The organism is Micromonospora sp. SYSU B005, from assembly GCF_055362685.1.
In genome coordinates this window covers 1-53788 of sequence record NZ_JAXCFU010000001.1, presented here as the reverse complement: position 1 = coordinate 53788, position 53788 = coordinate 1, and the positions used below count along the sequence as shown (strand labels likewise).

At 73.1% G+C, this 53788-nt stretch carries 61 protein-coding genes and 1 pseudogene (1 of these 62 cut by a window edge); 28 read left to right on the top strand and 34 right to left on the bottom strand.

The window, feature by feature from the left end; genetic code table 11:
* On the top strand, positions 1-848 hold the 3' portion of the coding sequence (locus SM452_RS00310) for a sugar transferase (RefSeq protein WP_262014067.1). It extends 634 nt beyond the left edge of the window; only the last 848 of its 1482 coding nucleotides appear in the window; its start codon lies off the left edge, out of view; the stop codon is at positions 846-848.
* 9 nt (positions 849-857) lie between these two features.
* On the opposite strand, the gene SM452_RS00305 is transcribed toward SM452_RS00310, so the two are convergent.
* On the bottom strand, positions 858-1988 hold the full coding sequence (locus tag SM452_RS00305; protein ID WP_262014068.1) for a PP2C family protein-serine/threonine phosphatase: 1131 nt from the start codon (positions 1986-1988) through the stop codon (positions 858-860).
* 95 nt (positions 1989-2083) lie between these two features.
* Here SM452_RS00305 and SM452_RS00300 point away from each other — a divergent pair, with 95 nt between their 5' ends.
* Positions 2084-2599, top strand: coding sequence for a MarR family winged helix-turn-helix transcriptional regulator (locus SM452_RS00300; protein ID WP_262014069.1), 516 nt, complete (start codon positions 2084-2086; stop codon positions 2597-2599).
* Position 2600: 1 nt separating this feature from the next.
* Here the strand turns inward: SM452_RS00300 and SM452_RS00295 are convergent, their stop codons facing one another.
* The 3 genes from SM452_RS00295 to SM452_RS00285 all read right to left on the bottom strand — a co-directional run bounded on the left by SM452_RS00295 (position 2601) and on the right by SM452_RS00285 (position 6694).
* The gene (locus SM452_RS00295) at positions 2601-3638 is read right to left on the bottom strand and encodes a cobalamin B12-binding domain-containing protein (protein WP_262014070.1); all 1038 of its coding nucleotides are present in this window, start codon (positions 3636-3638) and stop codon (positions 2601-2603) included.
* On the bottom strand, positions 3635-5302 hold the full coding sequence (locus SM452_RS00290; RefSeq protein ID WP_463839134.1) for a PP2C family protein-serine/threonine phosphatase: 1668 nt from the start codon (positions 5300-5302) through the stop codon (positions 3635-3637). Before SM452_RS00290 ends, SM452_RS00295 begins: the two co-directional genes overlap by 4 nt.
* Before the next feature lie 132 nt (positions 5303-5434).
* Positions 5435-6694, bottom strand: coding sequence for an ROK family protein (locus SM452_RS00285; protein WP_355508940.1), 1260 nt, complete (start codon positions 6692-6694; stop codon positions 5435-5437).
* A 53-nt stretch (positions 6695-6747) separates the two neighbouring features.
* Here SM452_RS00285 and xylA point away from each other — a divergent pair, with 53 nt between their 5' ends.
* The 3 genes from xylA to SM452_RS00270 are packed head-to-tail and all read left to right on the top strand — an operon-like array spanning position 6748 to position 10855.
* Entirely contained in the window at positions 6748-7935 is a 1188-nt protein-coding gene (gene xylA, locus SM452_RS00280) for a xylose isomerase (RefSeq protein WP_194800659.1), read from the top strand.
* Positions 7936-7946: 11 nt separating this feature from the next.
* Positions 7947-9365, top strand: coding sequence for a xylulokinase (gene xylB / locus SM452_RS00275; RefSeq protein WP_463839133.1), 1419 nt, complete (start codon positions 7947-7949; stop codon positions 9363-9365).
* A 56-nt stretch (positions 9366-9421) separates the two neighbouring features.
* On the top strand, positions 9422-10855 hold the full coding sequence (locus SM452_RS00270) for an MFS transporter (protein WP_463839132.1): 1434 nt from the start codon (positions 9422-9424) through the stop codon (positions 10853-10855).
* 58 nt (positions 10856-10913) lie between these two features.
* Here the strand turns inward: SM452_RS00270 and SM452_RS00265 are convergent, their stop codons facing one another.
* The 5 genes from SM452_RS00265 to SM452_RS00245 form a co-directional block, all read right to left on the bottom strand.
* Entirely contained in the window at positions 10914-12557 is a 1644-nt protein-coding gene (locus tag SM452_RS00265) for a glycoside hydrolase family 13 protein (protein ID WP_355508991.1), read from the bottom strand.
* A gap of 41 nt (positions 12558-12598) precedes the next feature.
* Positions 12599-13669 carry a LacI family DNA-binding transcriptional regulator gene (locus SM452_RS00260; RefSeq protein ID WP_262014075.1) on the bottom strand — a complete coding sequence of 357 codons (1071 nt, stop codon included), beginning with the start codon at positions 13667-13669 and terminating at the stop codon, positions 12599-12601.
* A gap of 61 nt (positions 13670-13730) precedes the next feature.
* Positions 13731-14690, bottom strand: a complete 960-nt coding sequence (locus SM452_RS00255; RefSeq protein ID WP_262014076.1) for a carbohydrate ABC transporter permease — start codon at positions 14688-14690, stop codon at positions 13731-13733.
* 1 nt (position 14691) lies between these two features.
* On the bottom strand, positions 14692-15738 hold the full coding sequence (locus SM452_RS00250) for a carbohydrate ABC transporter permease (RefSeq protein WP_194800664.1): 1047 nt from the start codon (positions 15736-15738) through the stop codon (positions 14692-14694).
* A gap of 72 nt (positions 15739-15810) precedes the next feature.
* Entirely contained in the window at positions 15811-17151 is a 1341-nt protein-coding gene (locus SM452_RS00245; protein WP_262014077.1) for an ABC transporter substrate-binding protein, read from the bottom strand.
* 237 nt (positions 17152-17388) lie between these two features.
* Between SM452_RS00245 and SM452_RS00240 the strand changes: the two genes are divergently transcribed.
* Positions 17389-18165, top strand: coding sequence for a peptidoglycan DD-metalloendopeptidase family protein (locus SM452_RS00240; protein WP_262014078.1), 777 nt, complete (start codon positions 17389-17391; stop codon positions 18163-18165).
* A gap of 43 nt (positions 18166-18208) precedes the next feature.
* On the opposite strand, the gene SM452_RS00235 is transcribed toward SM452_RS00240, so the two are convergent.
* From SM452_RS00235 to SM452_RS00215, 5 genes and pseudogenes are all read right to left on the bottom strand, one after another.
* Positions 18209-18706, bottom strand: a complete 498-nt coding sequence (locus SM452_RS00235) for a TspO/MBR family protein (RefSeq protein ID WP_357209710.1) — start codon at positions 18704-18706, stop codon at positions 18209-18211.
* Positions 18707-18851: 145 nt separating this feature from the next.
* Positions 18852-18998, bottom strand: a complete 147-nt coding sequence (locus SM452_RS00230; RefSeq protein ID WP_013288160.1) for a GPGG-motif small membrane protein — start codon at positions 18996-18998, stop codon at positions 18852-18854.
* Positions 18989-19769: pseudogene (locus SM452_RS00225) on the bottom strand (metallophosphoesterase family protein). The gene SM452_RS00230 and the pseudogene SM452_RS00225 overlap by 10 nt, the downstream one beginning before the upstream one ends.
* Before the next feature lie 10 nt (positions 19770-19779).
* Positions 19780-19989, bottom strand: coding sequence for a hypothetical protein (locus SM452_RS00220; RefSeq protein ID WP_225853111.1), 210 nt, complete (start codon positions 19987-19989; stop codon positions 19780-19782).
* A gap of 56 nt (positions 19990-20045) precedes the next feature.
* Positions 20046-20627, bottom strand: coding sequence for a nucleotidyltransferase (locus tag SM452_RS00215; RefSeq protein WP_043328811.1), 582 nt, complete (start codon positions 20625-20627; stop codon positions 20046-20048).
* A 149-nt stretch (positions 20628-20776) separates the two neighbouring features.
* Here SM452_RS00215 and SM452_RS00210 point away from each other — a divergent pair, with 149 nt between their 5' ends.
* Complete coding sequence (locus tag SM452_RS00210) at positions 20777-21523, top strand: dTMP kinase (protein ID WP_355508953.1); 747 nt, start codon at positions 20777-20779, stop codon at positions 21521-21523.
* Here SM452_RS00210 and SM452_RS00205 read toward each other — a convergent pair.
* A complete protein-coding gene (locus tag SM452_RS00205; RefSeq protein ID WP_463839131.1) occupies positions 21508-22185 on the bottom strand; it encodes an SDR family NAD(P)-dependent oxidoreductase in 678 nt (225 codons plus the stop codon). The genes SM452_RS00210 and SM452_RS00205 overlap by 16 nt on opposite strands.
* 268 nt (positions 22186-22453) lie before the next feature.
* Here SM452_RS00205 and SM452_RS00200 point away from each other — a divergent pair, with 268 nt between their 5' ends.
* The 3 genes from SM452_RS00200 to SM452_RS00190 all read left to right on the top strand — a co-directional run bounded on the left by SM452_RS00200 (position 22454) and on the right by SM452_RS00190 (position 25807).
* On the top strand, positions 22454-23368 hold the full coding sequence (locus SM452_RS00200) for a MurR/RpiR family transcriptional regulator (protein WP_262014083.1): 915 nt from the start codon (positions 22454-22456) through the stop codon (positions 23366-23368).
* The gene (gene murQ / locus SM452_RS00195) at positions 23365-24312 is read left to right on the top strand and encodes an N-acetylmuramic acid 6-phosphate etherase (RefSeq protein WP_135241720.1); all 948 of its coding nucleotides are present in this window, start codon (positions 23365-23367) and stop codon (positions 24310-24312) included. The genes SM452_RS00200 and murQ overlap by 4 nt, the downstream gene beginning before the upstream one ends.
* A 505-nt stretch (positions 24313-24817) precedes the next feature.
* Positions 24818-25807: a sigma-70 family RNA polymerase sigma factor gene (locus SM452_RS00190; protein ID WP_262014152.1), complete on the top strand. Its 990-nt coding sequence runs from the start codon at positions 24818-24820 to the stop codon at positions 25805-25807.
* A gap of 72 nt (positions 25808-25879) precedes the next feature.
* Here the strand turns inward: SM452_RS00190 and SM452_RS00185 are convergent, their stop codons facing one another.
* Entirely contained in the window at positions 25880-26845 is a 966-nt protein-coding gene (locus SM452_RS00185) for a C40 family peptidase (RefSeq protein ID WP_262014084.1), read from the bottom strand.
* Between the two features lie 414 nt (positions 26846-27259).
* Here SM452_RS00185 and SM452_RS00180 point away from each other — a divergent pair, with 414 nt between their 5' ends.
* The gene (locus SM452_RS00180) at positions 27260-27778 is read left to right on the top strand and encodes a DUF6232 family protein (RefSeq protein ID WP_194800675.1); all 519 of its coding nucleotides are present in this window, start codon (positions 27260-27262) and stop codon (positions 27776-27778) included.
* Between the two features lie 7 nt (positions 27779-27785).
* Here the strand turns inward: SM452_RS00180 and SM452_RS00175 are convergent, their stop codons facing one another.
* The gene (locus SM452_RS00175) at positions 27786-28115 is read right to left on the bottom strand and encodes a DUF3817 domain-containing protein (RefSeq protein ID WP_262014085.1); all 330 of its coding nucleotides are present in this window, start codon (positions 28113-28115) and stop codon (positions 27786-27788) included.
* Positions 28116-28140: 25 nt separating this feature from the next.
* Entirely contained in the window at positions 28141-28572 is a 432-nt protein-coding gene (locus tag SM452_RS00170; protein ID WP_463839130.1) for a hypothetical protein, read from the bottom strand.
* 124 nt (positions 28573-28696) lie between these two features.
* Between SM452_RS00170 and SM452_RS00165 the strand changes: the two genes are divergently transcribed.
* Genes SM452_RS00165 through SM452_RS00155 form a run of 3 tightly spaced genes read left to right on the top strand, consistent with a single transcriptional unit; the run spans position 28697 to position 29880 of the window.
* Positions 28697-28990 carry a DUF6158 family protein gene (locus SM452_RS00165; RefSeq protein ID WP_030502251.1) on the top strand — a complete coding sequence of 98 codons (294 nt, stop codon included), beginning with the start codon at positions 28697-28699 and terminating at the stop codon, positions 28988-28990.
* Positions 28990-29307: an SRPBCC family protein gene (locus SM452_RS00160; RefSeq protein WP_135241714.1), complete on the top strand. Its 318-nt coding sequence runs from the start codon at positions 28990-28992 to the stop codon at positions 29305-29307. Before SM452_RS00165 ends, SM452_RS00160 begins: the two co-directional genes overlap by 1 nt.
* 33 nt (positions 29308-29340) lie before the next feature.
* Positions 29341-29880: a DUF1360 domain-containing protein gene (locus tag SM452_RS00155; RefSeq protein ID WP_013288145.1), complete on the top strand. Its 540-nt coding sequence runs from the start codon at positions 29341-29343 to the stop codon at positions 29878-29880.
* Between the two features lie 58 nt (positions 29881-29938).
* Here SM452_RS00155 and SM452_RS00150 read toward each other — a convergent pair whose 3' ends face one another.
* The 3 genes from SM452_RS00150 to SM452_RS00140 are packed head-to-tail and all read right to left on the bottom strand — an operon-like array spanning position 29939 to position 31544.
* Positions 29939-30148 (bottom strand): hypothetical protein, encoded by a 210-nt coding sequence (locus tag SM452_RS00150; protein WP_030502248.1) that lies wholly within the window; start codon positions 30146-30148, stop codon positions 29939-29941.
* A 24-nt stretch (positions 30149-30172) separates the two neighbouring features.
* Positions 30173-30406, bottom strand: a complete 234-nt coding sequence (locus SM452_RS00145) for a hypothetical protein (protein WP_018786980.1) — start codon at positions 30404-30406, stop codon at positions 30173-30175.
* A gap of 40 nt (positions 30407-30446) precedes the next feature.
* Complete coding sequence (locus tag SM452_RS00140) at positions 30447-31544, bottom strand: 3-deoxy-7-phosphoheptulonate synthase (protein WP_355508995.1); 1098 nt, start codon at positions 31542-31544, stop codon at positions 30447-30449.
* A 254-nt stretch (positions 31545-31798) separates the two neighbouring features.
* Here SM452_RS00140 and SM452_RS00135 point away from each other — a divergent pair, with 254 nt between their 5' ends.
* On the top strand, positions 31799-32020 hold the full coding sequence (locus tag SM452_RS00135; protein WP_013288141.1) for a hypothetical protein: 222 nt from the start codon (positions 31799-31801) through the stop codon (positions 32018-32020).
* On the opposite strand, the gene SM452_RS00130 is transcribed toward SM452_RS00135, so the two are convergent.
* The gene (locus tag SM452_RS00130) at positions 31995-32708 is read right to left on the bottom strand and encodes a phosphodiesterase (RefSeq protein WP_463839129.1); all 714 of its coding nucleotides are present in this window, start codon (positions 32706-32708) and stop codon (positions 31995-31997) included. The genes SM452_RS00135 and SM452_RS00130 overlap by 26 nt on opposite strands.
* An 85-nt stretch (positions 32709-32793) precedes the next feature.
* On the opposite strand from SM452_RS00130, the gene SM452_RS00125 reads away from it, so the two are divergent.
* The 7 genes from SM452_RS00125 (at position 32794) to SM452_RS00095 (ending at position 40390) form a co-directional block, all read left to right on the top strand.
* A complete protein-coding gene (locus SM452_RS00125) occupies positions 32794-34083 on the top strand; it encodes a M16 family metallopeptidase (RefSeq protein ID WP_463839128.1) in 1290 nt (429 codons plus the stop codon).
* Positions 34083-35426 carry a M16 family metallopeptidase gene (locus SM452_RS00120; RefSeq protein WP_463839127.1) on the top strand — a complete coding sequence of 448 codons (1344 nt, stop codon included), beginning with the start codon at positions 34083-34085 and terminating at the stop codon, positions 35424-35426. Before SM452_RS00125 ends, SM452_RS00120 begins: the two co-directional genes overlap by 1 nt.
* Before the next feature lie 97 nt (positions 35427-35523).
* Positions 35524-36546: an aspartate-semialdehyde dehydrogenase gene (locus SM452_RS00115; protein ID WP_262014090.1), complete on the top strand. Its 1023-nt coding sequence runs from the start codon at positions 35524-35526 to the stop codon at positions 36544-36546.
* A gap of 99 nt (positions 36547-36645) precedes the next feature.
* The gene (locus SM452_RS00110; protein WP_262014091.1) at positions 36646-37314 is read left to right on the top strand and encodes a TMEM175 family protein; all 669 of its coding nucleotides are present in this window, start codon (positions 36646-36648) and stop codon (positions 37312-37314) included.
* A gap of 65 nt (positions 37315-37379) precedes the next feature.
* Complete coding sequence (locus SM452_RS00105) at positions 37380-37796, top strand: CBS domain-containing protein (protein ID WP_262014092.1); 417 nt, start codon at positions 37380-37382, stop codon at positions 37794-37796.
* A gap of 159 nt (positions 37797-37955) precedes the next feature.
* Positions 37956-38327 (top strand): SCP2 sterol-binding domain-containing protein, encoded by a 372-nt coding sequence (locus tag SM452_RS00100; protein WP_194800684.1) that lies wholly within the window; start codon positions 37956-37958, stop codon positions 38325-38327.
* The gene (locus tag SM452_RS00095) at positions 38327-40390 is read left to right on the top strand and encodes an amylo-alpha-1,6-glucosidase (RefSeq protein WP_262014093.1); all 2064 of its coding nucleotides are present in this window, start codon (positions 38327-38329) and stop codon (positions 40388-40390) included. Before SM452_RS00100 ends, SM452_RS00095 begins: the two co-directional genes overlap by 1 nt.
* A gap of 6 nt (positions 40391-40396) precedes the next feature.
* Here the strand turns inward: SM452_RS00095 and SM452_RS00090 are convergent, their stop codons facing one another.
* Both SM452_RS00090 and SM452_RS00085 read right to left on the bottom strand, forming a co-directional pair.
* Entirely contained in the window at positions 40397-40786 is a 390-nt protein-coding gene (locus tag SM452_RS00090) for a VOC family protein (protein ID WP_194800686.1), read from the bottom strand.
* A gap of 9 nt (positions 40787-40795) precedes the next feature.
* Entirely contained in the window at positions 40796-41455 is a 660-nt protein-coding gene (locus tag SM452_RS00085; protein WP_262014094.1) for an alpha/beta hydrolase, read from the bottom strand.
* Positions 41456-41554: 99 nt separating this feature from the next.
* On the opposite strand from SM452_RS00085, the gene SM452_RS00080 reads away from it, so the two are divergent.
* Entirely contained in the window at positions 41555-42307 is a 753-nt protein-coding gene (locus tag SM452_RS00080; protein ID WP_262014095.1) for a lysophospholipid acyltransferase family protein, read from the top strand.
* Between the two features lie 99 nt (positions 42308-42406).
* Here the strand turns inward: SM452_RS00080 and SM452_RS00075 are convergent, their stop codons facing one another.
* The 5 genes from SM452_RS00075 to SM452_RS00055 form a co-directional block, all read right to left on the bottom strand.
* Positions 42407-43150, bottom strand: coding sequence for a hypothetical protein (locus SM452_RS00075; protein WP_262014096.1), 744 nt, complete (start codon positions 43148-43150; stop codon positions 42407-42409).
* 74 nt (positions 43151-43224) lie between these two features.
* Complete coding sequence (locus SM452_RS00070) at positions 43225-43941, bottom strand: response regulator transcription factor (RefSeq protein WP_355508970.1); 717 nt, start codon at positions 43939-43941, stop codon at positions 43225-43227.
* On the bottom strand, positions 43911-45107 hold the full coding sequence (locus SM452_RS00065) for a hypothetical protein (RefSeq protein ID WP_463839126.1): 1197 nt from the start codon (positions 45105-45107) through the stop codon (positions 43911-43913). Before SM452_RS00065 ends, SM452_RS00070 begins: the two co-directional genes overlap by 31 nt.
* Complete coding sequence (locus tag SM452_RS00060) at positions 45097-46272, bottom strand: ATP-binding protein (RefSeq protein ID WP_463839125.1); 1176 nt, start codon at positions 46270-46272, stop codon at positions 45097-45099. The genes SM452_RS00065 and SM452_RS00060 overlap by 11 nt, the downstream gene beginning before the upstream one ends.
* Before the next feature lie 148 nt (positions 46273-46420).
* Complete coding sequence (locus SM452_RS00055) at positions 46421-47221, bottom strand: class I SAM-dependent methyltransferase (RefSeq protein ID WP_355508975.1); 801 nt, start codon at positions 47219-47221, stop codon at positions 46421-46423.
* 73 nt (positions 47222-47294) lie between these two features.
* On the opposite strand from SM452_RS00055, the gene SM452_RS00050 reads away from it, so the two are divergent.
* Together SM452_RS00050 and SM452_RS00045 are read left to right on the top strand one after the other, a co-directional pair.
* Positions 47295-47735 (top strand): Rv0361 family membrane protein, encoded by a 441-nt coding sequence (locus SM452_RS00050; protein ID WP_194800693.1) that lies wholly within the window; start codon positions 47295-47297, stop codon positions 47733-47735.
* 41 nt (positions 47736-47776) lie between these two features.
* Positions 47777-48187 carry a TIGR03618 family F420-dependent PPOX class oxidoreductase gene (locus SM452_RS00045; protein ID WP_262014100.1) on the top strand — a complete coding sequence of 137 codons (411 nt, stop codon included), beginning with the start codon at positions 47777-47779 and terminating at the stop codon, positions 48185-48187.
* Here the strand turns inward: SM452_RS00045 and SM452_RS00040 are convergent.
* On the bottom strand, positions 48184-48480 hold the full coding sequence (locus tag SM452_RS00040) for a hypothetical protein (RefSeq protein ID WP_355508977.1): 297 nt from the start codon (positions 48478-48480) through the stop codon (positions 48184-48186). The two genes, SM452_RS00045 and SM452_RS00040, sit on opposite strands and share 4 nt — an antisense overlap.
* Before the next feature lie 65 nt (positions 48481-48545).
* Here SM452_RS00040 and SM452_RS00035 point away from each other — a divergent pair, with 65 nt between their 5' ends.
* Positions 48546-49397: an aminopeptidase gene (locus SM452_RS00035; RefSeq protein ID WP_463839124.1), complete on the top strand. Its 852-nt coding sequence runs from the start codon at positions 48546-48548 to the stop codon at positions 49395-49397.
* Between the two features lie 27 nt (positions 49398-49424).
* Here the strand turns inward: SM452_RS00035 and SM452_RS00030 are convergent, their stop codons facing one another.
* Positions 49425-49784 (bottom strand): MerR family transcriptional regulator, encoded by a 360-nt coding sequence (locus tag SM452_RS00030; protein ID WP_128138284.1) that lies wholly within the window; start codon positions 49782-49784, stop codon positions 49425-49427.
* 75 nt (positions 49785-49859) lie between these two features.
* Between SM452_RS00030 and SM452_RS00025 the strand changes: the two genes are divergently transcribed.
* Positions 49860-50588 (top strand): SDR family oxidoreductase, encoded by a 729-nt coding sequence (locus tag SM452_RS00025; protein WP_463839123.1) that lies wholly within the window; start codon positions 49860-49862, stop codon positions 50586-50588.
* Positions 50589-50719: 131 nt separating this feature from the next.
* Here the strand turns inward: SM452_RS00025 and SM452_RS00020 are convergent, their stop codons facing one another.
* On the bottom strand, positions 50720-51187 hold the full coding sequence (locus tag SM452_RS00020; protein ID WP_262014104.1) for an NUDIX domain-containing protein: 468 nt from the start codon (positions 51185-51187) through the stop codon (positions 50720-50722).
* Between the two features lie 87 nt (positions 51188-51274).
* On the opposite strand from SM452_RS00020, the gene SM452_RS00015 reads away from it, so the two are divergent.
* Positions 51275-51916 (top strand): hypothetical protein, encoded by a 642-nt coding sequence (locus SM452_RS00015; protein WP_262014105.1) that lies wholly within the window; start codon positions 51275-51277, stop codon positions 51914-51916.
* Between the two features lie 166 nt (positions 51917-52082).
* On the opposite strand, the gene SM452_RS00010 is transcribed toward SM452_RS00015, so the two are convergent.
* Positions 52083-52706 carry an ATP-binding protein gene (locus SM452_RS00010; protein WP_355510990.1) on the bottom strand — a complete coding sequence of 208 codons (624 nt, stop codon included), beginning with the start codon at positions 52704-52706 and terminating at the stop codon, positions 52083-52085.
* A gap of 287 nt (positions 52707-52993) precedes the next feature.
* Complete coding sequence (locus tag SM452_RS00005; protein WP_366626339.1) at positions 52994-53497, bottom strand: hypothetical protein; 504 nt, start codon at positions 53495-53497, stop codon at positions 52994-52996.
* Positions 53498-53788 lie beyond the last annotated feature (291 nt).

Sequence of the window (53788 nt, the reverse complement as noted above, 5' to 3'; positions counted from 1 at the left end):
TGCCCGTGGTCGGCAGCTTCCGGGGCATCCCGGAGGCGGCCACCGCGATCGGCGCCGACACGGTGGCGGTCACCGCCTCCGGCGAGCTGACCGCGACCCGGCTGCGCCGCCTGGGCTGGCAGCTGGAGGGCACCGGCGTCGACCTGGTGGTGGCGCCGGCGCTCACCGACGTGGCCGGCCCCCGCATCCACACCCGTCCGGTCGCCGGCCTGCCGCTGATCCACGTCGAGGCGCCCGAGTTCCGCGGTGCCCGCAAGCTGGTCAAGGGCTTCGTCGACAGGTCGATCTCGCTGATCGCGCTGCTCGTGCTGGCGCCGCTGCTGATCGTGATCGCGCTCGCCATCAAGATCGACAGCCGGGGTCCGGTGCTGTTCCGGCAGACCCGCGTCGGCCAGGGCGGCGAGGAGTTCGGCGTCTTCAAGTTCCGCACCATGGTCGTAAACGCCGACGCCCTGCTCGCCGAGCTGGCCGCGCGCAACGAGACCGACGGCCTGATGTTCAAGATGCGCGACGACCCGCGCGTGACCCGGGTCGGCCGGTTGCTGCGCAAGTGGTCGCTGGACGAGCTGCCCCAGCTCGCCAACGTGCTGCTCGGCCAGATGAGCCTGGTCGGCCCGCGCCCGCCGCTGCCGTCCGAGGTGGCCCGCTACGACGGCGACGTGGCACGCCGGCTGCTGGTCAAGCCCGGCATGACCGGCCTCTGGCAGGTCAGCGGCCGGTCGGATCTGAGCTGGGAGGACGGCATCCGGCTCGACCTGTACTACGTGGAGAACTGGTCCCTGGCCGCCGACCTGACCATCCTGTGGAAGACGTTCGGCGCGGTGGTCAACAGCCGCGGCGCGTACTGACCGGGCGCGTCAGGGCTGCGGCCCCAGCCAGTCCAGGCAGACCACCACGGCGTCGTCGACCAGGTCACCGGCGACGAACGCCCGCAGGTCGCCGATCAGCGACCGGACCGCGTCCAGCGGCTCCATCGGGCCGGTCCGGCGCAGGAACCGGTCCAGCGCCACCTCGCCGTAGCGCACCTGCTCGGTGGCGGCGTCGATCACGCCGTCGCTGACCACGAAGAGCCGGTCCTCGCGCTCCAGCCGGAACCGCTGTGGGCGGTAGTCGGTGCCCTCGAACATGCCGAGCGGGAACTGCTTGTCCAGCTCCTGCTCGGTCACCGCGCCGTTGCGCAGCCGCAGCAGCCGCGGCGAACCGGCGTCCACCACCGTCATCTCGCCGGAGGCCAGGTCCAGCTCGATCAGGAGCACCGAGACGTGCTGTTCGCCCCGGTGCTGGGCGTAGATGGCCTGGTCGGCCAGCGCGGCCTGGTCGGCCAGGTCCAGCCCGGCCCGGCGCGCGTTGCGCAGCGCGTACGTGGCCAGCGAGGCGAGCAGCGCCGCCGCCACCCCTTCGCCGTAGCCGTTCAGTACCGCCAGCCAGAGCCGGTGCCCGTCGTCGGACCAGTCGAAGCTGTCCCCGCGCACCGCGTACGCCGGCTCCAGCTGCCCGGCCAGGCTGAACGACGGCCGGATCCGGCTGCGCCCGGGCAGCAGCTCCCACTGCATCTCGGCGGCCAGCGTGAGCCGCCGGCTGCGCCGGGCGGTCCGGTAGATGTCGGTGGTCGCCATGACCGCGCTCAGCTCGTGCCCGAGCACCGTGGCGATGGTGTCCAGCTCCCGGCGGGCGTCCGGGTCGGCGGGCACCGGCGAGACCTTCAGCACGCCCCGGCGTTCGCCGCGCATGCCCACCGGGAACCAGCCGACGCCGTCGGCGATCACCGGCTCCTGGTGGTCGAAGGCGCGCCAGGCCGGGTGGCCGGGCCCGGTGACCGACGGCCCGTCGTCCAGCGGCAGCAGCTCGGCGAGCCGGTAGTCGACCTGGTAGAGCTCGGTGTGGGTGACGCCGTACGTGCGCGCGAGCTCGGCGGCGAGCCGGTCCACGATGAGGTCCGTCGGCGCCTCGGTCAGGACCCGGCGCGCGTGGCCCTCCGCTCCGCTCATCTTTGCTCCTTTGCACAGGTCGCCGGGCAGATCCGGGGGGTAGTCTCGGCCCCACCATGACCGAAGAGCGCAGTCCCCGGGAACCTGATACGAGTATGTCCGCCGCCCTGGACGAGGCGGCAGGCACCTTGCTCGCCGTCTGGGAGGCGGCCCGGGAGCGCACCACCAGCCGGCTGTCGAGTGCCCAGCTACGCGCGATCATGGTCGTCGAGCAGTATGACGGCATCAACCTCCGCCGTCTCGCCACGCTCACCGACATGTTGCTCTCCTCCGCCAGCCGGCTGTGCGACCGGCTGGTCGCGGCCGGAATGCTGGAGCGCGAGCCGGGCCGCTACGACCGGCGGGAGATCTCGCTGCACCTCACGCCCGCCGCCCTCCGGCTCCTCGCCGAGCTGCGTGCCGACCGGCGGCACCGGCTGGAGCGGATCCTGGCCGGGATGAGCCCGGAGGGCCGGGCCGCGCTGGTACGCGGCATGCGCGAGTTCGACGAGGTGGGCCGGCGCGGGGAGGCCACCGTGGCGGAGGGCTGGCCGATGCTGCAACCCTCCGGGGAACGGATCGGCGACCCGGCCCGGCCGTCCGGCGGACCTCCGGTGCCGCGTTCCGCCTGACTCAGCCGGCGGGGCCGGGATCGTCCGGCGCCGCTTCGCGGGCGGCGCGCAGCCGGGCCACCACCCGGGGATGCTCGGTCAGCGCCCGTTCCAGCGTGTCGAGCACCCGGTCCAGCAGGGCCCGGCCGCCGCGGGAGGTCAGCGCCTCCTCCTGCCACCCGACGAAGTCGCGCAGCAGCCGGTCGTCGTCCACGCGTACGGCCGCGATCAGCGCGTCCACCAGGTGCGCGATGCCGGCGGCGACGTCCTCGGCGTTCTCCGGCGGCGGGTCCACCGTGGCGAGCGCGAGCCGCACCAGCTCACGCCGCCGGTGCAGCACCGCCACGTACGCGTCGTCGGGCGGGGGCGGCGGCGCGCCGGTGTGCGCGGCAGACAGCGGCCGCTCCAGCAGCTCCACCGCGTCCCGGGCGCTGGCGCCCCAGCCCGCCGCGCCGATCGCGGTGGCCCACCGGCCGTCCGGGCCGAAGCCGGGACCACCGGCGAGCACCGGCACCCCGGCCGCCCGGCTGGCCTCCACCATCCGCGCCGCCCGGACCAGCCGGTTCGGCTGCACGCAGCTCAGCAGCACCGCGTCCGGACCGGTCTGGTGCAGGTAGGAGACCAGGTGCCGGGCCGGCACGCTGGCGCCGAGGAACGTCACCCGCCAGCCGGCCGCCCGGACCACCTCGGTGACGATGCGGGCGGCAAGCGCGTGCCATTCGCCCTCCACGCACGCCATCACCACGTGCCCTCGTCGCGGTGGGCCGACCGTCGCGCCCAGCGCGTCCACCACCTGCTCGCTGACGTGGGTGGCGGCGTGCTCCTGGGCGATGCTCCACGAGCCGGTGAGCCAGCGCCGGCCGACCTCCCGCTGCGCCACCGCGACCAGGTCGACCAGGACGTCCGCGACCGAGAACCCGTCCGCGAGCAGGCCGCGCGCCAGCGTGACCGCGCCGGCCCGGTCGGCGGCGTCCAGGTGATCGAGGTACGCGACGAGCGTGTCCGGCCCGATCCGGCGCTCGGCCGCGGGGGTGGGGCGGTCCGGCGGCGGCGGTGTCACCCGGCCGCCACGGCGAGCATGGCGATGTCGTCGTGGGGCTGCCCGTCCAGCCACTCGTCGACGAGCTGGAGCACCCGCTCGACGAGCGCGGCGGGCGGAAGCCCGGTGCCGGTGACGAGCGCCTGACGCAGCCGGGCGTCGCCGAACATGGCCGGCTCGGTGGGGCCGCCGCGGGCCTCGGTCACCCCGTCGGTGTACGCCAGCAGCAGGTCACCCGGCGCCAGCCGTACCTCGGTGCCGGTGAACCGGGCGTCGGTGAGCGCGCCCACCGGCATGCCGCCCACCCGGACCGTCTCCACCCCGCCGCCGGCGCGGACGACGAGCGGGGACGGATGCCCGCCACCGGCGAGCCGCACCAGCAGCCCGCCGTCCGGCTCGCGGCGCAGCGCGCCCAGCAGGAGCGTGGTGAACTGGGCCCGGCGGGCCGCGTCGGGGGCGTCCAGCAGCGCCCGGTTGAGCAGCTCCAGCAGCTGCCGGGGGCGCTGCTCGACCAGGCGCAGGGTCTGCAGCGACTGGCGGACCCGGCCGGTCAGCACTGCTGCGCCGACACCCTTGCCGCAGACGTCACCGAGCGCGAACAGGCCGCCGTCGCCGGTGGGGAACAGGTCGTAGAAGTCGCCGCCGATGCGCAGGCTGTCCCCGGCGGCGCGATAACCGCCGGCCAGCGTCATCCCGCGCAGGCGCGGCAGCTCCGGCGGGAGCAGGCTGTTCTGCAGCACCCGGGCCAGGTGGGCCTGCTCGCCGTACAGTTCGGCGGCGGCCAGCGCCGCGCCGGCCCGCCCGGCGAACTCCCGGGCCAGGCCGATCTCCCGCCTGTCGAAGCCGGGCCGCTCCGGGCGCCGGGCCAGCACCAGCGCGCCGGCCGGACCACCGGCGCTCGGCATCGGGCTGATCAACACGGTGCCCGGACGGCCGAACCCGGCGGGCAGCATCTCGGCCAGATCGGCCAGCTCGGCGTCCAGCCAGGGACTCGGTTCGGTGAGGTCGCCGTCGAGCGCCTCGACCAGGCCGGGTACGGACTCCACTGTCGGCCAGCCGGCCAGGCCGGTGACCGGGCCGGGATCGCCTGTGGCGTACCGGATCCAGTGCGGCTGGTCCTCGGCGGGCGGCGGCGGGCGGTGCACCACCACCGCGACGTCGGCCAGGTAGGGCACCGGCAGCGTCACCGCGGTGCGCAGCGTCTGCTCGCGGTGCAGGGACAGCCCGAGCCGGCTGCCCGCCTCGGCGAGGAACGCGGTGCGTGACCGTTCGGCCAGCAGCGCGTCGGTACGCGCGTGTTCCTCGGTGACGTCGCGGACGTACCAGGCGCTGCGGTCGTCGGCCAGGGGGCGCCGCACGCCGCGCAGCCGCCGGCCGTGGTGGTCGGTCTCGAACGAGTCCGATCCGGCGGTGGCCGCGTCGGCCAGCGCCGGCACCCGGCACGCGGCCAGGTCGACGCCGGGCGCCACCTCGGGGAGCAGATCGGCGGCCATGGCGTTGACGAGCGTCACCACGCCCGCGTGGTCGACTGTCACGACGGCCTCGGCGAGCCCGTCCAGCAGTTCCCGGGCCAGGTGGTCGTCAGCCGGCAGTGCGACCCCGGCAACCCGCCGGGGCCGTTTCCGCGAAGCGTGTCCACCGCCGCTGACCGGCCCCGCGACACCGCCCCGGCGCGCGGCGGTCACCTCCGGTGGCCGGGCGCTTCGGTCGGTCGACCCGTGCGCATGCTGTCGGTGCACCCCTCACTCGGCGGACAGGTTGCCTGGCGGCAAGCGTACCGAGCGCAGGCACGGAATGCCCGTCGAGGATCATCCGGGTCAGCCGGCCCGGGCCAGCCACCCCACCGGCCGGTCGACGATCCGGCGGACCACCGAGCCGGCTCCGCCGACCGCGGCGGACTGCGCCCCGAGCACTGCCGGGCGCACCGTCACCGGTGCCCAGGCGGCGGTGAGCACCCGCCGGGAGACCTCCGCCTCCACCGTCGGCCGCAGCCAGGGCGCGAGCCGGGCGTATCCGCCCCCGAGCACCACGGTGTCCAGATCCAGCAGGTTCACCACGCCCGCCACGGCGACCCCGAGGGCGGTGGCGGCGTCGGTCAGGGCGGTCAGCGTGGCCGGGTCGCCGGCCTCGGCCAGGTCGGCGAGCCGGGCGGCGGCGGTGTCAGCCGGCAGTTCCGCGCCGGGCAGCCCGGCGGCGGCGAGGATCGCCTCCTGGCCCGCGTACCGCTCCAGGCAGCCCTGGCCGCCGCAGCGGCACGGCCGCCCCTGCGGCTGCACCGGGAAGTGACCGATCTCTCCGCTCCAGCCGCGCGCGCCCCGGTAGAGCGCGCCGTCGAGCACGATCCCGGCGCCGATGCCGATCTCGCCGGTGACGTGCAGGAAGCTGCGCGGGCCGGCCGGGCCCGCGTACAACTCGCCGAGGGCGGCCAGGTTGGCCTCGTTGTCGACCACCAGCGGCGGCACCCCGTCGACCGGCTCGGCCAGCGGGTGCCCGGCCAGCAGCGCCGGCACGTCCACGTCCCGCCAGCCGAGGTTCGGCGCGAGCCGGACCAGGCCGCCGTCGCCCACCAGGCCGGGCACGGCGAGCGCCGCGCCGGCCAGGGTCAGCCCGTCGCGTACGGCGGCGGCGCGCGCCTCGGCGGCCAGCGCGGCGAGCCGGGCGAGCGCGTCGGCGGGGGAGACCGGGCGCAGGTCGGCGCGGCGGACCAGGTGGTGCCGGACCGTGCCGGCCAGGTCGACGACGCAGGCCGCCAGGTAGTCGACGTTCACCTCCAGGCCGAGCCCGGCCGGGCCGTCGGAGGCGAGCACCAGTCCGCGGGCCGGGCGGCCCGCCCCGGTGCGCGGCTCCGGCTCCGCCTCGGCGACCAGCCGGCCGGCGATCAGGTCGTCCACCACGGCGGAGACGGTGGCCCGGGTCAGGCCGGTGTCGGCGGCGATTCCGGCGCGCGAGGGCGGCCGGTCGGCAGCGGCGATCCGCCGCAGCACCACCGCGAGGTTCAACTCGCGCAGGCTGCCCTGCCGGACCGCCCCGGCGGTGCTGGTGCTTGTCACCTCTTGACACTGCCACATCGCCGCCATTTAATTCAACCGCTGAACAAATCGCGGACGACACCACCACCTGGAGGTCTGCCATGGCACCCCGCCCCACCCCCGCGGACAAGTTCTCCTTCGGTCTCTGGACGGTGGGCTGGCCGGCCCGTGACCCGTTCGGCGACGCCACCCGCCCCGAGCTGGACGCCGTCGAGGCGGTGCACCGGCTCGCCGAGCTGGGCGCGTACGGCATCACCTTCCACGACGACGACCTGGTGCCGTTCGGCGCGGACGCCGCCACCCGCGACGCCCGGCTGAGCCGCTTCCGCAAGGCGCTCGACGAGACCGGCCTGGTCGTGCCGATGGTCACCACCAACCTGTTCAACCACCCGGTGTTCAAGGACGGCGGCTTCACCAGCAACGACCGCGACGTACGCCGGTACGCGCTGCGCAAGGTGCTGCGCAACATCGACCTGGCCGCCGAGATGGGCGCGAAGACGTTCGTCATGTGGGGCGGCCGGGAGGGCGCCGAGTACGACGTCGCCAAGGACGTCCAGGCCGCGCTGGACCGCTACCGCGAAGCCGTCGACCTGCTCTGCGAGTACGTCGTCGACAACGGCTACGACCTGCGCTTCGCCCTGGAGCCCAAGCCGAACGAGCCCCGGGGCGACATCCTGCTCCCCACCGTCGGCCACGCGCTCGGCTTCATCTCCACGCTGGCCCGCCCGGAGATGGTCGGGCTCAACCCGGAGGTCGGGCACGAGCAGATGGCCGGGCTGAACTTCGCCCACGGCATCGCCCAGGCGCTCTGGCAGGGCAAGCTGTTCCACATCGACCTCAACGGCCAGCGCGGCATCAAGTACGACCAGGACCTGGTCTTCGGCCACGGCGACCTGCTCAACGCGTTCGCCCTGGTCGACCTGCTGGAGCACGGCGGCCCGAACGGCGGCCCGGCCTACGACGGCCCGCGCCACTTCGACTACAAGCCGTCCCGCACCGAGGACATGACCGGCGTGTGGGCCTCCGCCGAGGCGAACATGCGCACGTACCTGCTGCTCAAGGAGCGGGCCGCGGCGTTCCGCGCCGACCCGGAGGTGATCGAGGCGCTCGCCGCCGCCCGGGTGGCCGAGCTGGCCACCCCGACGCTCAACCCCGGTGAGGGCTACCGCGAGCTGCTGGCCGACCGGACCGCGTTCGAGGAGTTCGATCCGGAGGCCGCCGGGGCGAAGGGCTTCGGCTTCGTCCGGCTCAACCAGCTCGCCGTCGAGCACGTGCTCGGCGCGCGCTGAGGCGGGCCGCCATGCCGCTCGTCGCGGGGGTCGACTCGTCGACCCAGTCCTGCAAGGTGGTCGTCCGGGACGCGGAGACCGGCGAACTGGTCCGGCAGGGCCGCGCGCCGCACCCGCCCGGCACCGAGGTCGACCCGTACGCCTGGTGGGAGGCCCTGCGAGCGGCGGTGGCCGAGGCCGGCGGCCTGGCCGACGTGGCCGCCGTCTCGGTCGGCGGCCAGCAGCACGGCATGGTCTGCCTGGACGCCTCCGGTGAGGTGGTCCGGCCGGCGCTGCTGTGGAACGACACCCGGTCCGCCGAGGCGGCCCGGGACCTGGTCGAGGAGGCCGGCGGCGGGGAGACCGGCCGCCGGTTCTGGGCCGAGGCGACCGGCGCGGTGCCGGTGGCCAGCTTCACCGCGACGAAGCTGCGGTGGCTGGCCCGGCACGAGCCGGACAACGCCGACCGGGTCGCCGCCGTCTGCCTGCCGCACGACTGGCTCACCTGGCGGCTCGCCGGCGCCCCCGGCCTGGACGCGCTGCGCACCGACCGGGGGGACGCCAGCGGCACCGGCTACTGGTCGCCGCGCACCGGCGAGTACCGGCTGGACCTGCTGGAACGGGCCTTCGGCCGGCGCGTGACGGTGCCGGTCGTGCTCGGCCCGGCCGAGGCGGCCGGGCACCTCGACCCGGCCGTGTTCGGCGGCGGCGCGGCGGGCCCGGTCCTGCTCGGGCCGGGCACCGGGGACAACGCCGCCGCGGCACTCGGCGCCGGAGCCAGCCCGGGCGACGTGATCGTCTCGATCGGCACCTCCGGCACCGTGTTCGCGGTGGCGGACACGCCTGCCGCCGATGCGAGCGGCGCGGTGGCCGGATTCGCCGACGCCACCGGCCGGTTCCTGCCGCTCGTGTGCACGCTCAACGCGGCCCGGGTGCTCGACGCCGCCGCGACGCTGCTCGGCGTCGACCTCGACACGTTCGGCGAACTGGCCCTGTCCGCCCCGCCCGGCGCGGACGGGCTGGTGCTCGTGCCGTACCTGGAAGGGGAGCGGACGCCGGACCGGCCGCACGCCACCGGCACCCTGCACGGCCTCACGCTCGGCACCTCGACCCCGGCGCACCTGGCCCGGGCCGCGGTGGAGGGCATGCTCTGCGGGCTGGCCGACGGCCTGGACGCGCTGATCGCGCAGGGCGCCCGCGCCGACCGGATCATCCTGGTCGGCGGCGGCGCCCGGTCCGCCGCGGTACGCCGGATCGCGCCGCAGGTCTTCGGCCGCCCGGTGGTGGTGCCGCCGCCCGGCGAGTACGTGGCGGACGGCGCGGCCCGGCAGGCCGCCTGGGTGACGCTCGGTGGCGACACCCCGCCCGCCTGGTCCATCGGCGACACCGAGGAGTACACGGGCGAGGCGGTCCCCGCCATCCGCGAGCGCTACGCCGAGGCGCGGGGGTGACGCCGGCACGGGGGGTCGTGCTGCGCAGGTGACACGTACCTGATTTGCTGCCCGGCATGACGGGCACCAGGATCTCCCGGCGCGGGAACGCGGCACACCGGTTCTACAGCGTCGTGGTCTTCGTGGTGCTCGCCTCGCTGGACAACGTGGCGATCGGCCTGGTGCCCCCGCTGTACGGGCCGATCTCCACCGCCCTCGACGTACCCCAGCGGATGCTCGGCCTGGTCACCGCCGTCAGCTTCCTGGTCAGCGCCGTGGCGGCGGTGGCCTGGGCGTACGTGGGGGACCGCACCAACCGCAAGCCGCTGCTCATGGTCGGCACGCTGCTCTGGGCCGCCGGCACCGCCGGCAGCGCGCTCGCCGGGGGGTACGCGACGTTCCTGATCGCGCAGTTCGTCGGCGCGGTCGGGCTCGGCGCGGTGGGCTCGGTCGGTTTCTCCGTGGTCACCGACCTGATCTCACCGCGCCGCCGCGGCCTGGTGATGAGCTTCTGGGGGCTGTCGCAGGGCGTCGGCACGCTGGCCGGGACGCTGCTCGGCGGCGTCCTCGGCGCGACCGACTGGCGGCGGCCGTTCCTGCTGCTGACCGGTGTGGGCCTGGCCGCCACCGTGGCGTACCTGTTCACCTACGACATCCGGCGCGGGCAGAGCGAGCCGGAGCTGGCCGGGGCGATCGACGCCGGGAACGAGTACGACTACCGGATCAGCCGCGCCGACCTGCCCCGGATCCTGGCCCGCCGGACCAACCGCTGGCTGATCCTGCAGGGGCTGACCGCTCAGGCCGCGTTCGGCTCGCTGGTCTGGCTGCCGGTGCTGTTCAGCCAGCGGGCCGAGGCGCAGGGTTACTCACCGGCCACGGCCGTGGTGGTGGGCAGCGTCTTCGCCACCCTGTTCCAGCTCGGCGGCGTGCTGTCCATCGTAGGGGGGCTGGTGGGCGACGCGCTGCAACGGCGTACGCCGAGTGGCCGGGCCATGGTCGCTGCTGTCGGCATCCTCGCGGCGCTGCCGTTCTATCTGGTCCTGTTCTTCGTGCCGATCCGCATCGACGTGCCCGACGGCGCCGGTTCCGGCGCGGTGGTGACTGCCGTGCTGTCCAGCGTGCTGACCGAGCCGTCGGTGGGGCTGAGCCTGCTCACCGCCGTGGTGGCGCTGGCGCTGACGTCGGCGAACTCGCCGAACTGGTTCGCGCTGATCGCCGACGTCAACCCGCCCGAGCACCGGGGCACCGTCTACAGCCTGGGCAACCTGGTGAACGGCGTCGGCCGGGCGGCGGGCAACGGGCTGGTGGGGGTGGCGTTCGCCGGGTTGCGGGCGGCCTTCCCGCCGCCGCTGAACTACGCGGTCGGGCTGGCCGCGTTCCAGCTCTTCTTCATCCCGACCGGGATCATGTACTGGCTGGCCGCACGTACGTCGCCGCGGGACATCGCGCAGGTGCACGACCTGCTGCACGCCCGCGCCGACCGGCTGGAGGAAGGAAGGGCCCCTTCTTAACGGTGAGTGTTAAGAAGGGGCCCTTCCTCTACCGGAGGCGTTAATAAGGGGCCCTTCCTTACACCCGGAACCAGACGGTGACGTCCGTGGGGACCGCGTCAGCGTCGAGCGGCGCGCTCGACACCAGCACCTCGGCGCCGGCCGGCAGCGGCGCCGGGTCGGCGCCGAAGTTGGTCAGCACGGTGAGGTCGCCGTTGGTGAACGTGAGCACCTCGTCGCCGGAGGACAGGAACCGCAGCGGCCCCCGGGCCAGCTCGTGCTCGCGGCGCAGCCGCAGCGCGGTCCGGTACAGCTCGTACGTCGACCCGGGCACGCCGCGCTGCCGGTCCAGCGCGTACTCGGCCCACACCGGCGGCTGGGGCAGCCAGCTCACGTCGGTCGGCCCGAAGCCGTACGACGGGGCGTCGGCCTCCCACGGGATCGGCACCCGGCAGCCGTCCCGGCCGCGCTCGGTGTGCCCGCTGCGCTTCCAGGTCGGGTCCTGCCGGGCCTCGTCGGGCAGCGTGGTGTGCTCCGGCAGCCCCAGTTCCTCACCCTGGTAGAGGTAGGCGGAGCCGGGCAGCGCGAGCATCAGCAGGCTGGCCGCCCGGGCCCGGCGCAGGCCCAGCGCGGCGTCCGGCTGCGGGTCGTCCACGCCGACGCCGTTGGCCCGGCCGCCGCCGGTGCCGAGCCCGAGCCGGGAGGCGTGCCGGACCACGTCGTGGTTGGACAGCACCCAGGTGGTGGGCGCGCCGACGGAGTCGGTGGCCTCCAGCGAGCGGGTGATCACGGCGTACTGGGCCGGCGCGGTCCAGGCGGCCAGCAGGTACTCGAAGTTGAACGCCTGGTGCATCTCGTCCGGGCGCACGTACCGGGCCAGCCGCTCGGCCGGCTCCACCCACGCCTCGGCGACGAGGATCCGCTCACCGGGGTACGAGTCGAGCACCCGCCGCCACTCCCGGTAGATCTCGTGCACGCCGTCCTGGTCCCACATGGGCGGGCGCGGCTTGTCCACCTCGCTGCCGGAGAGGATCTCCTGCGGCTCCTGCCAGTCGGCCAGGTCGGCCTGCTTGATCAGGCCGTGCGCCACGTCCACCCGGAAGCCGTCCACGCCCCGGTCCAGCCAGAAGCGCAGCACGTCGAGGAACTCCTCGCGCACCTCCGGGTTGTCCCAGTTGAGGTCGGGCTGGCCGGAGTCGAACAGGTGCAGGTACCACTGCCCGTCCGGCAGCCGGGTCCAGGCGGGGCCGCCGAACACGCTCACCCAGTCGTTCGGCGGCTCGGCGCCGTCCGGGCCCTTGCCGTCGCGGATGACGTAGCGCTGCCGCTCCGGGCTGCCCGGAGCGGCGGCGACGGCCGCGGTGAACCAGCGGTGCGCGGAGGAGGTGTGGTTGGGCACCAGGTCGACGATCACCCGCAGCCCGCGCGCCTTCGCCTCGGCGATCAGCTTGTCGGCGTCGGCGAGCGTGCCGAACAGCGGGTCGACGTCGCGGTAGTCGGACACGTCGTACCCGGCGTCGGCCTGCGGGGACGGGTAGAACGGGGACAGCCAGAGCGCGTCGACTCCCAGCTCGGCGAGGTGGTCGAGCCGGGACGTGATGCCCGGCAGGTCACCGATGCCGTCGCCGTCGGAGTCGGCGAACGAGCGCGGGTAGACCTGGTAGATCACCGCCTCGGTCCACCAGCCGGTGCCGGGGGTCTGCTGCGTCGCGTCGGTGTTCAGCGCCTTACTCCTGTCTGGGTGGTGCGGGACCAGCGAGTTCTTCAGTGTGCCCGGGGCGGCGCGGTCGATTCGCGCACCACCAGGCGAGTGGGCAGGATCACCGGGGGCGGCGTCCCGCCGTCGGTGTCGGGGCCGCGCGGGGCGGGCACCAGGCCGGGGTACGGCGCGGAGGCCCGTACGCCGAGCGGGTCGAGCAGGATGCGGGCGGCGAGCAGGCCCTGGTCGGCGGCCGGCTGGGCGATCGTGGAGAGCCCGAGCACGCCGGCCAGGTCGTGGTCGTCGATGCCCATCACGCTCACGTCCTGCGGCACCCGCAGCCCGGCGTCGCGCAGCGCGGTGATCGCGCCCATCGCCATCTCGTCGCAGGCGGCGAAGATGGCGGTCGGCGGCTCGCCCCGGGCCAGCAGTTCCGCGGTGGCCCGGGTGCCTCCGTCGATGGTGAACCGCGACTCGACGTCGAGGCTCGGGTCGGGCCGCAGCCCGGCGGCCCGCAACGCCTCCTGGTAGCCGCGCCGCCGGTCCAGGTGGGTGGTGAAGGCCAGTTCGTCGTCCGGGTCGCCGGAGATGTGCGCGATCCGGGTGTGGCCGAGGTCGAGCAGGTGGCGGGTGGCGGTCCGGGCGGCGGCCACGTCGTCGATCCGGACGCAGGGCCACCCGGGCACCTCGCTGCCGGAGCTGATCGTCACGCCCGGCAGGTCCAGCTTCGTCAGCGCGTGCACGTCGGCCGCGCGCAGCGGGGTCGCGACCAGGATGATCGCGTCCACCCGCTTGTGCAGGCTCGCCGTGCGCAGCACCCGCTGCCGGGTGCGCTCCCGGCCGCCGAGGTTGTAGAGCAGCAGGTCGTAGCCGCTGTCCTGGAGGAACTCCTCGACCGCCTCGACCACGGTGCCGAAGAACCACCTGGTGATCCGGGGTACCACCACGGCCACGGTGCCGGTCCGGCCGCCGGCCAGCCGGCTCGCGCTGGGCGACACCGCGTACTGGAGCTGTTCGGCGGCGGCGAGCACCCGGCGGCGGGTCGCGGCCGAGACCGTCGGCAGGCCTCGCAGCGCCCGCGAGACGGTGGCCGTGGAGACCCCGGCCAGGCGGGCGACGTCGTCAATCTTGGTCATCGTGAGCTCCCCGCTGTGACCCGGGCCCCGCCGCCGGCCGTGCCGGCGGCGGGGCACCGGATCAACCCTTGACGCTGCCGGCGAGCAGACCTCGCACGAAGAAGCGCTGAAGGGACAGGAACACGATCAGCGGTACGACGATCGACACGAACGCGCCGGCCGTCAGCCGCTGCCACTCGTTGCCCCGGGTACCGGCCAGTTCCGCGAGCCGGACGGTCATCGGGGCGGTCTCGTCGCCGCCACCGGCGAAGATCAGCGCGACCAGCAGGTCGTTCCAGACCCAGAGGAACTGGAAGATGCCGAACGCCGCCAGCGCGGGCATGATCAGCGGCAGCACGATGGTGCGGAAGATCTTCGGGTGGGTGGCGCCGTCGACCCGGGCCGCCTCCATCAGGTCGCCGGGGAGCTGCGAGATGAAGTTGTGCAGCAGGAACACGGCGAACGGAAGCGCGAAGCAGGTGTGCGCGAACCACACCTGGGCGAACTTCTGCTCGTCGACCAGGTCCCACGCGGGCATGATCTGCACGCCGGCGACGGTGACGCCGGTGGAGAAGAACCGCAGCAGCGGCACCAGGGCCATCTGCAGCGGCACGATCTGGAGCGCGAAGATGCCGATGTAGACCCAGTCCCGCCCCTTGAAGTTCATCCACGCCAGCGCGTACGCGGCGAGCGACGCGAAGGCCAGGGGGAAGAGCACCGAGGGGATGGTGATCGCCAGCGAGTTGATGAAGTAGCTGGCCAGCTGCCCGGACGAGCCGCGGCTGAACAGCACCTCCTGGTAGTTCTCCAGCGTGATCTGCGGGTTGGTGAAGAACGTCCACCACCCGGTGGTCTTGATCTCGTTCTCCGGCCGGATCGAGGAGATGAACAGGCCGAAGGTCGGGATCGTCCAGAGCATCGCGATGACGATCGACACGATCGTGGCGGTACGGCTGTTCAGGCGCTTGCGCACCCGGGCGCCCCGGGTGGTCGGTTCGGTGGCCTGGGCGCCGACTCCGACGGTGGGCGTGGCGGTGGTCATCTCAGCCCTCCCGCTGCTTGCGCAGGTTGCGGATCTGGTAGATCACGATCGGGATCACCAGGACGAACAGGAACACCGCCAGCGCCGAGCCCTGACCGTTCTCCTGGTAGCGGAACGCCTGGTTGTACATCTCGGTCGCGATCACGTTCGTGTCGTAGTTGCCGTTGGTGGCGGTCCGGACGATGTCGAAGACCTTGAGCGTGGCGATGGAGATCGTCACCACCACGACGATCAGGGCCGGCCGGATGCTCGGAATGGTGATCCGCCAGAACATCTGCCACGGGGTGGTGCCGTCGAGCCGGGCCGCCTCGACGATGTCGGCCGGGATGGCCTTGATCGCCGCGGAGAGCACCACCATCGCGAAACCGGCCTGGATCCACACCATGATCGCGATGAGCAGGAACGTGTTCAGCGGCGAGTCCAGCAGCCACTGCTTCGGCTCGCCGCCGAGGCTCACCACGATCTGGTTGAGCAGGCCGATCTGGTCGCCCTCGCCCCGGTAGGCGTAGACGAACTTCCAGATGATGGAGGCGCCGACGAACGAGATCGCCATCGGCAGGAAGATCAGGGACTTGGCGACCGCCTCGAACCGGGCCTTGTCCACCAGGACCGCGTAGATCAGGCCGAACGCGGTGGCCACCAGCGGCACCAGCAGCACCCAGATCAGCGTGTTGATCAGGACCCGGACGATCGAGTCCTCGGCGAACATCCAGCGGTAGTTGTCCAGGCCCACCCAGTTGTTGCTGCCGGAGTCCATGAAGGAGAGCAGCGTGGTGCGGACGGCGGGGACCACCAGCCCGACGGCGAGCAGCAGCAGCGTCGGCAACAGGAAGAAGAACGCGAACGCGCCCTCGCCCCGCTTGCGCGGCCGGGCCAGCGGCGCGCCGCTGGCCGAGGCCGCGACGAGCTGCGCCTCCCGGCGCCGGGCGAAGTACGACGGCACCACGTCGAGGAGCAGGAGCAGCCCGCCCACCACCGCGACGAAGGCGATCAGCCCGTACATCAGCATGAGGAACTTCGGCTGCTCCGCCGCGAAGTCGAACTCCATCGACCCTCCTTCAAGGGTTCGGCTAGCAGAGGTGGCCCGGTCCGGAGGAACCGGACCGGGCCACCTGCTAGATCACTTCCAGCTGCCCTCGATGTCGTTCAGGACGGCGGTGGTGTCCTTGCCGTTGATCCAGGCCACCATGCCCTTCCAGAAGGTGCCGGCGCCGACCGCGGCCGGCATCAGGTCCGAGCCGTCGAAACGGAAGACCGTCTTCTCGTCCTGGAGGATGCCCACGGAGAGCTTGTCCACCGGGTTCGGGACGTTGTTGATGTCCAGCTTCTTGTTGGCCGACACCCAGTCGCCGATCTTGGCGCGGCTGTTGGCGTACTCGCCGGAGGCCAGGTAGGTCTGCACCGCCTGGACCTCGGGACGGTCGGCGAAGGCCGCGACGAACTCGCCGCCGCCGAGCACCGGCTTGCCCTTCGACGGGTCGATGGCCGGGAAGTAGAACGCGAAGACGTCGCCGTCCTCGGCCACCTTGGTGCCCTCGGGCCACTGGTTGGCGTAGAAGGACGCCTGGCGGTGCAGCGCGCACTTGCCGGCGGTGATCGGCGTGCCGCCCTCCTGGAAGGAGGTGGTGGCGATGCTCTTCACGCCGCCGAAGCCGCCGTTGACGTACTTCTCGTTCTTCAGGATGGTGCCGGCCCGGTTGAGGGCGTCAGCCACCTGCGGGTCGTTGAACGGGATCTCGTGGGTGGTCCACTTGTCGTAGACGTCCGGGCCGCCGGTGCGCAGCAGCACGTCCTCGATCCAGTCGGTGGCCGGCCAGCCGGTGGCGTCACCGGACTCGATGCCGGCGCACCACGGCTTGGTGCCGCTGGCAGCGATCTGGTCGGAGAGCTTGATCATGTCGTCCCACGTGGTGGGGACGGTCCAGCCCTTCTCCTTGAAGGTCTTCGGCGAGTACCACACGAAGGACTTCACGTTCGAGCCGAGCGGAGCGCCGTAGAGCTGGCCGTTGACGGTGCTGTACTTCAGCCAGTCGGCGGAGTAGTTCTGCTCGGCCATCGCCTTGGTGTCGGCGCCGACCGGCTTGAGCTTGCCCGAGTCGACGAACCGCTTCAGCAGACCCGGCTGCGGGATGAACGCGAGGTCGGGCGCGTTGCCGCCGTCCACCCGCACGGGCAGCTGGGCCTCGAACTCGCCGGAGCCCTCGTGGTCGATCTCGATGCCGGTGCAGTCCTCGAACTGCTTCCAGGACTGCTGGAGGCGCTCGTCCTCGATGTCACGGATCGAGGAGTAGATCGTGACCTTCTTGCCGTCGTGGCCCTCGTACTTCTCGTATGCGCCGCACTCGGCCGAGCCCGCGTTGCTGCTCTTCTTGTCGTTGCCGGTGCCGCAGGCGGCGACGCCGAGCGTCAGCCCCAGGACGCCGGCGACCGCGAGCGCCTGGCGCGATCTGGCAAACGCCATGCCGATCTCCTTCCTTGCCGGCGCGTGGGGGGATCGAACCCGCGCCGGTCCGATGGTCGTCCTCACATGTAAGCGCTTGCATCGTGTCGGGTCCACCCCTGGCCGGACACGGCCCGGTAACAATCCCGAAACCCTGGCCACCGGGGGTGGGTGCGCTCCCACGAAACTTCCCGGGAACGGAACTTTCTGTCAGGATGTCCGCATCATATTGAAGACTTTCAACATTGGAGGCAGTGGATGCGTAAGCGATGGCTCGCCCTCGGGGCGAGCGCCGCGGTCCTGGCGGCGACCCTCGTGCCGGCCGCGCCGGCGATGGCCGCCCCGACGTTCAAGGTCCCGTTCCCGTGCAACCAGTCCTGGTCCGGTCAGACCCGGACCAACCACAGCCCGGCCAACGCCATCGACTTCAACCGCACCGACGACCTCGGTGACCCGGTGGTCGCGAGCGCGCCCGGCACCGTCGACGTGGTGACCAACCTCGGCGACACCAGCTACGGCAAGTACGTCCGGATCAACCACGGCGGCGGCCACACCACCTACTACGCCCACCTGAACGCCTTCAACGTCTCCGTCGGGCAGACGGTCGGCTACGGCCGGGTGATCGGCTACGTCGGCACGACCGGCGGCTCCACCGGCCCGCACCTGCACTACGAGCAGCGCATCGACGGCAGCGCCGTGAAGATCAAGTTCAACGGCGTCCAGGCGCTCTACTGGGGCACCAAGACCTACACCAGCGACAACGGCTGCGGCGGGACGAACACCGGCGAGGGCACCGTAAACACGGCCGGCTCCCCGCTGACGGTCCGCTCCGGTCCCGGCACCGGCTACAGCTCGGTCGGCACCGTGGCCGACGGGGCGAAGGTGACCATCCAGTGCCAGACCAGCGGCACCAGCGTCAGCGGCACGTACGGCACCAGCTCGATCTGGGACCGGATCGGCTCCGGCCGGTTCATCTCCGACGCCTACGTCTACACCGGCTACGACGGCTACATCCCGGGCGTACCCCGCTGCTGAACCCGGCGGGCGCGGGAGCCGGCGGCCCCCGCGCCCGTACCGGTCAGGAGTTCAGGCGCCACACCGCGAAGTTCAGCGCGGACGCGAACGTCACCCAGGCCCAGTACGGCAGCATCAGCAGCGTGGCCGGCCGGGAGACGCGCCGGAACAGGGCCACAGTCACCCCGATCGCCAGCCACATCAGCACGATCTCGGCGAACGCCAGCCCGTACGCCCCGGCGCCGAAGAACAGCGGCGTCCAGATCGCGTTCAGCACGAGCTGCACCACCCAGGCCCAGACCGCGGGGCCGAACCCGGCCCGGCGCCAGACCAGCCAGCCGGCGATAGCGATGAGCACGTAGAGCACGGTCCAGACCGGGCCGAACAGCCACGACGGCGGCGCCCAGGCGGGCTGCTCCAGGCTCTGGTACTCGGCGGAGGTGCCCTGGACACCCAGCCCGCCGATCGCGGCGGCGGCGAAGGTGGCGGCGCCGAAGCCGAGCAGCGCCCACCAACCACGGGCGCCGGTGGTACGCCGGGCGGCACTCTGCGACATCTCCATGGTCGAGATGTTTCCGCTCGACCGGCCCGGCAAACGCCCGGGCGCCGCCGGACGCGGAAAAGCCGGGGTCACCCGGCCCGGGCGTTCCGGTCCGGCAGGACGGAACACCCGGGCCCGGCGACCCCGGCGGGTACGGGAACCGCTGTTACGTGTTGAAGATGCTGACGCCACCCGGGCCGACCAGCAGGCCGACGACGATGAGGACGATGCCCCAGAGGATCTGCCGGCGGAACAGGGCGAGAATTCCGGCGACCACCAGTACGACTGCGAGAATCCAGAGAATCAGCTCCATGTCGGCTGAATACCCGTGCGCCCGATACCGGAAACCTCCCGGTCAGTCGAGCTGATCACCGCCCAGGTGGAAGACGCTGTACGCCTGTTTGATCACCGGGTGGGCCACGTTGCGGACCCGTACCCCGCCCGGTGTGGTGCCGCGCTCGGTGCCGTGATGGGCGTGCCCGTGCAGCGCCAGCGCGGTGGGTGCGGAGTCGATCGCCTGGCCGAGCTGGTAGCAGCCGAGGAACGGGTAGATCTCCAGCGGCTCGCCGGCGAGCGTGTCCGGTACGGGGGAGTAGTGGGTGAGCGCGACGAGCGCGTCGCACTCCAGTGAGAGCAGCGCGTCGGTGAGCGCGTCGGCGCTCTCCCGGGTGGTCCGCACGAACGCCTTCATCTCCGGCTCGCCGAAGTCGCTGGCGCACCGCCCGGCGAACCCGCCGCCGAACCCCTTCACGCCTGCCACTCCGAGCCGCCCGCCGGGGGTCTCCACCACCGTGCCGGTGCCCTCCAGCACCGTGATCCCGGCGTCCTGGAGCACCTTCACCACCTGCGGCACCTCGTCGCACTGGTGGTCGTGGTTGCCGAGCACGGTGATCACCGGTACGCCGAGGTCGCCGAACTCGCGGGCCACGCACCTCGCCTCGGCCTCGGTGCCGTGCCGGGTCAGGTCACCGGCGAGCAGCAGCACGTCGGCGCAGCCGGGCAGCTCCTCCAGCGCCGGACGGAACCGGCCCACCACGTCCTGGTCCAGATGCACGTCGCCCACGGCGGCGATCCGGATCACCATCGAACCTCCCTCACGGCAACTCCTCGACCTGGGTGGGCGCCTGCGTGCGGATCACCCCGATGTCGCTGGTCACGGGCGTGTCCGGGAAGCGCTCGGCCACCCGCCGCAGGATCTCCTCCCGCCGGTGCGGGCTCTCCACCTCGCCGTAGAGCACCAGCCCGTTCTCCCGCCGCACCACTGTGATGCCCTGCTCGGCCACGGTGGGGTCCTCGGCCAGCATGCTCTGGATCTCCGCCTCGACGTACTCGTCGGGGGGAACGTCGCCGGACAGTCCGGTCACAGGGTCTCCCTTCCGCCGGGCGCGCCGCCGGGCAGCACGTCCAGCCGGTCGAGCAGCACCAGGAACGCCTCGGCGTACGGCGAGTGCTGCGTCTCCTTCCGTACCCGTTCCCAGTCGATCTGTTCCCGCAGCGAGCGGGCCAGCGGCAGGGCGCGGGCGAAGTCGCAGTAGTGCTGGGAGAAGCTGAGCAGCTTGTGCACCATGAGCTGGCTGGCCGACAGCACCGGCATGTGGATCGCGTCGACCGGGCGCACGATCGTGTCGGCGAACGTCTCCTCGGTGACCGGCGTCTCCACCGGCCGGTGGATCAGGTCCACCATCCGGTCCTCGTCGTAGACCTTGACCAGCCAGTCCTCCGGCGGGCGCTCGGCGGTGAAGCCGGCCTCGACCAGCGCCTCCAGCGCCCGGTCCACGTCCGCCTCGCGGAGCAGGAAGTCCACGTCGTGGTCGCTGGAGTGGCCGCCGTGCGCGTACACCGCGAAGCTGCCACCGAGTGCGAACGGGATCTCGGACTGTTTGAGCACGGCGGCGACCTTCTTCAGCGTGTGCACCAGGGTCTCGTCCCCGCGCTCGGCCATCTGCGGCTCCCTCGTCGTCATTGGGCGGTGGGACCACGATGCGTACCCGGCGGACGCTCCGGTCACACCTGTTGCGGCGCGATCGACCCGTCAGGGCAGGAAAGCGACATACGGGCCGGTGTGAGCATCGGTCGGATAACCTCGGGAGGGTGGCCAGCTCACTGCGGACGCGCCGGGGCAGGGCCCGACTGCGTGCCGTCGCCCTGATCGGCATCGACGGCTCAGGTAAGACCACTCAGGCCCACCGGCTCGCCCAGGCGCTCACCGCCGCCGGCCTTCCCGCCACGTACCACCGCAACGCCGGTGGCCGGCGCTGGCTCGGCCGCATCGCGCAGCGGGTCGGCCGTCCGGACGCGCAGCGGCTCGTCGGGCGCGACGGCCTGCTCGTGGTCGAGTCGGTGCTGCGCTGGCTGGCCATCGCGCTCGCGCTGCTCAGCTGCCTGGTGACCGGCCGGACCGCGGTGATGGACAGGTGGTCGGCCTGCCAGTACGCCAGCATCCGGGCGCACGGCGGGCAGCGGTGGGAGCGGCTGGCCCGGGCCGGGTACCGGATCTTCCCGGCGCCCCGGGTGACGTTCCTGCTCACCGTCGACCCTGCCGAGGCGTACCGGCGGATCGAGCGGCGCGGCACCGACCACGAGACGATGGCGTGGCTGACCGCCGCGGACGCCGCCTACCGGGAGCTGCCGGAGTACGGCGGCTTCGTGGTGGTGGACGGCAACGGCCCGCCGGAGGAGGTGGCCCGCCGGATCCGGGCACACCTGAGCGAGTGGCTGCCCGACGACCCGTCCGCCGGTCCCGGTCCGGCTCCGGCCGGGCCGGCTCCGGCCGGCCCGCGACGCCCGGCCGGTGGCGCCGGGCGGGACGGGCCGGTGCCGGTTCAGGCCCGCCCGTAGACCGGGATGCTCGCGCCGCTGGTGGGCGCGGACTCGGGGGAGGCCAGGAAGCGGATCACCGCGGCGATCTCGGCCGGCGGCACCCAGCGTGCATGGTCGGCGTCGGGCTGGGCGGCGCGGTTGGCCGGGGTGTCGATGACGCTCGGCAGTACCGTGTTGCACCGCACGCCGCGCTGCCGGTACTCGACCGCCACCGTCTCGGCGAATGCCCGTACCGCCGCCTTGGCGGTGGCGTAGCCGGAGGCGCCGGGGAACGGCGAGAGCGCCGCCCGGGCCGAGACGCAGACCACCGCGCCGTCGCCGGACGACACGAGGTGCGGCAGCGCGGCCCGGGTGACCAGGTACGTCGGGCGCAGGTTGAGCCGCAGCATCCGTTCGAAGTCCTCGACCGGGGTCTCGTGCACCAGGCCGCCGGCGGCGTACCCGCCGACGAGGTTGACCACCGCGCGCAGCGGCGCGGCCGGCTCGGCGGTCGCCGCCTCGACCGCCCGCGCGGCCCCCTCGGGCGTCAGCAGGTCGGCCACGACCCGGACCGGGCCGTCGTCCGCCCCGGGCTCCCGCTGGGGTACGACCACCCGCCAGCCGGCGTCGAGGAAGGCGGCGGTGACCGCGCCGCCGAGCCCACCCGTGCCTCCGGTCACCAGCACCGTGCGTTCCGTCATGGACACACACGCTAGCCAACGGCTGCGCCGACCGACCGGTGACCCGCACGCGCCGTCCGTGCCGCCCGGCCGAGGCCGACCAGGCAGGCCGTGCCGCGCGACGGCGGACCGGCACGTCGGGCGGCAGGAGTGACTCGACCGGACCGGATGAGGCAGTGGGGCTGCGACAATGGGATCCTTGGCCCGGGGGCGGGTACGGAAGACAGTAAATTTCCCGATACGCGGTGTCATGGTTGACGCTCACGCCTCGTGAAAGTAAGTTTCATCCGTGGCGAAGAGTCCGAAGATTTCTGCGAGTCACGAGACCGGTGGACTGATCGTCCACATCAGCGGCCTGCTGCCCTCGCTGTCCCCGGCCGAACAGCGGGTGGCCCGGCTGGTCGTCGCCGATCCGGCGGATGCGGCCCGGCGCACGATCACCGACCTCGCCACCGCCGCCGAGACGTCCGAGGCGACGGTGATCCGCTTCTGCCGCTCGGTCGGCATGGACGGCTACCCGCAGCTGCGGATCCGGCTCGCCGCCGAGGCCGCCCGCCGGGTCGAGCCGCCGGACGCCCGAGTGGTCGGCGGCGACATCCCGCCGGGCGCGGACCTCGCCCAGATCATCGCCACGATCGCGTTCAACGACGCCCGGGCCGTCGAGGAGACCGCCGAGCAGCTCGACCCGGCGGTCTGCGAGCAGGTGGTCGAGGCGATCACCGCGGCCGGCCGGATCGACGTCTACGGTGCGGGCGCCAGCGGCTTCGTCGCCTCCGACTTCCAGCAGAAGCTGCACCGCATCGGCCGCATCGCGTTCTACTTCCCGGACGTGCACACCGCGCTCACCTCCGCCGCCCTGCTGGGTCGCGGCGACGTCGCGGTCGGCATCTCGCACACCGGCACCACCTCCGACGTGATCGAGGTGCTGGAGCAGGCGCGGGCGCGCGGTGCCACCACCGTGGCGCTGACGAACTTCCCGCGCTCGCCGATCACCGAGGTCGCGGACCACGTGCTCACCACCGCCGCCCGGGAGACGACCTACCGCTCCGGCGCGACAGCGAGCCGGCTGGCCCAGCTCACAGTGGTCGACTGCCTCTTCGTCGGGGTGGCCGCCCGCAGCCGGGCCCGGACCAAGAAGGCCCTGGAGGCCACCGCCGAGGCGGTCCAGTCGCACCGGGTCGGTCCCGGGCGGAGGCGGGGATGACGGCGGGTCGGGTGGAGCGGGACGGCGTGGCGGCGGTACGGCCGGTGGTGCGCGTCGGCGCGCCGACCGAGCGGCGCAACCCGCACAGCGTGGACCTCGACCTGATGTCCACCCGGGACGTGCTCACGGTCATCAACGAGGCGGACCGGCGCGTACCGGCCGCCGTCGCCGCGGTGCTGGACGAGATCGCCGAGACCGTCGACCTGGCCGTGGCCGCGCTGCGCGACGGGCACCGCGTGCACTACTTCGGCGCCGGCACCTCCGGGCGCCTCGGCGTGCTCGACGCCGCCGAGCTGGCGCCCACGTTCAACTCGCCGCGGCACTGGTTCTGCTCGCACCTCGCGGGCGGCCCGGAGGCGATGTGGCGCGCCGTCGAGGACGCCGAGGACGACGAGCGCGGTGGCGCCGCCGACGCCGCCGAGTGCGTACGCCCCGGCGACCTCGTGGTGGGCCTCGCGGCCAGCGGGCGCACCCCGTACGTCCTCGGGGCGCTCGCCGCGTCCCGGGCGCAGGGGGCCGGTACGGTGCTGCTCTGCGCGAATCCGGAGGCCGAGGCCGCCGCGTCGGTGGACGTCTTCATCGGTGTGGACACCGGACCGGAGGTGGTCACCGGGTCGACCCGGATGAAGGCCGGCACGGCGCAGAAGCTGGTGCTCAACACGTTCTCCACGGCCGTGATGGTGCGTCTGGGCCGGGTCTACTCGAACCTCATGATCGACATGGTGGCGACGAACGCCAAACTGCGTGGCCGCATGATCTCGATTCTCGTGGAGGCCACCGGCTGCGCCGAGGAGGTGTGCCGGGTCGCCCTGCGGGAGGCCGACGGCGACCTCAAGACCGCGCTCGTGGCGCTGGTGTCCGGTGCGGAGGTGCCCGCCGCCCGGGCCGCGCTGGCCCGCTCCGCCCACCAGGTACGCGGCGCGCTCGCCCTGCTCGCCTCCTGACCGTCTCCGGCCCCGGCCGCGAGCCCGGCCCGTCCCGGTCCGTCCCGCCCCGTCCGCCCGATCCACCCGCCCGGCGCATCCGCCCGGCGGGTGCGACGCGTATCACGTGCGGGAGGGGGACGACTCCTCCCGCACGGATTGTTCAACGAGGCGGAGGGTAATCCTTGAGCATGGCTGAACCGACCGGTCCCCAGGCGCGTATCTCGCAGTGACCAGGATCGCAACGACTCGGTGACGCGGCTCGCTGTGTTCATGGAACAGGCAATGGTGCCATTCCATGGGCGAACGGCGATTTCGCAGCTCCGGTGTGCGCCGAAAACGGCGCCCGCGAGCCGCCCGAACCGGGCCGGTAACAGGAAACATGGACCGGGCTCTCAGCTACTACTCAGGCATTCGTGACAGTTTCGACTCACGACATGGAATCCCCGACGCGTCACATCTGTTGTGTAGGTGTCAGCACCTACGGGCACAGCGGAGGTTACGGGGAGGGCTGATGAACGTGGGGATGGCAAGGAACCGGGCAACCGGCGCGAGCGAGGGGACCGTGGCAATCGTGGACAAGAACATCGGCATGCGTACCGACGAGGTCGCCGAGGAGCGGGACCTGGTCGGCGTCTACCTGCACGAGATCTCCCGGACGCCGCTGCTCGACGCCGCCCGGGAGGTCGACCTCTCCAAGGCGATCGAGGCCGGCCTCTACGCCGAGCACCTGCTCGAAGAGGACCGGATCCCCGAGGGCGCCGACCGGGAGGACCTGGAGCGGCTGGTCGCCGAGGGTGAGCGCGCGAAGGATCTGTTCATCCGCGCGAACCTGCGACTGGTCGTGTCGATCGCCCGGCGCTACGTGCGCTCCGGGATGCCCATGCTGGACCTGATCCAGGAGGGCAACACCGGCCTGGTCCGGGCGGTCGAGAAGTTCGACTACGAGCGCGGATTCAAGTTCTCCACCTACGCGACCTGGTGGATCCGCCAGGCCATCAGCCGGGCGATCGCCCAGCAGGAGCGGACCGTACGGCTGCCCGTGCACCTGGTCGAGGACGTCAACCGGATGCGCAACGTGGCCCGGCAGCTCACCCGTGAGCTGGGCAGCGACCCGGAGCCGGAGCAGATCGCGACCGCGCTCGGCGTCACCGTCGAGCGGGTGAACGAGCTGGTCCGCTGGTCGCAGGACACCGTCTCGCTGGACACCCCGGTGGGTGACGACGGCGACACCAACCTCGGTGACCTGGTCGCCGACAGCGACGCGCCGTCGCCGGAGGAGATCGTGCTCACCGGCCTGGAGCGGCAGCGGATCGAGGGTCTGCTCAACCACCTCGACGACCGTTCCGCCGGCATCATGCGGGCCCGGTACGGCCTGGAGGACGGGCGCGAGCACTCGCTGACCGAGGTCGCGTCGCGGTTCTCGCTCTCCCGGGAGCGCATCCGCCAGCTGGAGATCCAGGCTCTCGGCCGGCTGCGTGAGCTGGCTCGCGCGGAGGGGCTCCAGGCGGCCTGACCTGGTAACAATGAACGGCGAACGGCCGGCGTCCGACAGGGGGACGCCGGCCGTTCGCCGTCTTCGCGGTGCTCAGACCCGGCCGTAGCCGGCGATCGTCATGATGTTCATGCCGCGCTTGCTGACGTTGCGTCCGGCGCTGGGCGCGTCGATGATCTGGCCGTTGCCGACGTAGAGCGCCACGTGCCCTAGCCCGGAGTAGAACACCAGGTCACCCGGTTGCAGCTGGCTGCGGCTGATCCGCGTGGTGGCTCCCCACTGCTGCGCCGCGCTGTGCGGCAACGACTTCCCGGCCGCCCGCCAGGCGGCGAGCGTCAGTCCGGAGCAGTCGTAGCTGCCGGGGCCGTCCTGGCCGTAGCCGTAGGGCTTGCCGACCGCGCCGTAGGCGTATCGCACCGCCGTGCCGGCGTCGCCGGAGACGGCCGGCGGCTTGCCCGCCGAGCTGGGGTTGCCAGGTGCCTCCGTGGCCCGCCCGTACGCCTTGCGCCGCATCTCGTAGAGGTCGGACAGGTCCGCCTCGATCCGCGTCTTCGCGGACTTGAGCTGCTTGGCCTGCGCCGCCTCCCGGGCGAGCGTGACGTCCAGCGCGGTCTTCTGGTCGATCAGCCGCTTCTGGTCGGCGGTGAAGCTGTTGATGGTGCGCTGCCGCTGGCGGGTGAGCTGGTCGAGCGTGCCCAGCCGCTCCGGCAGGGTGGCCTGGCCGCCCGGGTCCAGCAGGGCCGCCGCGGTGCGCATGCCACCGGTCTTGTACGCCGTCGCGGCCAGGACGCCCACATCGGCGCGGCTGCGTTCGGCCTGTTCCTGCAGCGGCCCGATGCGGGCCTCCAACTTGGCCGCGGTGGCCTTGTTGGCCTTGATGTCCTCGTTGAGCTTGTTGTAGGACTCGACGATTCGCTCCAGCTCAGTCGAGGACTTCTCGATCTGCTTCGTCAGCTCGGCGGGGGTCGGCTCGGCCCGGGCCACCTGCGCCGGGGCGAGCAACGCGGCCGAGAGGCCGGCCACCGCCAGCGAGCGGAGCAGCATCCGTAAGGACGACAAGAGCGGAAAGCTCCTCTCCCACCGGTCGCCGGGCGCGTTCGCGACCCGGCGACACCGGCCCGGGGCCGTCCGGGTGGACGGCTGTCGACCGGGCCGACCTGGACAACCTAACCCGTGATCGCAGTAGCCGGGAGTTCAAGCAGGGGCGAAAGTTGGCAAAGTGGCGGAAAGTGATGAGGGGGAGCCGGTGGGTGGATGAGGCGACTCGCCCGATTCGTCGTTCTGGGCGGATGTCGCCAGGCCACGCCAGGCGAAGTCATGACAAAGACGGAAATCTTTCTCTGTTTCCGGCGGGCGCGGGCGGGCCGGTCACCCCGCGACAGCCGAAACCCCGAGGTCAGGTGGCGCGAGGCAAACACAATGAAGCCCGGACGGGAAATCCCACCACGGGATCCCTGCTCCCGGGAGGCCGCCGTGCAGACCGACCGCTCCGCCACCCAGCCGCCCCGCTCGCCGCGACCGGCCGGACCCAGGCTGCTCTACGCCCGGCCCGGCATCGTCGTCACCGCCGAGCGCTTCACCGTCGGCCGCAACACCTGGCCGGTGGCCGAGATCACCCAGCTCCGGATCGACCGCGGGCCGCACGACCGGCTCGCGATCCGGGCCGTCGCCGTGTCCGCCGCGATGATCGCCGCGGTCGGCCTGCTGCTCGGCTTCACCGGCGGCCTGCACCGGCTCACCGCCGGGGCGTACCTCCTGCTCGGCGCCGTCGGGCTGGTGCCGATGCTGCTGGTGCTGATCGGCGACCGCGTACGGCCCCCGGCGCACGAGCTGTGGGGCCGGGTCCGGGGCACCGAGGTGCTGCTGTTCAGCAGCGACGACGAGCGGCAGTTCGGCCAGGTCGCCCGCGCGCTGGGGCGGGCCCGGGAGGCGGCGCGGCTGGGCGGCTGGGCCGACCCGCCGGCGGCCGAGCCGTGGCGACCGGCCCGGTGACCGGCGGTCAGCCCGCGACCGGCTCCGGCGTACGCGGCCGGGCCTCGGCGGCCACCCAGTGGCTCACCCGCCGCTCGGCGTAGAACGAGACGAACGGCACGGTGCCGGCGAGCATCACCAGCAGCATCCGCTTCAGCGGCCAGTTCGCCCGGCGCGACAGGTCGAACGTGAGCGCCAGATAGAGCATGTACAGCCAGCCGTGCGCCACGCCGACCACTGCGACAACGCTCGGGTTGTCGAAGCCGTACTTCAGCGGCATGCCGATCAGGACCAGCACCACGAGCGCCACGCCCACGATCCAGGCGATCACGCGGTACCGGGTAAGGGCTCCGCCCACCGTCGTCCGTCCTTCCGCACCGGCCTCAGCCGGGATAGTCGCCGGGCCGGGCGCCCGGATTGGCGTTCAACCAGGATAGGTAGCTGTTGTACGCGGCCAGCTCGGCGTCGTCCGCCCCGTCGGCCGGGGCGGCCGGCGTCCGCACGACGCGCACCGGCCGGCGTACCGCAGGGGTGGTGGCGACCGGCTCGGTGCCGGCAGCCGCCGACGGCGCCGGATCGGCCGCCGGCTGCGCGTCGCCCGGCGGCGTCGCGCGCAGCGTCTGGCGGACCTCACGCCACCAGACGAAGACCACGAAGCCGGCGAACACCGGCCACTCGATCGCGTAACCGAAGCTGATCGCGTTCCCCCCGGCGGCGCGGGTGACCTGCCACCAGCCCATCCCGAGGCAACCCGCCACCAGCACGACCATGGCCACGTGGCGGACGATCCACGCCGGTGTCCAGAGCCGATTCATGCCCACGAGAGTACCGGGGCCGCCGGGCTTCTCCGACACGGCGTCGTAGTCCGGGCGGTGGTTTGGTGGCACGCCCGCTGGGCATCCGAACAGGTGCCAACCCGAACGAGACGAGGGGGCGACGATGACCGAATCGGTACGCCGGGACGCGAGCCCGGAACAGCGGGTCGCGGAGTGGGACGGCGATCACGCCCGCACCGTCGACGGCGAGCAGCTCGGGGTGGACCCGGTGGAGCTGGGCGACGAGGACCTGGTCCGGGAGATGCAGAGCCTGCACCGCACCCGGCTGGACACGCTGCGCCACGCCACCGACTCGGCGCTCGCCAACCACCTGCGGCGCACCGCCGAGCTGGAGACGGAGTACCTGGCCCGGCACCCCGGCCGGGAGGTCGACCCGAGCCGGCTGCGGGACGCCTGATGGCCAGCCACGCCGAGCGCGGCATGTCCGCGCCGCCGGAGGTGGTGTTCAACACCGCCACTGATCCGGACCGCTCCTCGGCCTGGCTGCCCGAGCGGCTGCGCACCTCCGGCACCTGCCGGGTGGAGGTCGTCGACGCCGACGACATGCGGGCCCGGTGGAGCGCCGCGGACTGGTCCGCCGAGATCGACGTGGAGCCGGCCGGCGCGGGCGGCGCCCGGGTACGGCTGGACCTGGCCGGGCCGGACCACGACCTGGCCGACGAGATCCTGGCCAACCTCGACCGCGAGGTGGCCGACAACCTGACCGCCGGCTGAGCCCGGCCGCACGACGAGCACGAGGAGGCCGGGTTGACCGGGAGTGGCCTGAAGCAGAAGGTGGCGCGCCTGCGCCAGGCGTACGCGCCGCACGAGCATCGGCCGCTGGAGGGCTACCTGAAGGCGATGGGCACGTACGCGGGTGTGACGGCCGCGCTCGTCGGCCTGGTCCGGGCGACCGGCCGGCCGGTGCCCGAGCGGCCCACGCCGGCGGACGTGGTGCTGCTCTCGATCGCCACGCACAAGCTCAGCCGGCTGCTGTCCAAGGACGCGATCACCAGTCCGCTGCGGGCGCCGTTCACCCGCTACGACCACCCGATCGGCAGCGGCGAGGTGATGGAGCAGGTCCGCGACGAGGGCAGCCCGACCCGGCACGCGCTCGGCGAGCTGGTGAGCTGCCCGTTCTGTCTGGCGGTCTGGGTGGCCACCGGGCTCACCGGCGGCCTGGTGCTGGCGCCCCGGCTGACCCGGCTGGTCGCCACCGCGCTGACCGCGGTGGCCGCCTCCGACTTCCTCCAGATGGGGTACGCGGTCGCCCAGCAGGCGGCCGAGGGCGGTCGCCACGAGGCGTGAGACGTGGACACGGAAAGGGGGCCGGCACGCGCCGGCCCCCTTTCCGTGTCTCCCACCGTCAGGTGGGGGTGGTGCCGTGGTCCTCGCCGGCCCAGCCGCGCGACGCCTCCGGCTCCCGCTCGTCCTCGTCCTCGCCGGTGACGACGTCCCGGTCCACGGCGGTGCGGTCGTGCTCGTTGGCGAAGTCCGGCTCCGGCAGCGTGTCGACGCCCTCCGGGGGCTGGCCGAGCGCCGCCAGGTGCTCGTGGTCGGGGTTGCGGTCGGTCATCTCGCGTCCTCTCGTCGGCGGGGCTCAGGCGACCGTGCCGCCCAGCAGATCGGCCGCCTCGTCCGCCGCGTACTCGCCCTGGGGGAGCGCGGCGATCCGGGTGAGCAGCTCCGCGGGGAGTTCGGCGGCCACCGCCCGGCGGTAGATGTCCGCCTGGGTGATCCGCTCCTGGCCGTGGTAGATGTCGTCGAGCAGGTCGTCCAGCGGCCGCGTGTCGGGCTGCTCGGTCACGGGCGCGTCATCGGTCACGCCGACCACCTACCCGGCACCGAACCGGTCAAACTCGCCCCAACCCCGCTCAGGCCCGGGCCGGGAGCGTGGCCCGGCGGGCCCGGACGGCCTGGGCCAGGTGCTCCAGGACCTCGGCCGTGGTGTCCCAGCCGATGCAGGCGTCGGTGACCGACTGGCCGTACGCCAGCTCCCGGGTCGGGTCCAGGTCCTGCCGGCCGGGCACCAGGAAGCTCTCCAGCATGATGCCGGCGATCCCGCGCTGACCGGCGGCGAGCTGGGCGGCCACGTCGGCGGCGACCAGCGGCTGGTTGCGGTGGTCCTTGCCGCTGTTGGCGTGGCTGGCGTCGACCACCACCCGCTCCGGCAGGCCCGCGGCCCGCAGCAGCTCCAGCGCCCCGGCCACCGACTCCGCGTCGTAGTTCGGCCGGCCGCCCCCGCCGCGCAGCACCAGGTGCCCGTCCGCGTTGCCCCGGGTGTGCATGATCGCCGGGGTGCCGGAGACGTCGATGCCGGGGAACACGTGCGGCACCCCTGCTGCCCGGATCGCGTCCACGGCGGTGGCGATGCTGCCGTCCGGGCGGTTCTTCATGCCGATCGGCATGGACAGCCCGGAGGCGAGCTGCCGGTGCACCTGGCTCTCCACCGTCCGCGCGCCGATCGCGCCCCAGGCCACCGTGTCCGCGATGTACTGCGGGGTGATCGGGTCGAGGAACTCGCAGCCCACCGGCAGGCCCAGCCGCAGCACGTCGAGCAGGAGCGCCCGCGCGGTACGCAGACCGGTGTTCACGTCGCCGGAGCCGTCCAGCGCCGGATCGTTGATCAGGCCCTTCCAGCCCACAGTCGAACGCGGCTTCTCGAAGTAGACACGCATCACCACGAGCAGGTCGTCGGCGACCCGGGCGGCGGCCTCGCGCAGCCGGCCCGCGTACTCCAGGGCGGCGGCCGGGTCGTGCACGGAGCAGGGGCCGACGACGACGAGCAGCCGGTCGTCGGCGCGGTCCAGCACCCGGCCGACGGCACGGCGGCCCGCCACGACGGCCTCGGCCAGCGGGGTGTCGAGCGGCAGGTGGTGGTGCAGCAGGGCCGGGGTGGTCAGCGGCACCACACGGTCGATGCGCTGGTCGATGACCCGATGGGCGTCCTGGGACGTGGTCACGGTGGGGATTCCTTCCGCCGACCGTGCCCCCGTGCCGGGTCCGGGGGATCGAGCCGGCTGCTCGCATACGAAAGGGCAGGGAAAAGAATCCCTGCCCGGCCGGCTCGAAGAGGTGGTGACGTCAGCTCATGGTCGAGTCACCGGCTCCTCCAGCCGGCTGCCTAAACCATCGATACGACCGCGTCACGTCGGCCAGCGTACCCGACGCGCGGCGGAAAGCCCGCTGTCGTTCCGAAGTGCGGAACGCGGGGTATGTGATCGGCATGACCACGAGCCACGACCCGAGTGACCAGGAACGGATCGAGTCCCGAGCGCATCTGCTGCCGGAGGAGGCGGCGGCGGGCAGCGACGACGCCGAGGCGCAGGCCGACGCGATTCTCACCGAGTCCGACATCCGCGAGGCGGACCAGAACGCCGCCCCCGACACGGTGCTGGAGCACCGCACCTCCGAGCAGACCGTCACCCCCGTCGAGCCGCCCGACTGAGCCCGGCGCCCCGGGCCCGGCGGGAACCCCGGTAACTGTCGTTCCGCAGCCGGGCCAGCGGGCCGGCCAGACGCAACCCCGGCGGCACGTTGCCGATCGGGTCGAACGCGAGCGCGGCGTCCTCGGCGGCGCCGCGCTCGTCGTCGAGGCGTACCTCGCCGAACGGCCGCCACCGGCCGACCGCCGAGGCCACCGCCAGCACCAGGCGGGGCTCGTCTGCGGCGACCGCCGCGCCCGCCTCGGCCAGGCCGCGACCCAGGTCGGGTGACTCCGGGTCGGCCAGCACGGCCAGGAACAGCCGCCGCCCGCCGGCCCGGAACGGCATGATCGACGTGTACGTCCCGGTGAAGCGCCGCCGGGGCAGCGGCAGGTTCCGCAGCACCGGCGCGGCGCCGCTGGAACTCCACAGCAGGTCCACCGGCGGCTCCGGGTCGCGGTGCAGCCGTACCGCCACGCCCAGCACGTCCGGCCAGGCACCCGGCGTCGGCACGCCCTTGGACAGGCGGATCGTGGCCGGCCACCGGCCCGGCAGGTCGAGCAGCGGCACCCCGGTCGGCGGTCCCGGCGTACCCCAGATCCGGGTCTCGCCGGCGAACGTGCGCCCGGCCGGGTGCAGCAGCCGGGCGTGCCGGAGCCGGGCCAGCGCGGCGGCGGCGCGCTCGACGGCGGAGGGTGCGGTGGCGGCCATGCCCGCACGGGTACCCCGGCGCGCACCGACGATGCTCCGGCGCGCGTGTCACCTTTCCGCCGCCGGGATCGGATAGCGTCGTCTCATGCCCGACAGCGGTTTCCCCTGGCCGATCGAGACGACCCGACTGGACAACGGCCTGCGCGTGGTGGTGAGCGAGGACCGCACCGCCCCGGCCGTGGCGGTCAACCTCTGGTACGACGTGGGCTCACGCCACGAGCCGGCGGGACAGACCGGCTTCGCGCACCTCTTCGAGCACCTCATGTTCGAGGGCTCGGTGAACGTGGCGAAGACCGAGCACATGAAGCTGATCCAGGGCGCGGGCGGCTCGCTCAACGCGACCACCAACCCGGACCGGACCAACTACTTCGAGACGGTCCCGGCCGAGCACCTGGAACTGGCGCTCTGGCTGGAGGCCGACCGGATGGGCGGGCTGGTGCCGGCGCTGACCCAGGAGACGCTGGACAACCAGCGCGACGTGGTGAAGAACGAGCGCCGCCAGCGCTACGAGAACGTGCCGTACGGCGACGCGTGGCTGCGCCTGCTGCCGCTGCTCTACCCGCCGGGCCACCCGTACCACCACGCGACGATCGGGTCGATGGCCGACCTGAACGCCGCCGACCTGGCCACCTTCCAGGAGTTCCACAGCACCTACTACGCGCCGAACAACGCGGTCCTCACCGTGGTCGGCGACACCGAAGCGGCGGAGGTGTTCGGGCTCGCCGACAAGTACTTCGGCGGCCTGGCCGCGCGGGCCGACATCCCGGCCGCGCCGGACGGCCGCACGGTGCCCGCCACGGGCGCTCCGGCGGTGGAGACGGTCACCGCCGACGTGCCCGCCCCCCGCGTCTACGTCGCGCACCGCACCCACCCGTTCGGCACCCAGGGGTACGACGTGACGACGGTGCTGGCCACGGTGCTCGGCAGCGGCCGGGGCAGCCGGCTCTACCAGCGGCTCGCCGACGGTGAGCGGATCGCCCAGCCGGACCTGGTCGGCGCGTACGGGGTGGACCTGGCGCACGCGCCCGCCCCGCTGATCGCCACCGCCACGGCCCGGCCCGGGGTGAGCGCCGAGCGGCTGCGCGACGGGCTCGCCGAGGTGGTCGACGAGCTGGCCACGGTGCCGGTGACCGCCGCCGAGCTGGACCGCGCCAAGGCACTGCTGAGCACCATGTGGTGGCGGCAGATGTCCACCGTGGACGGGCGGGCGGACACGCTCGGCCGGTACGCCACCCAGTTCGGCGACCCGGCGCGCGCGGCCGACCGGCTGCCGGCCTGGCTCGCGGTGACCGCGGAGCAGATCGCCGAGCAGGCCGCCGAGCTGCTCGGCGCCGCCGACCGGGTGATCCTGACCTACCTGCCCGAGGAGAAGTGATGTCGCTGATCGCCACCCGTCCCGGCCCCGGCACCGCCCGCGCCTACCGGTTCCCGCAGGTGGTCCGGCGGACGGTGGCCGGCGGTCAGGTGGTCGCCGCGCACCTGCCCGGGCAGAACCTCGCCGTCGCGCTGCTGCTGCTCGACGGCGGCGCGGGCCGGGAGCCGGTCGGCAAGGAGGGCCTCGGCGCGGTGCTGGCCAAGGCGCTGGAGGAGGGCACCGCGCAGCGGGACGCCACCGCGTACGCGCTGGCCATCGAGGCGCTCGGCACCGAGCTGTCGACCGGGCTGGACTGGGACTCGTTCCAGGTGAGCGTGCAGGTGCCGGTGGACCGGCTGACCGCCGCCGTGGAGCTGCTGGCCGAGGCGGTCCGTACGCCCCGGCTCGACCCGGCCGACGTGCGGCGCGTACGCGACGACGAGGCGACAGCGCTGCGGATGGACTGGGCCAACCCCGGCCCGCGCGCCGACGCGGTGCTGCGGGCCGAGCTGTTCGGCGCGGAGCACCGGTGGGGCCGCCCGCTCTACGGCGACCCGGACAGCGTGGCCGCGCTCGAGGTCGACGACGTCACCGTCTTCCACTCGGAGTGGTTCATCCGCCCCGGCACGCTCGTCGTCGCCGGTGACCTGGAGCGGATCGACCTGGACGCGCTCGCCGCGACGGCGTTCGCCGGGGCCGGCGGCGGTCCGGTGGAACGCGGCGGCCCGATCGACGTGCCGCTGGCCGGGCAGCGCCGGATCATCCTGGTCGACCGGCCCGGCTCGGTGCAGTCGACGCTGCGGCTCGGCCACCCGTCCCCGCACCGCGCCCACCCGGACCACGTGCCGATGACGCTCGCCGGCACCGTGCTCGGCGGCGCGTTCACGTCCCGGCTCAACCACCTGATCCGCGAGGTGCGCGGCTACACGTACGGGATCCGGGGCGACTTCGCCTCGTCCCGGCGGTTCGGCCGGTTCGCGGTCAGCTCCGGCGTGCAGACCGCGGTGACCGCCCCGGCGCTCGTCGAGTCGGTGGGCGAGATCTCGCGTACCCGGCTCACCGGCGTCACCGAGGACGAGCTGGAGGTGGCGCGCTCCTGGCGGGCCGGGCAGCTCTCGGTCGAACTGCAGAGCCCGCGGGCGATCGCCGCGGCCCTGACCACGCTGGTCGTGCACGACCTGCCGGACGACTACCACGCGCGGCTGCGGGAGCAGCTGCTCGCGGCGACCGTCGAGGACGTCTCCGCCGCCGCGGCGACCTACCTGCACCCCGAGTCGCTGACCATGGTGATCGAGGGGGACGCGGCGGTCATCCGGGACGAGCTGGTCGCCAGCGGTCTCGGCGAGGTGGTCGACCACGCGTGACCGGACGGGGCGGCGGGCCTGTGATTCCCGTCGCCCCGCATCCGCGCGGTGGGAAACGTTTCCCACCCGCACCGCCCGGCTGGGTAGCCTCGCGGGCATGAGGATCGGCATTGTGGGAGCCACCGGCCAGGTCGGTGGCGTCATGCGGCAGGTGCTGGCGGAGCGCGAGTTCCCGGCGGAGCAGGTGCGCCTGTTCGCCTCGGCCCGGTCGGCCGGGCGCACGCTGCCCTGGCGCGACGGCGAGGTCACCGTGGAGGACGCGGCCACCGCGGACTACCGCGGCCTGGACATCGTGCTCTTCTCGGCGGGCAAGGCCACCGCGAAGGAGTTGGCTCCCCGGGTCGCCGAGGCCGGCGCCGTGGTGATCGACAACTCCTCGGCGTTCCGGATGGACCCGCAGGTGCCGCTGGTGGTGGCCGAGGTCAACCCGCACGCGATCGCGGACCGCCCGAAGGGCATCGTGGCCAACCCGAACTGCACCACGATGGCCGCCATGCCGGTGCTGCGCCCGCTGCACGACGAGGCCGGGCTGGTCAGCCTCGTCGTCGCCACCTACCAGGCGGTCTCCGGCGCCGGCCTGGCCGGCGTGGCGGAACTGGACGAGCAGGTACGCAAGGTGGCCGAGGACGCCGCCGGGCTCGCCTTCGACGGGTCGGCGGTCCAGTTCCCGGCGCCGCGCTCGTTCGCCCGCCCGATCGCGTTCAACGTGCTCCCGCTCGCCGGCTCGATCGTCGACGACGGCTCGTTCGAGACCGACGAGGAGCAGAAGCTGCGCAACGAGAGCCGCAAGATCCTGGAGATCCCCGGCCTCAAGGTCTCCGGCACGTGCGTGCGCGTCCCGGTCTTCACCGGCCACTCGCTGCAGATCAACGCCCGGTTCGCCCGGCCGATCGACCCGGCCCGGGCCCGCGAACTGCTCGACGGCGCGCCCGGCGTGGCGCTGCGCGACGTGCCGACGCCGCTGGAGGCGGCCGGGCAGGACCCGACGTACGTCGGCCGGATCCGGGCCGACGAGACCGTCGAGCACGGGCTCGCGCTGTTCTGCGCCAACGACAACCTGCGCAAGGGCGCGGCGCTGAACGCCGTGCAGCTCGCCGAGCTGGTCGCTGCCGAGCGCTGACCCCGCGGGCGTCCGTGCCGGGCCACCCGGCACGGACACCCGCTCAGCGGGTATGCCCGCCGGGTCGCCGGCCGCCCGCGCCGGCAGGCGGAGGTGCGGATGACGGCCGAAGGGGACACCGAAGCCGCCGGGATGCGTTCGGACACGGGCCGGGCGATCGGGTTCAGCGACGCGGTCTTCGCCATCGTCATCACGCTGCTGGTGCTCGACCTGCGGGTGCCCGAGACGGCGCCGGGCGGGATGCTGCGCGCGCTGCTCGACCAGTGGCCGGTCTACCTCGCCTACGTCACGTCCTACCTGTACGTGGCGGTCAACTGGCTGAACCACAAGGGGACGTTCCACCGGGTCCGCTGCGCCGACCGGGGACTGCACTGGGCGAACCTCGGCGTGCTGTTCAGCGTGGCACTGCTGCCGTTCGTCACCGCGCTCGTCTCCCGCGCCGTAGAGGAGGGCGACGTCTTCGACGAGCGGGTCGCCGTGTCCGCGTACGCGCTGGTCGGCGTGATCCTGTCGGTGACCTGGCTGTGGCTCTACCACTACCTGAGCCGGCACCGGGAACTGCTGGAGGCGCACGTCCCCGCCCGGTTCTTCGAGGCCGAACGCGTCCGGGCGCTGCTCGGCGTGCTCGCGTACGCGATCGCCGGTCTGGTGGGCGTGCTGCTGAGCGTGCCGGCGGCGCTGGTGGTGCTCCTGCTGCTGCCGATCTTCTACGGGCTGTCCAGCAACGGCTTCTACGACCTGCGCCGGCGCCTGCGCCACCGGCGGTGACGCCGGCGTTACCCCGCCTGCGGCGGCGGGTAGACGGCCGTGCCGACACCGAGAGGGGAAGCACCATGACAACGGTCGGAGAGTTCATGACGACCCGGTTGGTGACGATGGACGGCAACGACACGCTCATCGCCGCGGCGCAGGAGATGCGCGACAGCGCCATCGGCGACGTGGTGGTGACCGACGGCGACGACGTGGTCGGCATCGTGACGGACCGGGACATCACGGTACGGGGCGTGGCCGAGAACATGGACCCCACCGCCACCCGGCTCAACCAGATCACCAGCAAGGACGTGGTGACGGTGAGCCAGTACGACGACGCGGTGGCCGCCGCCGACCTGATGCGCACGTACGCGGTCCGCCGCCTCCCGGTGGTCGACGACGGCCGCCTGATCGGCCTGATCTCGATGGGTGACCTGGCGGTGGAGCGGGAACCCCAGTCGGTGCTCGCGGACATCAGCGCCGACGACCCCAACAACTGACCTGTCCGCCGCGATGACGCCGGCTCCCGGTTCGGGGGCCGGCGTCGCGCGTGCGCGCGGTGGCGCCGCGTTCACCCGCTTCGGGCGAGGTTGGCGCCGGATCGGGTGGGGACACGGCCCACGGACAGGGAGACCGCGGACGCGGGAGGAGTCGCCCGGATGGTGGACATGACCACGAGATTCTTCGAGGACCTGGATCGGCGGGGGTTCGAGCCCCTGCTGGTCAAGACATCCGGAACGCTCCGCTTCGACCTGCACGAGGGTCCGCACACCACGCACTGGCTGCTGGAGATCGATCACGGCAAGCTGCGGGTCCGGCAGGAGGACGGCGAGGCGGACACGGTGGTGGGCACCGAGCCGCGCCTGTTCGCCGAGCTGGTCGGTGGTGAGGAGAACGCCATCGCGGCGCTGCTGCGCGGCGACATGACTGTCGTCGGCGACCTGCGGCTCGTGCTTCAGGTCGAGCGGGTCTTCCCCGGCCCGCCGGACTCCCGGGGACCGCACCACACGTTCGGCGGGAGGGGTGCCTGATGCCCGGCAGCGGCAACACCGTCCGGATCCTGGACGGCAACACGTTCGTGGTCAGCGAGGACACCGGCGACATCGAGGCCACCCCGAGCGAGCCGACCGGCCTGTTCTCGCTCGACACGCGCTACCTGTCGAAGTGGGTGCTCACCGTCAACGGCGAGCGCCTCAACGCGCTGTCCTACGACGACCTCCAGTACTACGAGGCCCGGTTCTTCCTGGTGCCCGGCATGGCCACGCACTACGTCGACGCGAAGCTGTCGGTCATCCGGGAACGGGCGGTCGGCGGCAGCTTCCGCGAGACGCTGACCATCCTCAACCACGACGAGAAGCCGGTCGACCTGGAGATCCGGATGGACGCCGGGTCCGACTTCGCCGACCTGTTCCAGGTCAAGGACGAGATCCTGAACAAGAAGGGCGAGCACTACGCCGAGGCCGAGTCGGACCGGCTGCGCCTGGGCTACCGGCGCGGCAACTTCCGGCGCGAGACGCTCGTCTCCGCCAACCAGCCGGCCCGCTACGACCAGCGTGGCTTCGCCTGGAGCATCCGGCTGGAACCCAACGAGCAGTGGGACGCCGTCATCGACGTGCAGACGTTCGCGATCGGCCCGGGCGGCCGGGACCTGCGGATGGGGCTGCGCGCGCACGGCACCGAGCGGCTCGCGCTCCAGCACGACCTGGAGGAGTGGATCAGCCGGGCCCCGAAGCTGAACAGCGAGCACGAGGAACTCGCCGCGACGTACCGGCGGAGCCTCGTCGACCTCGCGGCGCTGCGCTTCTCGCCGCTGTCGCTGGGCGGGCAGACGCTGCCGGCGGCCGGCCTGCCCTGGTTCATGACCATGTTCGGCCGGGACAGCATCCTCACCTGCCTGCAGGTGCTGCCGTTCGCGCCGGAGATGTCGAAGACCACGCTGCGAATCCTCGGCGCGCTCCAGGGCACCCGGTTCGACGACTTCCGGGACGAGGACCCGGGCCGGATCCTGCACGAGATGCGGTACGGCGAGACCGCGGCGTTCGAGGAGCAGCCGCACTCGCCGTACTACGGCTCGGTGGACGCGACGCCGCTGTTCGTGGTGCTGCTCGACGAGTACGAGCGGTGGAGCGGCGACGGCGCGCTTGTGAAGGAGCTGGAACAGGAGTGCCGGTCCGCGCTGAAGTGGATCGACGACTACGCCGACCTGCTCGGCAACGGCTACATCTGGTACGAGCGGCGCAACACCGACACCGGCCTGGAGAACCAGTGCTGGAAGGACTCGTGGGACTCCATCTCGTACGCCGACGGCACGCTGCCGCCGTTCCCCCGTGCCACCTGTGAGGTGCAGGGGTACGCGTACGACGCGAAGACACGGGCCGCACGGATGGCCCGGCTGTTCTGGGGCGACCCCGCGTACGCCGATCAGCTGGAGCGCGAGGCGGCGGAGCTGAAGCGGCGCTTCAACAACGACTGGTGGGTCGCCGACCGCGGCTTCTACGCGCTCGCGCTGGACCCGGACGGGCGTCAGTGCGACGTGCTCAGCTCCAACATGGGTCACCTGCTGTGGAGCGGGATCGTGGACGACGAGCGGGCGCCGAAGGTCGCCGAGCATCTGGTCGGTCCCCGGCTCTGGTCCGGCTGGGGGGTGCGGACGCTGGCCGAGGGCGAGGTCCGCTACAACCCGATCGGCTACCACAACGGCACGATCTGGCCGTTCGACAACTCGTTCGTCGCCTGGGGTCTGCGCCGGTACGGCTTCGCCGAGGAGGCCGCCACGGTCGCCAACGGCATCCTCGACGCGGCCACCTACTTCGACGGCCGGCTGCCGGAGGCGTTCGGCGGCTACCAGCGCGAGCTGACCAAGTTCCCGGTGGAGTACCCGACCGCGTGCAGCCCGCAGGCATGGTCCACCGGTGCGCCGCTGCTGCTGTTGCGCACCATGCTCGGGCTGGAGCCGCACGAGCAGCACCTGGCTGTCGACCCGCGGCTGCCGGTGGGCATGGGACGGATCGAGGTGCTTGACATCCCGGGCCGGTGGGGCCGGGTGGACGCGTTCGCCAGGGGCCGGCTCGACCTCGAGGAACTGGCCGACTGAGCCCGGTCAGTGCCCGGGCGGCGACGCGTCGTGCGCCTCGTTCGGCGGGAGCAGGCAGAACTCGTTACCTTCCGGGTCGGCCAGCACGGTCCAGCGCGGCAGCTCACGCACGACCGTCGCGCCCGCCTCCAGCACCGCGGCCCGCTCCTCGGCGTCGCCGACCAGGTCCAGGTGGATCCGGCCGGGCTCCGGCAGCGTCTCGGCCGGGCTGATCCACAGGTCCGGGCGCCGCCCGTGCGGGTCGCGCAGCAGCACCGCCTCCGTCGGCGCGAGCGTGCCCTCGGCGAGCTTCACCCGGTCGGCCTCGACCACCGGCAGCCCGGTGACCGCACTCCAGAACGGGGCGAGCAGGTAGGGGTCGCGGCAGTGGATGACGATCGCGGCGAGGTCGGGCATGCCTCGAACCTAGTCGCCCGCGCCTGCGGGCAGGACGCTGTCCAGGAACGCGGCGGCGGCCGCGAGCAGGTCGGGACGGGCCAGGTCGAGCGCGTGACCGCCGTGTGTGAGCCACAGATGCACCGGGTGACCGGCGGCGAGCAGCCGGCCGGTCAGCTCCACCGGCTGGGCGGCCGGCACTGCCACGTCGTCGCGGCCCTGCACCAGCAGCACCGGCACGCCGGAGCCGATGTGGGTGGCGACTGTCGCGCCGACGGTGGCCGGGTCGCCGGCGGCCGGCGGGTGGCCCAGCAGGTCGGTCCACGGGTCGTCGCCGGGGGCGCGCCGGCGCCGCTGCTCCGGGTCGAGCGGGTCCACGGGGGCCCAGTACGCGAGCACGCCCGCCACGTCGCCGGGCCGGTCCACCCCGCGCAGGCCGAGCTGAAGGGCCAGCATCCCGCCGGCCGAGTCACCGGCCACCAGCAGCGGCAGGCCGCCCGCCGCGGCCCGGGCGGCCCGGGCCGCGTCGCGGACGTCGTCGAGCTGGGCGGGCCAGCGCGCCTGGTGGGAGAACCGGTACGTGGCCTCGACCACGCGCAGCCCGAGCGACGCGAGGGCCGCCCCGTCCTCCTCGGCGCGGGCCCGCCAGCCTCCGCCGTGGATCCAGAGCAGCACCGCGCGTTCGGTCATGACGCCATCGTCGCCGCACCCGGGGCGGTGCGCGACCCGGGTCTGCCGAGGGCAGATCGGCCCTACGGTCGCGTAACCTACTCGGGGTAAAGTTCTGCCATGTCGGAACTCGTGTACCCACCTGTGATCACCGCCGCGAAGACGATGTTCCGGCTGCTCGACCTGCGCCTGGATGTTTCCGGCAGCGAGCACGTGCCGCACAGCGGCGGCGCGGTGCTCGCGTCCAACCACGTGAGCTACCTGGACTTCATCTTCTGCGGCTACGGCGCGCACCCGGCGAAGCGGCTGGTCCGGTTCATGGCGAAGGACAGCGTCTTCCGGCACCGCGTCTCCGGTCCGCTGATGCGCGGCATGAAGCACATCCCGGTGAACCGGGCCGCCGGCGCCGGCTCGTACGCCGCAGCGGTTAGTGCGCTGCGCCGGGGCGAGGTGGTCGGCGTCTTCCCGGAGGCGACGATCAGTCGTTCCTTCGTGGTGAAGGACCTGAAGAACGGCGCGGCCCGGATGTCGCAGGAGGCGGGCGTGCCGCTGCTGCCGGTCGCGCTCTGGGGCACCCAGCGGCTGTGGACCAAGGGCCGCCCGCGCACGCTGACCCGCCGGCACACGCCGATCACCATCATCGTCGGCGAGCCGATGGACCCGGCCGCCTACCCGGACGCCACGGTCATGACCGCCGACCTGCGGACCCGCCTGTCGGCGCTGGTCGACCGGGCCCAGCGGGAGTACCCGGACAAGCCGTCCGGCCCCGACGACAGCTGGTGGCAGCCGGCTCACCTGGGCGGCAGCGCGCCGACCCCGGAGGAGGCGGTCGAGCTGGACCGGTCCGAGCGCCGCACCCGCAGCGCGTCCTGACCGCGCCCTCGCCCTACTGCGCGGGAGATCTTGGTACGAAAGGGCCCGCATAGGGGCCGTTTCCTACCAAGATCTACGCCGGGTTCCCGACGTGGGTCGTCAGCAGGCGGAGCCGGGCTGGTCGTGGGCGGGGAAGCCGGACCACGACCAGGGCGACGCCTCGGCCTCCGCCGGACGGTAGTAGTCGTCGCGGGACAGGAACTCCACCGGCAGCGAGCCCGGCAGCGTCACAGTGCCCAGCGTCGGGCCGGGGGAGGCGGCCACCCGGACGGCGAGCACGTCCCGCTCCGGCGGGGACAGGTCCACCAGTTCGGCGTTCGCCAGCCGGAAACCGGCCACCGCGCGGCGTACCTGCCGGGCCAGCGCGGCCACCTGACCGACCGGGCCGGTCAGCGCCAGCGCCGGCTGCCGGATGGTGCGCAGCGCGTCGCAGACGATGCGCAGCTCGGCGGTGCCGTCGCCCACCTCGGCCAGTTCCAGCCGGGACGGCCACTGCCAGCGGATCTGCCCGCTGACCAGGCGGGACAACCGGACCGGACGCCGGTGCCGGGGGGCCGCCCGGCCGTCCCGCCCGGAGACCACCGACAGGTCCGAGCCGGTGCAGACGTACGCCAGCCGGCGCTCGGTCACGGTGATCGTCGCCGGTGCCGGCAGCGACCAGCAGCGGACGTCCTCGGTCGGGCCGAGCAGGTGACCGGCGACGCGCAGGCAGTGCTGGCCGAGCAGGCGTTCGCCCGGCTCGGGCACCAGCTCGTAGCGCCGGTCGAGCACGGGACGGGTGGGGTCGCCGTCGGCGTCGAACCGATGCGGCCCGACGAAGAAAGGTGTGGCGTCCTCCGGCACGGTACGACCTCCCGGTGACGGTTGGCGGTACCGGTGAGCGTGCCCGGTTCCTGGGGTGACTGTCATGACACCTGTTAGGGGGTCGGCCGGTCGGCCGACGCCTGCGACCGGTAGATGCCGATATCTTCCGGTCGGACGAGTCCGTCCTCGATCGCCCGGGCGAGCAGCGCCGCCTTCGTGGCGGCCGGACGGCCCGCTCGGGTGTACTTGATCCGCGCACGGTCGACGTACTGCTTCACCGTGTGCTCACTGATCTGCATCCGGCGCGCCACCGACGCCTTCGACATCGACTGGAACCACAGCAGCAGCGCCTCGCGCTCCTTGTCCGACAGGGACGGACGATCCGGGCGGGCGTCCCCGACCATCGCTCCGGCCAGCGCCGGCGGCACGTACGGCCGGTCGCTCGCCGCCGCCAGCACCGTCGCCACGCAGTGCTCGCGTCCCTCGTGCTTGGCCAGGAACGCGACCGCCCCGGCGTCCAGCGCGGCGAGCATGGTCTGCGGGTCGCTGTGCTCGGAGTAGACCACCACCCGGCGCCCGGCTGCGCTCAGCTCGGCCAGCTTGCCCAGCACCATCCGGCCGTGCAGGCGCAGGTCGAGCAGCACCACCTCGGCGTCCGGCGCGGCCCGCAGCACCTCGTCCGGGTCGTCGCCGGTGGCCAGCACCCGCAACCGCGGTTCGCCGGCCAGCCAGGCGCGCACCCCGTCGATCACCACCGGATGGTCGTCCACTATCGCCACCCCGATCGGGGTTCCGGCGTTCACGTCCGCCGCCAGCGGGTCTGCGTCCATCTGATCTCCCCGTCCCGCTCGTGCAGGTGTTCCACCGGCCCGTCCCCGCCGGTCGCCGGCTCGTCCGGGCCGTCGTGATCCGGTGTTACCAGGCTGACCACCACCTCGTCCTGGCCTGCCACCACGGTGAGCCGGGCCCAGCCCTCGGCGGCGGCGAGCGTCGCGGTGAGCGGGTCGGCCAGCCCGCGCCGGATCTCCACCGGCAGCTCCGGTGGCGTGCCGACCGACACCAGGTCGATCGGCAGTCCGTTGCGTTCGGCCAGGTCGGCCGCCGCGCGCAGTTCGTGCAGCAGCGCGTCCGGCACGTCGTCCGACTCGGCGATCAGTCGGCGCAGCCGGGCCGCGGCCAGCACCGCGCGCCGCCGTACCGCCGGGTCGGCCGGGTCGGCGTCACCCGCCGCCAGCCCGGCCAGCACCTCCTCGGCGGTGCCGCTGACCAGCGCCAGGCGCGCCTGGCGCTCGGTGCGGGCCCGCTCGGCCGCCTCCTGCTCAGCGGCCACGGCGAGCGTCGCCGCCGCGGTGGCCGCCCGGTCCCGGGCCTGCGCGGTGAGCGCCGCCGCGCCGACGAAGACCGCCACCGGCAGGGTGGAGGTGCCGTAGACGTACATCGCGGCGCGGCTCAGGTCGGCCGGTGCGGTCGCGCCGTACAGCACCACCGCCGCCAGCGCGATCGTGCCGTGCGCGGCGAGCATGAGCAGCAGCCAGCGCACCGGCCGCCGCCAGAGCACCAGCAGGAAGAACCAGGCCAGGCCGCCCCACACCCAGTTGGCGGTGCTGAACAGGAACCGGTCGCCGGCCCCCGCGACCACCGCCGCGTCCACCCCCAGCAGCGCCACTGCCAGCGGCCCGGCCGGCGGCAGCCCGCCGCGCAGCAGCCGTACCCCGGCTCCGACCCCGACCAGCGCGGTCACCAGCCAGCCCGCGGCCACCACGGCCGGGAAGGCCATTCCCGGCCCGGCCCGCAACACGGCGGGCAGCGCGACCGCCAGGTGCCAGGTCGCCGCGATGACGATCGCGGCGATCCGCGCGCCACCGTCGGACGCGTCGGCCACCGCGTGCGCCTCCGGCGGGGCGGTGGCCGTTCCGGAGCGCGTCGCCACCCGCGGCCGGGGCAGCGGGCGCAGCGCGTGGCCGGCCGTCACCGCCGTACCCGACTCACTCGCCATCGGACCACTCCAGCCGAATCCGGGTGCCGGCGCCAGGGGCGGAGGTCACCACCGCCCGACCGCCCACAGTGCTCATCCGGCCGTGGATCGACTCGCGCAGCCCGTACCGGTGCGCCGGGACCGTGGACGGGTCGAAACCGGGGCCGTCGTCGACCACCTCGACCACGACGGCGCCGCCCTCGCGGGCCAGGCGCAGCGACGCGGCCGCGCCCGGCGCGTGCCGCGCCACGTTCGCCAGCGCGGCGGCGGCGCTGTCGGCGAGCGCCGTGGCGACCTCCGCCGGCAGCCGGCACGGCGCGAGCGTCGCGGTCACCGCCGGCCCGGGCGTCGCGGCGAGCACCTCACGCAGCCGTTCGTCCAGGTCGGCCTCACCGGCCGCGGTCGCGGTCCGCGCACCCGCAAGGGCGGTGAGGGTACGCAGATCGTCCGCGCACCGCTCGCGCAACGTCGCCGAGTCGGGTACGGCACCGAGGCCGACCATGGTGAGCGTGCCCAGGACGGTGTCGTGCAGGTCGCGGTTCTGCCGCCGTTCGTCCTCGCGGGCGGCGCGCGCCACCACCGCCTCGTGGGACAGCCGCTGGTAGTCGGCGAACGCGGCGTCGGCGCGGGCGATCCGGCGGCGCATCACCGCCGTCATCACCGCCGCGCTGCCGGTCTGCACCAGCAGTGTGCCGGCGTGCGCCCGAGCCTCGGCCGGGTTGCCGGCCAGCACGGTGCCGGTGACGTACGCGGCGGTGACCAGCAGGCCGGCCGGCACGGACCAGCGGGCCGGGGCGGTGGCCTGCGCGTTGATGACTGTCGAGCTGGCCAGCACCGCGATCCAGCTCGCCTCACCCGGCAGCACCTCCGGCGCGACGAGCCACGGTACGGCGAGTGCGGCGGCGGTGGTCAGCGCCACGTCACCGGCGACCAGCGCGCCGCCGATGCCGTGCCGCAGCGCGCGGAACGCGTACCAGACCGACCAGGCGGTGAGCACGGCGACGGCGGGGATCAGCAGCGCCACCCGCACCGGCGGCGTACGCACCGACAGCGCGACGATCGCGCCGACCAGACCACAGGTGAGCCGCAGCAGCGCGGGCAGGGTCGTGAAGATCAGGCTGAACGCGTCACCCGCCGGGCGGGCCAGCGTGGGCCGGGGCAGGGGCATGGCGGCAGCGACCGGCATCGGGGAGATGTCCTTCCGGTTGCGACCCGGCCGGGTCCGCGCGGCATAGATTGACGCTGGAGAATAACATGGTTTGTCGCAACTGGTCACCCTTGGTGCTTGACGAGTTTCGCTCCGGCGTAAAGCAGCCGGCCGTCCGGCCCGGCGGTCAGCGGCGCGCTACGGCGAGCAGGTGAGCGCTGGCGCCGAGGATCGCGGCGTCCCGCTCGAACGTCTCGGCGCAGGCCACCGCGTCGGCGAACAGCCGCTCGTCCGGCCCGGTGCCGAGCGCGTTCAGCACCGGCCACAGCGGACCCTCCACCCCGTACACCTGCGGGTTGGGCAGGCCCGCCGCGACGAACTCGGCCGCCAACTCCTCCGGGCGGTGGAAGAACGCGGTGGTGAAGCCGGTGCGTGGATCGTTCACCCCGGTCTCGTACTCGGCGCGCAGCAACTGCCGGTTGTCGTCGTCCAGGCGGCCCTGCACGGTCAGGTCGATCAGCGCGGCGTGACGGCTGATCGCCGCCGCCACGATCGTTCCGCCCGGCCGGGTCACCCGCGCCGCCTCGCGCAGCGCGGCCACCCGGTCGGCCTGCCGCGGCAGGTGGTAGAGCGGTCCGAGCAGCAGCGTCGCGTCCGCCGCCGCGTCGGGCGCGGGCAACGCGCGGGCGTCACCCACCGACGCGGCGACAAGGGGGTACGCCGACCGCGCCGCCGCCACGTGCGCGGGCACCAGGTCGACCAGGTGCACCCGGTAACCGGCCGCGGCGAGCGGACCCGCGTACGCCCCGGGACCACCGCCGACGTCCAGCACGTCGGCCGGTGCGGCGGGCAGCAGGCGGGCGAGCAGATCCCGGGTACGTCGTGCCTCCAGCCGGCCCTGCGGCGACCCTTCCAGCCGGTCGGCCTCGACGTAGACCTCGGTGTAGTAGCGACTGACGTCCGGCTCGGGTGGACGGTGTGCGGGCATCAACCGATGGTCGTCGAGAAGCGGAACCAGGGCATCCGGATTACGGTTGCCCGCGTTCCCTACCCTGCGGGGTATGGCATACCAGCCGGCCATGGTGCCGCCGAAGAAGTCCAAGCGAACCCTCTTCATCGTGCTCGGCGTGGTGCTGGCGATCTGCTGCTGCGGCGGTGTGCTCAGCGGCTTCTTCCTCTTCCGGGCCGTGCAGGAAGCCACCGGCCCGGCGCGGTCCACAGCGGAGACGTTCGCCGAGGCGATCGTCGACCGCGACTATCCGGCCGCGTACCGGCAGCTCTGCACCCGCGTACGCGACCGGGTCAGCGAGGCGGACTTCACCCGGCAGCAGTCCTCCCAGCCGGAGTTCACCGGCTACGAGATCACCGGGCTCAACGTGTCCAACAACAACGGCCGGGTGAGCGGGGCGACGACCATCCGCTTCACCCCGGCGGTCGGCACCAACGTGACGCAGTCGTTCCCGATGGTCAAGGAGGACGGGGAGTGGCGGATCTGCGAGTGAGCGGGTAGCGGGCCTCCGCGCGTACCTGATCCACTTGTCGCATGGCCTCACCTTCCACCGCACCGCTCCCGCCGGCCGTCGCGGACCGGCTCGCCCGTGACCGCAACGTCTGGCTCTGCACGCTGCGCCGGGACGGCTCACCGCACATGACGCCGGTGTGGTTCGTCTACGCCGACGGCGTCTGGTGGATCGGCTGCGAGGCACGCAGCGTCAAGGCCCGCAACGTGGCGGCCGACCCCCGCGTCTCGCTCGCCCTGGAGGACGGCGTCCACCCGGTCGTCGCGGAGGGTGTCGCCCGACTGCACCGTGCCGACTTCCCGCCCGCGATCGTGGCGGCGTTCGCCGAGAAGTACGGCGGCTGGGACATCCGGCAGCCGGTCACGCCGGACGGGGAGCGGGTGCTGCTGGAGGTCCCCGTCCGGCGGTGGCTGCTCGCCGGCCGGGCACGCTAGTCCCCGGAGAACCCCCAGAAGTAGAGCTCGTTCGGGGCACCCGCCTCGTCGTGCAGCACGGCGTACCGGCCGAACCAGCGCTGCTCGGCCAGCGGCTCGAGCGCCTCGACGTGAGCGCGGGTCGGCCTCGCGACGCCCACGCGGGCGAGCGCCTCGGCCTCGGTCACCCGCTGGAGCGTCCCGAAGTCGGGCTCCTCGCCGTCGTCCAGCACCCACGTCATGTCCAGGATGGAGTGGGTGCCGGACTCCTGTACACGCTCGTCGCCGCCACGTCCGGCGGCGCACGCGATCATGCCGGAGACCACCGACGAAACCGGCGGGTCAACGCGCCCAGGATTCCTGTGCCACCCTCTGCGCCATGCGTCTGTCGCCAAGCCTGGGAGTCGCCGCGGCCGTGGCCGGCCTGCTGTCGGTCGGAGCGGCACTGCTCGCCATGCCGGAGGCGTCGCTTCTCTGGGCCGTGGTCACGCTGGCGGCGCTGGCCGGCCACGCGCTCGCCGCCTCCGGTACGCCCCGGGTGCGGTGGAGCGTCGCCGCCGGCGCCGGGCTGTTCGCCCTGGTGGCAGCCGCGAACCTGCTCTGGCACCGGGAACGGGTGGCGGATGCGGGCGAGCCGCTGGGGAGCCAGGCGGCGACGCGGACGTACCTTGTGGAGAGCCTGCGGGAGGGCCTGGACCAGCAACGCCTGACCGCGTGGGGCTTGGCTCTCGGCGTACTCCTGCTTTCCGTTGCCGTGCCGGCGTCGCCGGCACGCGGCGGACGGCGGGGTGTGGTGACGACGGTCCTGGCGGTGGCCGTGCTCGTCTGGTGCGGGCTGAGCGTGGCGGCGACGCCCGGCGACCCGCCGCTGCCCGAGCTGCTCCTGGCGCTGCAGCCGGCGTTGCTCGCCGCGCTCGTGACCGCCGGGGTGCTGGCGTCGTCCGGATGGCGGGGTGACCGGCGCGGGCTCCTCACGGCGGGGATGGTCCTGCTGGCGGTGGTCGCCGTGCGGGCCTGCGCGGATCTCGCCTCCACGTGGGCGAGTTGGTGGGCGTTTGTCGAGCCCGCCAGGGACGCCTTCCTGCAACCGGGATTCATGGTGAGCGTGGGTGGCTCGGCGGGAGGTGCCCTTGAGGTGTCCTCGGCAGTGGAGACGGCTGTCGCTCTCGGCGGCGCGGGACTGGCGGTAGTCGGCGTGCTGCGTGCCTCCCGCGAGAACGCCCGTCCGTAGTCTCCCCCCTTGCGCGGGTGGTCGCGCCTACGGGTGCGAATCGGTGATCGCGATGACCTCGTCGAGGCGGTCCAGCGCGGCCCGGAGATCGTCGACCTTGGCCTGGATGCGCTCGCGCTCGGCGCGCAGCATGGCCCGCTGTGCGGGGTCGGTGTGCCCGGAGTCCCAGCACGGCAGGAGTTCCGCGATCCGGCTGCTGGTCAGGCCAGCGGCGTACATCTGCTGGATGAAGCGCACCAGCGTGACCGTGTCCGGCCGGTAGAGGCGCTGGCCGGACGCGCTGCGCCGGGGGAAGAGAAGGCCCTGCTCCTCGTAGTAGCGCACGGCGCGCACCGAGACGCCGGCGTCGCGCGCCACCTCACCGATGCGGATCAGCGGCTCGGTCACGGTGACCCCTCTCACCCCGGTCCCGGCGATCAACACTTGCCTCTGACGTCAACGTCAGGTTTTAGCGTACCGGGCATGGACATCAACGACTCGATCGCCCTCGTCACCGGAGCCAACCGCGGCCTGGGCCGCGCCTTCGCCCAGCGCCTGCGCGAACGCGGCGCCCGCAAGGTCTACGCGACCGCACGCCGGCCGGAGACCGTGGGCCTGCCCGGCGTCGAGGTGCTGCCGCTGGACATCACCAGTCCCGCATCCGTACGGGCCGTCGCCGCTGCCGCCCCGGACGTCACGCTGCTCGTCAACAACGCCGGGATCCAGACCGGAACGGACCTGGTGACCGGTTCGCTTACCGCGGTGCGGCACGAGGTGGACACCAACGTGCTCGGCCACCTGGAGATGATCCGCGCGTTCGCGCCGGCACTCGCCCGCAACGGCGGAGGCGCGATCGTGAACGTGCTCTCCGCCATGTCGTGGTTCGGGACCAGGGGCGCAGGCGCGTACCACCTGACCAAGGCCGCCGCGTGGGCGATGACGAACGGCGTACGCCTGGAGCTCGCCGACCAGGGCACGCTCGTGACGGCGGTACACCTCGGGCTGGCCGACACCGACATGTCCGCCGGCTGGCCCGTCGACAAGATCGCGCCGTCCGATCTGGCCGACGCGGCACTCGACGGCGTCGAGGCCGGTGCCGCCGAAGTCCTCGCCGACCAGTGGAGCCGCGACGTCAAGTCCCGGCTGACGCTGACCCCGGAGGAGTTCAACGACGCGATGGACCGCGCCCTGGCGGCGCTGGCGGCGGCCTGAGGTGTCTCAGCCAAGCCCGTCCGTCGGGTCGTAATCGCGGACGGGGCCGGCTGTACTGTCCCGCCGTGGCCGCGTTCGACGCGGAGCTGCCGGCCGTCGTCGGCCGGAGTCGCTGCGCGAAGCGGTCGCCGTCAACCGGCCAGGTGGCCGGTGGCTCGCAGCAACGCCCGGGAGAAGCGGTTGAGATCGGCGTCGGATAGTTGCGGCCGGGTGAACCAGTCCAGCTCGCTGATCTCCTCGTGGTCGGGGATCGGCTCTCCGTCGGCGATCGTCGCCTGGTAGACCGCGGTGACGTAGGCGACCCGGTCGCCGTTGGGGTAGGTCACCTCGTAATCGGGGCCGCCGAGCACATCCAGCAGCCGCGGCCGGCTGATCCGCACGCCGACCTCCTCTCGGATCTCACGCACAGCCGCCTGGGCCGGGGACTCTCCGATGTCGACAGCGCCGCCGGGTACCGCCCACCCGTTCCCGTCCTCGGCATGACGTACGAGCAGGATCCGTGCGCGATCGTCGACGACGACGACCGAGACCGACGGCATCTGGATCAACTCGTGGCCGATCATCGTCCGGAGCCGGGCCAGGTGCGGGGAGATGACCATCAGGGCACGGTACGGTCCGTCGGGGCCGGCTGCAGCTGTCAATTCGGCGACCCTGAGATTCGGTGCTCGCGTGCTTCACTGTCGAGCATGAGGTGGCGGACGGGCCGGAGTGTCGCGACTGCCCTGGCGGCCATCGTGGCGATGGTCTCGGTCATCGCCTGGCAGCGGTGGCAGAACCAGCCGCCGTACGGCCCCGAGGCGCTGGCTCTCCGGTCCTCGCTCAGCTTCGTGACGAACGAGGAGGCCCAGGCCGCACTCGGTGAGAACGGATCCGCTCCGTTCGCCTCCGGACGTGACCAGTTGGTGCTCGGCCGGCTCTTCTGGCAGACCCCGCCCCGGCCACTCGACGGCGGCTACTTCGCGGTCTTCCTCATCGACAAGCGCACCGACTCCAAGCCAGCGGTCTTCGGCGTGGCCGCTCCACAGGCGGCCGTCGGCATCGGCAGCGCGGGCATCGAGCACCGGATCGCCGAGCGCTACTCCTGGCTCCGTGGCGCTGGTGACGCCACGTTCGGGGACGACGAGTGGCGGAGCAACGGCAGCAGGCTGCATGTGGCAGACGAGAAGGCATCCCCGGTCACCTTCGTCGCGCTCTTCCCGTACGCCGAGAAGCCTGAGCCGGAGATGTCGACGGCGACCGCTCCGGTCCAGATGTCCGACCTGCTGCTGGCCCTCGTCTACATGGGTTCGGACGGGCAGGTGTACTGGGCGCAGCGGCTCCAAGGCTAGGCCGATGGCCCGGGGGCGTGTCGAACCTGCGGCCTCGGGACGGAGGGAGATCGCGGAGCGTTTAGAGTCCAGGCTGTGGATCTCGTCGGCTGCGCAGAGGGGGTGCTCGACCTTCGGGCGCTTGATCTCGGCAACGCGCGGTCGGCGTCAGATCCGGATGCCCGAGTCAGGCACACCGGTATTCGCTCGGGCGACTCCGCTCTCTGCGGTCCCGAATGACGACCTTGCCGGACCCGCCGGTGTTGGCGCAGTCCGGGCCGTGCACGTCGAGGGTGGCGATATCGGCTGTGATCGCGGCCGAGCCGAAGTAGGCGGGATCGAGGACGAAGGCCACACGGGTACCGGCTCCGACGGGAGCGGAGAACTCCGCAGGTGGCTCGACCGGCCGCAAGCCGACGAGGCGCTGCCGAAAGCCGTGGCCGTGTCGCCAGACTTCGACAGTGGTCTGCGAACTCACTGCCGCCGCGGCGGCGCTCGACCAGCGCTCGCTGGTGAGCAGAGAGTCGTAGTAGCCGAGCCTCGGCATGCCCCGGCCGGTCAGGACGTCAGCCTGATCGTCGGTCACCGAGAAGACGAGATCAGCGGTGATCTCCGCTACGACATCGGGCGTGTGGCTCGCGGCGACAGTGGCTGCCGGATGAAACGCGTGCCCCACGACCGCGCACAGCACCCGAGTCGCCAGACGCGGATCGTCCCTGCCTACCCCGAAATACATGCCGGGCCGCTCGCGTACGGAATCGTCGAACTCCATGACCCTGATCTTCGCGAGGCTGTAGTCAGGCTCCGTCACGCCACCCACGCTATCCAGGCAAGGTACGCGCGGCTATCGGCATGACACGACGTCTCGTGTTCGGCTGACTTGGCTGCACGAGGGCTGCGGTGATCGTCTTGACCGAGAGCTAAAAGCCGCCCACCTGCGGTGGTGAGGGTGCGCCCGGCAGGATTCGAACCTGCGGCATTGGGGCTAGAAGAAGTTCGTGGATGGCTGGTCGGGCGGCTGTGCCCCTGGTCCGCCCCGTCCGTGGTTGTCGGGCGACGCCGCCCCTCATGATCTGCAACCGTTGCTGTCGACCGCTGCTAGAGGCAGATCCAGCAGTAGATGCTTTCCCCGCTCGTGCGTGCTCTGCGAGCCAGCCCAACGAACTCCCGCAGGCGCGACAGCATGATCTCCGGCTGCGTGTCGCTGTAGTGGGACAGCTCCTCGATGTGTGACCACCGATCGGCCAGGCCCGGCATGCTGTCGTCCGGGATTTCGGCAAGCGCGTCCCGGGCGCGTTCGCTGAGTACGACGACCCAGGGTCCTTCGTACTCAGGGTCCTGACCGGCGCCGTCCGGCCAGATAAGTCGTTCCCCGATTAGGTCGGCCTCCCACGGCGCGTCAAGGGCGAACGAGACGACCTTGCCGAGGACGACGGGCGGGTCGATCCCCTTGCCGTCTACGGCATCCACGACGGCAGAATCTCCCTCTCGCACCACCGGGCCGCCATCGGTATCGGCCATCAGCTTTGCGACAGCCTCGTCGTCCGAAGCGCGGAAGTAGTCGTAAAGAACCCCCACAGGAGCCTCCCGGTCGGTTGCCATGCCGCCCACTCCTAGGGCGATCGAGAGAACATATAACCCGGCCGTCCGGGGAGGCTGGTAGCCCTTGTGGTGCCCGGCGAGGGGAGCCGCGGCGGCATCTCTGAGGGCCGGGGTTCGGGGCAGAGCACCCGAGGTCTTCATGCTCTTGTCGTCCGTCAGCGTGGCCGGCCGGCCCGGCCGATGCCGGCCGGAGGTCGCCAGCAGGCCGGGGCCGGGCCGGCGCGGGCCGCGTGCGGGCCCCCATGTACCCCCTCGACGCTGACGCCCGGGGCTTCAACCGCGCCAAAGGCG

Excerpts from the sequence above, each read along its gene's own strand:
- SM452_RS00305 (WP_262014068.1), bottom strand. The coding sequence starts at position 1,988 with ATGAGCGGAGCGGAGGGCCACGCGCGCCGGGTCCTGACCGAGGCGCCG.
- SM452_RS00300 (WP_262014069.1), top strand. The coding sequence starts at position 2,084 with ATGTCCGCCGCCCTGGACGAGGCGGCAGGCACCTTGCTCGCCGTCTGG.
- SM452_RS00285 (WP_355508940.1), bottom strand. The coding sequence starts at position 6,694 with ATGGCGGCGATGTGGCAGTGTCAAGAGGTGACAAGCACCAGCACCGCC.
- xylA (WP_194800659.1), top strand. The coding sequence starts at position 6,748 with ATGGCACCCCGCCCCACCCCCGCGGACAAGTTCTCCTTCGGTCTCTGG.
- xylB (WP_463839133.1), top strand. The coding sequence starts at position 7,947 with ATGCCGCTCGTCGCGGGGGTCGACTCGTCGACCCAGTCCTGCAAGGTG.
- SM452_RS00270 (WP_463839132.1), top strand. The coding sequence starts at position 9,422 with ATGACGGGCACCAGGATCTCCCGGCGCGGGAACGCGGCACACCGGTTC.
- SM452_RS00260 (WP_262014075.1), bottom strand. The coding sequence starts at position 13,669 with ATGACCAAGATTGACGACGTCGCCCGCCTGGCCGGGGTCTCCACGGCC.
- SM452_RS00255 (WP_262014076.1), bottom strand. The coding sequence starts at position 14,690 with ATGACCACCGCCACGCCCACCGTCGGAGTCGGCGCCCAGGCCACCGAA.
- SM452_RS00250 (WP_194800664.1), bottom strand. The coding sequence starts at position 15,738 with ATGGAGTTCGACTTCGCGGCGGAGCAGCCGAAGTTCCTCATGCTGATG.
- SM452_RS00245 (WP_262014077.1), bottom strand. The coding sequence starts at position 17,151 with ATGGCGTTTGCCAGATCGCGCCAGGCGCTCGCGGTCGCCGGCGTCCTG.
- SM452_RS00240 (WP_262014078.1), top strand. The coding sequence starts at position 17,389 with ATGCGTAAGCGATGGCTCGCCCTCGGGGCGAGCGCCGCGGTCCTGGCG.
- SM452_RS00235 (WP_357209710.1), bottom strand. The coding sequence starts at position 18,706 with ATGGAGATGTCGCAGAGTGCCGCCCGGCGTACCACCGGCGCCCGTGGT.
- SM452_RS00230 (WP_013288160.1), bottom strand. The coding sequence starts at position 18,998 with ATGGAGCTGATTCTCTGGATTCTCGCAGTCGTACTGGTGGTCGCCGGA.
- SM452_RS00220 (WP_225853111.1), bottom strand. The coding sequence starts at position 19,989 with ATGCTGGCCGAGGACCCCACCGTGGCCGAGCAGGGCATCACAGTGGTG.
- SM452_RS00215 (WP_043328811.1), bottom strand. The coding sequence starts at position 20,627 with ATGGCCGAGCGCGGGGACGAGACCCTGGTGCACACGCTGAAGAAGGTC.
- SM452_RS00205 (WP_463839131.1), bottom strand. The coding sequence starts at position 22,185 with ATGACGGAACGCACGGTGCTGGTGACCGGAGGCACGGGTGGGCTCGGC.
- murQ (WP_135241720.1), top strand. The coding sequence starts at position 23,365 with ATGACGGCGGGTCGGGTGGAGCGGGACGGCGTGGCGGCGGTACGGCCG.
- SM452_RS00190 (WP_262014152.1), top strand. The coding sequence starts at position 24,818 with ATGGCAAGGAACCGGGCAACCGGCGCGAGCGAGGGGACCGTGGCAATC.
- SM452_RS00170 (WP_463839130.1), bottom strand. The coding sequence starts at position 28,572 with ATGAATCGGCTCTGGACACCGGCGTGGATCGTCCGCCACGTGGCCATG.
- SM452_RS00165 (WP_030502251.1), top strand. The coding sequence starts at position 28,697 with ATGACCGAATCGGTACGCCGGGACGCGAGCCCGGAACAGCGGGTCGCG.
- SM452_RS00160 (WP_135241714.1), top strand. The coding sequence starts at position 28,990 with ATGGCCAGCCACGCCGAGCGCGGCATGTCCGCGCCGCCGGAGGTGGTG.
- SM452_RS00150 (WP_030502248.1), bottom strand. The coding sequence starts at position 30,148 with ATGACCGACCGCAACCCCGACCACGAGCACCTGGCGGCGCTCGGCCAG.
- SM452_RS00135 (WP_013288141.1), top strand. The coding sequence starts at position 31,799 with ATGACCACGAGCCACGACCCGAGTGACCAGGAACGGATCGAGTCCCGA.
- SM452_RS00130 (WP_463839129.1), bottom strand. The coding sequence starts at position 32,708 with ATGGCCGCCACCGCACCCTCCGCCGTCGAGCGCGCCGCCGCCGCGCTG.
- SM452_RS00125 (WP_463839128.1), top strand. The coding sequence starts at position 32,794 with ATGCCCGACAGCGGTTTCCCCTGGCCGATCGAGACGACCCGACTGGAC.
- SM452_RS00120 (WP_463839127.1), top strand. The coding sequence starts at position 34,083 with ATGTCGCTGATCGCCACCCGTCCCGGCCCCGGCACCGCCCGCGCCTAC.
- SM452_RS00115 (WP_262014090.1), top strand. The coding sequence starts at position 35,524 with ATGAGGATCGGCATTGTGGGAGCCACCGGCCAGGTCGGTGGCGTCATG.
- SM452_RS00110 (WP_262014091.1), top strand. The coding sequence starts at position 36,646 with ATGACGGCCGAAGGGGACACCGAAGCCGCCGGGATGCGTTCGGACACG.
- SM452_RS00105 (WP_262014092.1), top strand. The coding sequence starts at position 37,380 with ATGACAACGGTCGGAGAGTTCATGACGACCCGGTTGGTGACGATGGAC.
- SM452_RS00100 (WP_194800684.1), top strand. The coding sequence starts at position 37,956 with ATGGTGGACATGACCACGAGATTCTTCGAGGACCTGGATCGGCGGGGG.
- SM452_RS00095 (WP_262014093.1), top strand. The coding sequence starts at position 38,327 with ATGCCCGGCAGCGGCAACACCGTCCGGATCCTGGACGGCAACACGTTC.
- SM452_RS00090 (WP_194800686.1), bottom strand. The coding sequence starts at position 40,786 with ATGCCCGACCTCGCCGCGATCGTCATCCACTGCCGCGACCCCTACCTG.
- SM452_RS00085 (WP_262014094.1), bottom strand. The coding sequence starts at position 41,455 with ATGACCGAACGCGCGGTGCTGCTCTGGATCCACGGCGGAGGCTGGCGG.
- SM452_RS00080 (WP_262014095.1), top strand. The coding sequence starts at position 41,555 with ATGTCGGAACTCGTGTACCCACCTGTGATCACCGCCGCGAAGACGATG.
- SM452_RS00070 (WP_355508970.1), bottom strand. The coding sequence starts at position 43,941 with ATGGACGCAGACCCGCTGGCGGCGGACGTGAACGCCGGAACCCCGATC.
- SM452_RS00065 (WP_463839126.1), bottom strand. The coding sequence starts at position 45,107 with ATGGCGAGTGAGTCGGGTACGGCGGTGACGGCCGGCCACGCGCTGCGC.
- SM452_RS00060 (WP_463839125.1), bottom strand. The coding sequence starts at position 46,272 with ATGCCGGTCGCTGCCGCCATGCCCCTGCCCCGGCCCACGCTGGCCCGC.
- SM452_RS00055 (WP_355508975.1), bottom strand. The coding sequence starts at position 47,221 with ATGCCCGCACACCGTCCACCCGAGCCGGACGTCAGTCGCTACTACACC.
- SM452_RS00050 (WP_194800693.1), top strand. The coding sequence starts at position 47,295 with ATGGCATACCAGCCGGCCATGGTGCCGCCGAAGAAGTCCAAGCGAACC.
- SM452_RS00045 (WP_262014100.1), top strand. The coding sequence starts at position 47,777 with ATGGCCTCACCTTCCACCGCACCGCTCCCGCCGGCCGTCGCGGACCGG.
- SM452_RS00040 (WP_355508977.1), bottom strand. The coding sequence starts at position 48,480 with ATGATCGCGTGCGCCGCCGGACGTGGCGGCGACGAGCGTGTACAGGAG.
- SM452_RS00035 (WP_463839124.1), top strand. The coding sequence starts at position 48,546 with ATGCGTCTGTCGCCAAGCCTGGGAGTCGCCGCGGCCGTGGCCGGCCTG.
- SM452_RS00025 (WP_463839123.1), top strand. The coding sequence starts at position 49,860 with ATGGACATCAACGACTCGATCGCCCTCGTCACCGGAGCCAACCGCGGC.
- SM452_RS00020 (WP_262014104.1), bottom strand. The coding sequence starts at position 51,187 with ATGGTCATCTCCCCGCACCTGGCCCGGCTCCGGACGATGATCGGCCAC.
- SM452_RS00015 (WP_262014105.1), top strand. The coding sequence starts at position 51,275 with ATGAGGTGGCGGACGGGCCGGAGTGTCGCGACTGCCCTGGCGGCCATC.
- SM452_RS00005 (WP_366626339.1), bottom strand. The coding sequence starts at position 53,497 with ATGGCAACCGACCGGGAGGCTCCTGTGGGGGTTCTTTACGACTACTTC.